At 34.7% G+C, this 57,671-nt stretch carries 50 protein-coding genes, 1 pseudogene, 1 riboswitch and 1 other annotated feature; of the genes and pseudogenes, 14 read left to right on the top strand and 37 right to left on the bottom strand.

The window, feature by feature from the left end:
- Positions 1-8: 8 nt before the first annotated feature.
- Both hflX and ACZ76X_RS14485 read right to left on the bottom strand, forming a co-directional pair.
- The gene (gene hflX, locus ACZ76X_RS14490) at positions 9-1,268 is read right to left on the bottom strand and encodes a GTPase HflX (RefSeq protein WP_048527254.1); all 1,260 of its coding nucleotides are present in this window, start codon (positions 1,266-1,268) and stop codon (positions 9-11) included.
- A gap of 483 nt (positions 1,269-1,751) precedes the next feature.
- A complete protein-coding gene (locus ACZ76X_RS14485) occupies positions 1,752-2,306 on the bottom strand; it encodes a cobalamin biosynthesis protein CbiN (protein WP_479850779.1) in 555 nt (184 codons plus the stop codon).
- A gap of 180 nt (positions 2,307-2,486) precedes the next feature.
- Here ACZ76X_RS14485 and ACZ76X_RS14480 point away from each other — a divergent pair, with 180 nt between their 5' ends.
- Positions 2,487-3,470, top strand: a complete 984-nt coding sequence (locus ACZ76X_RS14480; RefSeq protein WP_479850778.1) for a beta-ketoacyl-ACP synthase 3 — start codon at positions 2,487-2,489, stop codon at positions 3,468-3,470.
- A gap of 44 nt (positions 3,471-3,514) precedes the next feature.
- Here ACZ76X_RS14480 and ACZ76X_RS14475 read toward each other — a convergent pair whose 3' ends face one another.
- Positions 3,515-4,789, bottom strand: coding sequence for an MFS transporter (locus tag ACZ76X_RS14475; RefSeq protein WP_479850777.1), 1,275 nt, complete (start codon positions 4,787-4,789; stop codon positions 3,515-3,517).
- A gap of 257 nt (positions 4,790-5,046) precedes the next feature.
- On the opposite strand from ACZ76X_RS14475, the pseudogene ACZ76X_RS14470 reads away from it, so the two are divergent.
- A pseudogene (locus ACZ76X_RS14470) lies at positions 5,047-5,895 on the top strand (leucine-rich repeat domain-containing protein); the annotation flags it as partial.
- 67 nt (positions 5,896-5,962) lie between these two features.
- Here ACZ76X_RS14470 and ACZ76X_RS14465 read toward each other — a convergent pair.
- From ACZ76X_RS14465 to ACZ76X_RS14415, 11 genes are all read right to left on the bottom strand, one after another.
- Complete coding sequence (locus tag ACZ76X_RS14465) at positions 5,963-6,775, bottom strand: polyphosphate kinase 2 family protein (RefSeq protein ID WP_479850776.1); 813 nt, start codon at positions 6,773-6,775, stop codon at positions 5,963-5,965.
- Positions 6,776-7,046: 271 nt separating this feature from the next.
- The gene (locus ACZ76X_RS14460) at positions 7,047-7,988 is read right to left on the bottom strand and encodes an ROK family protein (RefSeq protein ID WP_479850775.1); all 942 of its coding nucleotides are present in this window, start codon (positions 7,986-7,988) and stop codon (positions 7,047-7,049) included.
- Between the two features lie 19 nt (positions 7,989-8,007).
- Positions 8,008-8,931, bottom strand: a complete 924-nt coding sequence (gene pfkB / locus ACZ76X_RS14455; protein WP_479850774.1) for a 1-phosphofructokinase — start codon at positions 8,929-8,931, stop codon at positions 8,008-8,010.
- A gap of 12 nt (positions 8,932-8,943) precedes the next feature.
- The gene (locus ACZ76X_RS14450) at positions 8,944-9,789 is read right to left on the bottom strand and encodes a tagatose-bisphosphate aldolase subunit GatY (protein WP_074602300.1); all 846 of its coding nucleotides are present in this window, start codon (positions 9,787-9,789) and stop codon (positions 8,944-8,946) included.
- Between the two features lie 4 nt (positions 9,790-9,793).
- Positions 9,794-10,957, bottom strand: a complete 1,164-nt coding sequence (gene nagA, locus ACZ76X_RS14445; protein WP_001110430.1) for an N-acetylglucosamine-6-phosphate deacetylase — start codon at positions 10,955-10,957, stop codon at positions 9,794-9,796.
- Between the two features lie 6 nt (positions 10,958-10,963).
- The gene (locus ACZ76X_RS14440; RefSeq protein WP_074602296.1) at positions 10,964-12,151 is read right to left on the bottom strand and encodes an SIS domain-containing protein; all 1,188 of its coding nucleotides are present in this window, start codon (positions 12,149-12,151) and stop codon (positions 10,964-10,966) included.
- 77 nt (positions 12,152-12,228) lie between these two features.
- On the bottom strand, positions 12,229-12,948 hold the full coding sequence (locus ACZ76X_RS14435) for a GntR family transcriptional regulator (RefSeq protein WP_479850773.1): 720 nt from the start codon (positions 12,946-12,948) through the stop codon (positions 12,229-12,231).
- Positions 12,949-13,112: 164 nt separating this feature from the next.
- On the bottom strand, positions 13,113-14,378 hold the full coding sequence (locus ACZ76X_RS14430; protein ID WP_479850772.1) for a Gfo/Idh/MocA family protein: 1,266 nt from the start codon (positions 14,376-14,378) through the stop codon (positions 13,113-13,115).
- A 26-nt stretch (positions 14,379-14,404) separates the two neighbouring features.
- On the bottom strand, positions 14,405-15,238 hold the full coding sequence (locus ACZ76X_RS14425; RefSeq protein ID WP_011198667.1) for a carbohydrate ABC transporter permease: 834 nt from the start codon (positions 15,236-15,238) through the stop codon (positions 14,405-14,407).
- On the bottom strand, positions 15,231-16,175 hold the full coding sequence (locus ACZ76X_RS14420; protein WP_000389887.1) for a carbohydrate ABC transporter permease: 945 nt from the start codon (positions 16,173-16,175) through the stop codon (positions 15,231-15,233). Before ACZ76X_RS14420 ends, ACZ76X_RS14425 begins: the two co-directional genes overlap by 8 nt.
- 53 nt (positions 16,176-16,228) lie before the next feature.
- On the bottom strand, positions 16,229-17,479 hold the full coding sequence (locus ACZ76X_RS14415; protein ID WP_000758667.1) for an ABC transporter substrate-binding protein: 1,251 nt from the start codon (positions 17,477-17,479) through the stop codon (positions 16,229-16,231).
- A 435-nt stretch (positions 17,480-17,914) separates the two neighbouring features.
- Between ACZ76X_RS14415 and ACZ76X_RS14410 the strand changes: the two genes are divergently transcribed.
- From ACZ76X_RS14410 to ACZ76X_RS14400, 3 genes are all read left to right on the top strand, one after another.
- A complete protein-coding gene (locus ACZ76X_RS14410; RefSeq protein WP_479850771.1) occupies positions 17,915-18,778 on the top strand; it encodes a PucR family transcriptional regulator in 864 nt (287 codons plus the stop codon).
- A gap of 102 nt (positions 18,779-18,880) precedes the next feature.
- A complete protein-coding gene (locus ACZ76X_RS14405; RefSeq protein WP_074542491.1) occupies positions 18,881-19,984 on the top strand; it encodes an ABC transporter ATP-binding protein in 1,104 nt (367 codons plus the stop codon).
- Positions 19,985-20,586: 602 nt separating this feature from the next.
- Entirely contained in the window at positions 20,587-21,051 is a 465-nt protein-coding gene (locus ACZ76X_RS14400) for a hypothetical protein (RefSeq protein WP_074542492.1), read from the top strand.
- Between the two features lie 21 nt (positions 21,052-21,072).
- Here ACZ76X_RS14400 and ACZ76X_RS14395 read toward each other — a convergent pair whose 3' ends face one another.
- From ACZ76X_RS14395 to ACZ76X_RS14380, 4 genes are all read right to left on the bottom strand, one after another.
- On the bottom strand, positions 21,073-21,351 hold the full coding sequence (locus ACZ76X_RS14395) for a hypothetical protein (RefSeq protein WP_479850770.1): 279 nt from the start codon (positions 21,349-21,351) through the stop codon (positions 21,073-21,075).
- 29 nt (positions 21,352-21,380) lie between these two features.
- On the bottom strand, positions 21,381-22,643 hold the full coding sequence (locus ACZ76X_RS14390) for an MFS transporter (RefSeq protein WP_479850769.1): 1,263 nt from the start codon (positions 22,641-22,643) through the stop codon (positions 21,381-21,383).
- Positions 22,644-22,788: 145 nt separating this feature from the next.
- Positions 22,789-24,168 (bottom strand): S-layer homology domain-containing protein, encoded by a 1,380-nt coding sequence (locus tag ACZ76X_RS14385; protein WP_479850768.1) that lies wholly within the window; start codon positions 24,166-24,168, stop codon positions 22,789-22,791.
- Between the two features lie 254 nt (positions 24,169-24,422).
- Positions 24,423-25,664: an N-acetylmuramoyl-L-alanine amidase gene (locus tag ACZ76X_RS14380; protein WP_479850767.1), complete on the bottom strand. Its 1,242-nt coding sequence runs from the start codon at positions 25,662-25,664 to the stop codon at positions 24,423-24,425.
- Positions 25,665-25,833: 169 nt separating this feature from the next.
- On the opposite strand from ACZ76X_RS14380, the gene ACZ76X_RS14375 reads away from it, so the two are divergent.
- Positions 25,834-26,319, top strand: a complete 486-nt coding sequence (locus ACZ76X_RS14375; RefSeq protein WP_479851162.1) for an NUDIX domain-containing protein — start codon at positions 25,834-25,836, stop codon at positions 26,317-26,319.
- A gap of 27 nt (positions 26,320-26,346) precedes the next feature.
- Here ACZ76X_RS14375 and ACZ76X_RS14370 read toward each other — a convergent pair whose 3' ends face one another.
- The 3 genes from ACZ76X_RS14370 to ACZ76X_RS14360 are packed head-to-tail and all read right to left on the bottom strand — an operon-like array spanning position 26,347 to position 29,501.
- Positions 26,347-27,972, bottom strand: coding sequence for a YndJ family protein (locus ACZ76X_RS14370; protein ID WP_479850766.1), 1,626 nt, complete (start codon positions 27,970-27,972; stop codon positions 26,347-26,349).
- Between the two features lie 5 nt (positions 27,973-27,977).
- Positions 27,978-28,589, bottom strand: coding sequence for a DUF4166 domain-containing protein (locus ACZ76X_RS14365; RefSeq protein WP_479850765.1), 612 nt, complete (start codon positions 28,587-28,589; stop codon positions 27,978-27,980).
- 3 nt (positions 28,590-28,592) lie between these two features.
- Positions 28,593-29,501: a DoxX-like family protein gene (locus ACZ76X_RS14360; RefSeq protein ID WP_479850764.1), complete on the bottom strand. Its 909-nt coding sequence runs from the start codon at positions 29,499-29,501 to the stop codon at positions 28,593-28,595.
- Positions 29,502-29,692: 191 nt separating this feature from the next.
- Positions 29,693-29,879: riboswitch (Lysine riboswitch) on the top strand.
- Between the two features lie 199 nt (positions 29,880-30,078).
- Between ACZ76X_RS14360 and ACZ76X_RS14355 the strand changes: the two genes are divergently transcribed.
- The gene (locus ACZ76X_RS14355; RefSeq protein ID WP_479850763.1) at positions 30,079-31,308 is read left to right on the top strand and encodes an aspartate kinase; all 1,230 of its coding nucleotides are present in this window, start codon (positions 30,079-30,081) and stop codon (positions 31,306-31,308) included.
- A 356-nt stretch (positions 31,309-31,664) separates the two neighbouring features.
- Positions 31,665-32,117 carry a VOC family protein gene (locus tag ACZ76X_RS14350; protein ID WP_479850762.1) on the top strand — a complete coding sequence of 151 codons (453 nt, stop codon included), beginning with the start codon at positions 31,665-31,667 and terminating at the stop codon, positions 32,115-32,117.
- 193 nt (positions 32,118-32,310) lie between these two features.
- Here the strand turns inward: ACZ76X_RS14350 and ACZ76X_RS14345 are convergent, their stop codons facing one another.
- From ACZ76X_RS14345 to ACZ76X_RS14335, 3 genes are all read right to left on the bottom strand, one after another.
- Positions 32,311-32,751, bottom strand: a complete 441-nt coding sequence (locus ACZ76X_RS14345) for a helix-turn-helix domain-containing protein (RefSeq protein ID WP_479850761.1) — start codon at positions 32,749-32,751, stop codon at positions 32,311-32,313.
- A 136-nt stretch (positions 32,752-32,887) separates the two neighbouring features.
- Positions 32,888-33,871, bottom strand: coding sequence for an aspartate--ammonia ligase (asnA, locus tag ACZ76X_RS14340; RefSeq protein ID WP_061676615.1), 984 nt, complete (start codon positions 33,869-33,871; stop codon positions 32,888-32,890).
- A gap of 70 nt (positions 33,872-33,941) precedes the next feature.
- Positions 33,942-34,200 (bottom strand) — a binding site (T-box leader).
- 130 nt (positions 34,201-34,330) lie between these two features.
- Positions 34,331-34,504, bottom strand: a complete 174-nt coding sequence (locus ACZ76X_RS14335; protein ID WP_479850760.1) for a hypothetical protein — start codon at positions 34,502-34,504, stop codon at positions 34,331-34,333.
- Between the two features lie 98 nt (positions 34,505-34,602).
- Between ACZ76X_RS14335 and ACZ76X_RS14330 the strand changes: the two genes are divergently transcribed.
- Positions 34,603-34,737: a DUF3934 domain-containing protein gene (locus tag ACZ76X_RS14330; RefSeq protein ID WP_000047591.1), complete on the top strand. Its 135-nt coding sequence runs from the start codon at positions 34,603-34,605 to the stop codon at positions 34,735-34,737.
- A gap of 100 nt (positions 34,738-34,837) precedes the next feature.
- Here the strand turns inward: ACZ76X_RS14330 and ACZ76X_RS14325 are convergent, their stop codons facing one another.
- The 6 genes from ACZ76X_RS14325 to ACZ76X_RS14300 form a co-directional block, all read right to left on the bottom strand.
- The gene (locus tag ACZ76X_RS14325) at positions 34,838-38,032 is read right to left on the bottom strand and encodes an SNF2 helicase associated domain-containing protein (protein ID WP_479850759.1); all 3,195 of its coding nucleotides are present in this window, start codon (positions 38,030-38,032) and stop codon (positions 34,838-34,840) included.
- Between the two features lie 117 nt (positions 38,033-38,149).
- Positions 38,150-39,082 (bottom strand): response regulator, encoded by a 933-nt coding sequence (locus tag ACZ76X_RS14320; RefSeq protein ID WP_098670477.1) that lies wholly within the window; start codon positions 39,080-39,082, stop codon positions 38,150-38,152.
- Positions 39,083-39,084: 2 nt separating this feature from the next.
- A complete protein-coding gene (locus tag ACZ76X_RS14315) occupies positions 39,085-40,383 on the bottom strand; it encodes a sensor histidine kinase (protein WP_479850758.1) in 1,299 nt (432 codons plus the stop codon).
- Between the two features lie 63 nt (positions 40,384-40,446).
- Positions 40,447-42,159: an oxaloacetate-decarboxylating malate dehydrogenase gene (gene malS, locus ACZ76X_RS14310; RefSeq protein ID WP_479850757.1), complete on the bottom strand. Its 1,713-nt coding sequence runs from the start codon at positions 42,157-42,159 to the stop codon at positions 40,447-40,449.
- Between the two features lie 75 nt (positions 42,160-42,234).
- On the bottom strand, positions 42,235-43,674 hold the full coding sequence (aspA, locus tag ACZ76X_RS14305; RefSeq protein ID WP_479850756.1) for an aspartate ammonia-lyase: 1,440 nt from the start codon (positions 43,672-43,674) through the stop codon (positions 42,235-42,237).
- A 24-nt stretch (positions 43,675-43,698) separates the two neighbouring features.
- Complete coding sequence (locus ACZ76X_RS14300; RefSeq protein WP_000713273.1) at positions 43,699-44,970, bottom strand: cation:dicarboxylate symporter family transporter; 1,272 nt, start codon at positions 44,968-44,970, stop codon at positions 43,699-43,701.
- 377 nt (positions 44,971-45,347) lie between these two features.
- On the opposite strand from ACZ76X_RS14300, the gene pyrH reads away from it, so the two are divergent.
- On the top strand, positions 45,348-46,091 hold the full coding sequence (gene pyrH, locus ACZ76X_RS14295; protein WP_001248049.1) for a UMP kinase: 744 nt from the start codon (positions 45,348-45,350) through the stop codon (positions 46,089-46,091).
- A 171-nt stretch (positions 46,092-46,262) separates the two neighbouring features.
- On the opposite strand, the gene cls is transcribed toward pyrH, so the two are convergent.
- The 6 genes from cls to ACZ76X_RS14265 form a co-directional block, all read right to left on the bottom strand.
- Positions 46,263-47,474 carry a cardiolipin synthase gene (gene cls, locus ACZ76X_RS14290; RefSeq protein WP_479850755.1) on the bottom strand — a complete coding sequence of 404 codons (1,212 nt, stop codon included), beginning with the start codon at positions 47,472-47,474 and terminating at the stop codon, positions 46,263-46,265.
- A 110-nt stretch (positions 47,475-47,584) separates the two neighbouring features.
- Complete coding sequence (locus tag ACZ76X_RS14285) at positions 47,585-48,730, bottom strand: ABC transporter permease (protein WP_479850754.1); 1,146 nt, start codon at positions 48,728-48,730, stop codon at positions 47,585-47,587.
- A 1-nt stretch (position 48,731) separates the two neighbouring features.
- Positions 48,732-49,841, bottom strand: coding sequence for an ABC transporter permease (locus ACZ76X_RS14280; protein ID WP_479850753.1), 1,110 nt, complete (start codon positions 49,839-49,841; stop codon positions 48,732-48,734).
- Between the two features lie 37 nt (positions 49,842-49,878).
- Complete coding sequence (locus tag ACZ76X_RS14275) at positions 49,879-50,817, bottom strand: ABC transporter ATP-binding protein (RefSeq protein WP_098671029.1); 939 nt, start codon at positions 50,815-50,817, stop codon at positions 49,879-49,881.
- 136 nt (positions 50,818-50,953) lie between these two features.
- Positions 50,954-52,054, bottom strand: a complete 1,101-nt coding sequence (locus ACZ76X_RS14270) for a sensor histidine kinase (protein ID WP_479850752.1) — start codon at positions 52,052-52,054, stop codon at positions 50,954-50,956.
- A gap of 4 nt (positions 52,055-52,058) precedes the next feature.
- A complete protein-coding gene (locus ACZ76X_RS14265; RefSeq protein ID WP_479851161.1) occupies positions 52,059-52,697 on the bottom strand; it encodes a response regulator in 639 nt (212 codons plus the stop codon).
- 283 nt (positions 52,698-52,980) lie between these two features.
- On the opposite strand from ACZ76X_RS14265, the gene ACZ76X_RS14260 reads away from it, so the two are divergent.
- The 4 genes from ACZ76X_RS14260 to exsE are packed head-to-tail and all read left to right on the top strand — an operon-like array spanning position 52,981 to position 55,919.
- Positions 52,981-53,463, top strand: coding sequence for an RNA polymerase sigma factor (locus ACZ76X_RS14260; RefSeq protein ID WP_235608063.1), 483 nt, complete (start codon positions 52,981-52,983; stop codon positions 53,461-53,463).
- Entirely contained in the window at positions 53,460-53,903 is a 444-nt protein-coding gene (locus ACZ76X_RS14255; protein ID WP_479850751.1) for a hypothetical protein, read from the top strand. Before ACZ76X_RS14260 ends, ACZ76X_RS14255 begins: the two co-directional genes overlap by 4 nt.
- On the top strand, positions 53,896-54,966 hold the full coding sequence (locus ACZ76X_RS14250; RefSeq protein WP_479850750.1) for a hypothetical protein: 1,071 nt from the start codon (positions 53,896-53,898) through the stop codon (positions 54,964-54,966). The genes ACZ76X_RS14255 and ACZ76X_RS14250 overlap by 8 nt, the downstream gene beginning before the upstream one ends.
- A complete protein-coding gene (gene exsE, locus ACZ76X_RS14245) occupies positions 54,963-55,919 on the top strand; it encodes an exosporium protein ExsE (protein WP_479850749.1) in 957 nt (318 codons plus the stop codon). The genes ACZ76X_RS14250 and exsE overlap by 4 nt, the downstream gene beginning before the upstream one ends.
- Before the next feature lie 30 nt (positions 55,920-55,949).
- Here the strand turns inward: exsE and ACZ76X_RS14240 are convergent, their stop codons facing one another.
- On the bottom strand, positions 55,950-57,197 hold the full coding sequence (locus tag ACZ76X_RS14240; RefSeq protein ID WP_479850748.1) for a DUF445 domain-containing protein: 1,248 nt from the start codon (positions 57,195-57,197) through the stop codon (positions 55,950-55,952).
- Positions 57,198-57,671: the final 474 nt, after the last annotated feature.

Raw genomic sequence — 57,671 nt, 5'->3', positions numbered from 1 at the left:
CTTCTTTATTAAATAGCAAAACGCTTATACTTTTCGTAATCACTCGTCTTACATTCTACTTCTAGTTTCGTACCTTCGTTTTCATAACTCGTAGATAAAACGTGCGCATGAGTATTGAAATAAGAAACTACCTGCCCTTGATCATACGGAATTAGCATTTCACACTTCGTATACTCTTTATAAATGTGTGAGCGAATCATTTCGACAAGCTCTTTTATTCCAACATGTTTCTTCGCTGATAAATAAACGCGGTCTTCTTGTACTTTCGGAATTTCAACATCTACCATATCTGATTTGTTATAAGCATAAATAGTTGGGATATTTTCTACTCCAATTTTCTTTAACGTTTCATTTGTAATATCAATTAATTGTTCGTAATTTGGATTTGCGTAATCTACAACGTGAATAAGTAAATCTGCTTCCGCTACCTCTTCCAATGTTGAACGGAAAGCTTTTACAAGATGATGCGGTAATTTGCTTACAAATCCGACTGTATCTGTTAATAAGAATGATTTGTTATCTGGCAAATCAATATTTCGCACAGATGTTTCTAACGTCGCGAATAACATATCTTTTTCAAATACTTGTTTTTCTTCTGTACCATTATAAATTTCAAGCATTGCATTCATCGTCGTTGACTTTCCAGCGTTCGTATAACCTACTAATGCTACAACAGGTACTTCATTTTTCTTACGTTGCTTTCGCTGCGTTTGACGCTGGGCAACAAGTGCTTCTAGGTCTTTATTTAAAACTGAAATCTGTTCTTCAATTTTACGACGATCTAACTCTAATTTTTTCTCACCGACACCTTTATTTTTTGTACCAACTCCGCCGCTCTGTCTTCCTAACGATTCACGAAGACCGATTAAACGTGGCATCATATATTGAAGGTGTGCTACTTCTACTTGCAACTGCGCTTCTTTCGTTTTCGCACGTTGCGCAAAAATGTCTAAAATTAATATGGTACGGTCAATTACTTTACAATCTAAATCTGCTTCTAAATTTCGAATTTGAGAAGGCGATAATTCGTCATTAAAGATTACCATATTCGCACCTACTTCATTTACATAGGCTGCTACTTCTTCAATCTTTCCTTTTCCAATATAATGTGACGGATTTACTCGTTGTAAATTTTGCGTCACTTGCCCAATTACCTCTACATCACAAGCTTCTGCAAGATTCGTTAACTCTTCCATCGAATACGCAAAGTCATCTTCATTACCTAAATTCACTCCAACTAAAACTGCTCTTTGTAATAATTCTTCCATATATTTATTCCTCCATTTCGATTACGTAAAATAAAAAACACAGGTCACTGCCTGTGTTTTCGTAAACGGATAAGGGTTCACCAAAGAAACAGGAGAAAGCGATACTTTCATCCTATCTCATAGTCAATAAGTCCCAAGATCATATACGTATCCACAATAAGTGTTCACCTATACGATCCCATTCTATTTATAAAGGCAAAACAAAAAGAGGGCGTATTCGTCCCTCCCTCTTTTTCACATATAAGCTTAATAAAGGGTTCCTTTAAAATAGGCAGACCAATCCCGTTCACTCTGCACACAGACAGAGCCTTTGAGCGCTATTCAATTATTGGCACAAAGTATTGAGACGTAATCTGATTAAGATCAAAGGAAGCCCCTCCGTTCATTTTAAGTTACATAAAGTGTAGCATAAGTAATTCGCTTTCACAAGATGAAACCACCTATAGAAACAGAAAGAAATTCTCTATACTTTTACTTTAATCGTCATTTTTTGCGTATTCTTCTTACATTAAAAATCACAAGAGCTACAATCAGTAACATGCCTATAGAAATGGTAACAACTTTCCACGAACTGAAACCACTGACCATTTTCCCTTTTAAATCGACTTTCTTCGTCGGAACAGATTCTTTTGCAATTTGACTTACAGCCACTTCGTCCGCCCCTGCCTCATCTAGCTTTTTCGTACCACTGCAACTATGTGTGAATAATTGTTTCTCTTCCCCTCTTTGAGAAGAAAACACTAAGTACTCTCCTCCCTCTACAAAGTGAAACACACAATCACCACCATTTGTATATACAATAATTTGCGAAGATGTTGTCCCTTTCCAAATGCCCTTCACTTCAAATAATACTTCAATTCCAACACTTTCTTCCCTTCCAATCTCAATCACTCTTCCCTTAAATACTACATCGTTTTTTTGAAAGGCATCTTCTGCTGATACATTAATACAATCACAAGCATAAGATTTCTCTGAAAAAATAATAAGAATAAAGCTACAAATAATGACAACAGGAAATATATACAAAATCCTTTTCAAGGAGCTCAACTCTCTTCATTATCAATTTTAAAAACTTCTTGTATATGATTTTTACAACACTCGCCAAATTCCTTCATAATAAGTTAAGCATTATCACTTCAATACAATAAAAGTCTTTATTGACATTTTTATAACCAGATATTAGTATCAGGTTATAAAAATAAGTTAGGAGATGTTCCCATGCATTCTAAATCTCGTATTACTGCAATTGGTACTTATGTTCCAAATCAAATATTATCTAATAATGATTTAGAAAAAATAATCGATACGAATGATGAATGGATTGTACAAAGAACAGGAATGAAGGAAAGAAGAATCGCTAGCGAAGAAGAATACTCCTCAAACTTAGCCATTCAAGCAATTGAAAATTTATGTACAACATATAAGAAAAACTTAGAAGATGTCGACTGTATCATTGTCGCTACTACTACTGCTGATTACGTTTTCCCTAGTGTTGCTTGCCAAATACAACAATACTTCAACATACCTCATACAATGGCATTTGATTTAAATGCCACTTGCGCTGGTTTCACATATGGCTTGCACGTTGGAAATAGCTTAATCACTTCTGGATCACACGAAAAAGTACTTGTTGTAGCGACAGAAACATTATCAAAAGTTACTGATTACACCGATAGAACGACCTGCATTTTATTCGGCGATGGTGCTGGTGCTATTTTATTAGAAAGAGATGAAAACAAACCAAGCTTTATCGCGTATCATATGGGCACAAATGGGCACGGCGGTATTCATCTATACAGAACAAACTTATCTACTACTATGAATAACACTCCACTGCAAACAAATGAAAAAATCGTTCAAAATGGGAGAGAAGTATATAAATGGGCAACACGCACAGTGCCAGTAGGTATAAAAGAACTGTTACATACTGCAAATATGAAAATGGATGATATAGACTGGTTCATTCCTCATAGCGCTAACTTACGAATGATTGAATCTATTTGTGAAAAATCTCAAATTCCAATACAAAAAACATTAACGAGCGTGGAATATATGGGGAATACATCTTCTGTCTCTATTCCACTCGCTCTAAATTCAGCTAGAAAAGAAAGTAAATTAAATAATGGAGACAAACTTTTACTGTACGGATTTGGGGGCGGTCTTACGCATTTAGGGCTTATTGTGGAGTGGGATTTGAGTTAAAAACGGATGAAAAAGAGGTTCTAGTCAATAACTAGAACCTCCCTTTAACTTCTTTCTCCTTTTCGAGACCATATCACAACAGGAATCAGCATGAAAGCTAAAACGCCCCCGGCTAATGACAACGTCGCATAACTTGAATTCGCCACTACCATACCTGACATCGCTCCGCCTGAAGCTCCAGCTAACGCAATAAACACATCTATTTTCCCTTGTGTTTTTGCACGTGTGGAAGGTATAGTTGCATCAACAATTTGAGCCGTACCACTTATTAAACCAAGGTTCCATCCTAATCCAAGTAAAGACAAAGCAACGATTAATAGTATTAAAGAATCACTCGGCGCTAGCGCCGCTATGACACCTGCTGCTAGTAAAATTACTCCGCCAGCTATACTCATCGTAGTTCTTCCAATTTTATCAATTAGCATTCCCGTAACGAGAGATGGAAGGTACATTGCACCGACATGAAAACCAATTACAAGACCTACTGCACTTAAAGCGTGACCGTGGTGTCCCATGTGAACTGGAGTCATCGTCATAATTGCAACCATCACGATTTGAGTAAGTATCATTACGATAGCTCCAACAGTAATACCTTGCTTGTTTTCTATTGCCTCTTCTGTTATTGGTTGCCCTTTATATGTATGCTCTTGTTTATATGCTTCTATCATATTAGCAATAAGTAACGGATCTGGACGAAGCATAACAAATAAAACAAGACCCGCCAGTATAAATGCCGCTGCTGATAAGATGAACGGACCAGCAAGTTCAGGAATCCCAATTGAATGAGCAAACCTTCCCATTACACCTACTAAATTGGGACCTGCGACTGCACCAAAAGTCGTCATTACCATCGTAATACTAATAGCGGTTGCTCTTTGCTTCTTATTCGCTAAATCCGTTCCAGCATAACGCGCTTGTAAATTTGTAGCTGTGCCCGCGCCATATATAAGTAAAGAAACTAGTAAAAGAATAATACTATTTGTTAAAGCTGCCATCACAACTCCAATAGCCCCTAACCCGCCTACTATAAAACCTCCTGCAAGCCCTACGCGGCGACCATACTTTTGCGATAACTTCCCAACAAAGAAAGCTGCTACCGCAGATCCCATCGTAAACATAGCTGCCGGTAATCCTGCATATGCATCTGTCCCAAGCATTTGCTGCGCAAGAAGTGCACCTACTGTAATCCCAGCAGCCAACCCTGCTCCTCCGAACATTTGTGAAATGCTTACGATTAGTAACGTTCGTTTATATAATTTTTGTTGTTCTTCTTCTGTATATATATGATTACTTATTAAAGCTCCCGCCTCATCTAACAAGTTCTCATCCTCCCTTTGAAATAAAATCCCCTTGTTAATGTACTATGTTTTCCATTACATATACAACGACATTTTCTATTCGTTCTTTTCATTCTAAACACTTGCTAACCATAGACTACTTATCTCATGCTATATTAAAAATACTACTATTTACAATATGCAAGGAGAAAACAATGAAAAAAAACCTAAAATTATGTGAGGTTTGCAAACAAAACCCAGTACATAAAATAGAAGGATCCGGTGAAGCAAATCAATCACAAAACTTTTTAGTTATGAATGGCAGCGTACAAATTCATGAAAATAGACTGGATGAATACGTAGACTTCATTAATACAAATAACTTTACCGATGTTTACATTAATGATCTTAGGTATAGTTTAAATCATATTAACTTTCTAGAACGCTGCCCGCAAATTGAAAGCTTACATATTAGTAGTACATGTATTACTGACTACTCATCATTATATAATTTAAAAAACTTAAAATCTTTAGCACTAGAAGAATCACAAGTTCCACTAAACTTAACAGCACTAGAAAGCTATACAAATTTGGAGGAACTTTACATACAGTGGAATAAAAACATTACAGGATTCGAATCTTGTCCTAACTTAAAAGAACTATACATTTGGAAATACAAACCGAAACAAAAAAACCTTGAAGAATTAATGTCTTTACAAAAACTTGAAAAACTAAGCATTACACAAGGGAATATTAACTCATTAAAGGGATGTAGCGCATTCCCAAAATTAAAGCATTTAGAAATCAATTATTTAAGAAATTTAGAACATATTGATGAAATTGAACACAACGCTTCAACTTTAACATACATCGAATTCAATAATTGCAGTAAAATGAAAAACCACGACTATTTACGTTATTTAACAGAGATAGAAACAGTCATTCTATCAAGTTGTGGTAACATACAAAATCTACAATTCGTTAAAGAGCTATCTAAATTAAAGCTTTTAAGCTTCTTGGATTCTACAATTGTAGACGGCAATTTAGAACCTTGCGTCGGAATTGACTTTGTTGGCTTTAATAATAAGAAGCATTATACTCATAAGTTTAATGAATTAAACAAAGATCATAAATCCACTCTAGTATAATAAAAAAACTATCCCATAAATATACTTGTGGGATAGCCCTATTCATACCGCATATACAGGTCTTTTACTATTTAACTCCTGCATCTTGCACAGATTCAATTCCTTCCGTCTTACCCTCTTTCATCTCATAATAATACGAAGGTAATTCTATATTATGTTCTAAAAGGTAATCCTCAATTAATGAAATAATCACTTTCAACGTTTTCAAACGAGCGTATAATTTATCGTTACTCGCGATAATTTGCCATTTCGCATTTGGCCTATTTGTTTTTTCAAACATTTCTTCCATTGCTTCAACATACTCGTCCCATTTTTCACGGTTACGCCAATCTTCATCTGTAATTTTCCATCTTTTTAAAGGATTGTTCTCTCTATCCTTAAACCTCTTTAACTGTTCATCTTTACTAATATGATAGAAAAACTTCCCGATTATATAATGATCATCTGTTAGTAGTTTTTCAAAATCATTAATCTCGTCATAGGCTCTCGTCCACTCTTCCTTTGTAGCAAAACCTTCAACCCGCTCAACTAACACACGGCCATACCATGAGCGATCAAAAATAGTAATTTGCCCGTACTGAGGAAGTTTACGCCAGAAACGTTGCAAGTAATGGTATCGTTTTTCATGAGGTGCTGGTGCTCCAATTGGATTTACTTGAAACCCACGCGGATCAAGGTGTTCCGTCACTCGTTTAATCGCCCCGCCTTTTCCAGCCGCATCCCAGCCTTCCATAACGAGCATAACTGCGATTTTTTCTTCTTTTACTATTTGCTGCAACGCTAATAAGCGCCTTTGATATTTTTCAAGTTTCTTATTGTACTTAGATTTCGATTCAATTCTTTTCGTTACATTTACTTTAGCAAGATATCCATGTTCCATAAAACAAATCCCCCTTGTTGTATGACAATGTTATCTTACCATACTTTTGGTAATTTCTTCATAATTCTATTCCCTTTGACTTATACTTCAAATCGAGAACCGAAATGATAAATCACATCCGTACATACTTTATAGCACATCATCAACAAATATATATTCCTATTAATATTTCAAACAAAAACAACCATCAGCTGATATATAAACAAGATAATGGTTGTTTGAAAATAAAAAGCTCTACGTGTTAACTATTCTCGATAAATATCTTCTAAAATTATATATTCATTGACTTTTCCTCACATTGATTCAACGCTACATAACAAGCTCCATATACACCAGCATCATTATGTAATGATGCTAAAGCGATTTCCACCTTATTTTGATAGATATCCATTATTTTGTCATGGAACCTTTCTTGAATTTGTTTCAAAAATGGTTCACCTTGCTCTGTAATACCTCCCCCAATAATAATTAATTCGGGGTTAAATATATAAGTAATATTTACTAAACCAGCAACAACATACTGTAGAAACTGTTCATATACATCCTTTGCCAATCGTTCTCCTCTGTACATACGTTCTATAATTTCTTCACCTGTGATTGTACCTATCTCTAGCCCTTGAATTTTTGATGCTTCTTTATACTGACGAATCAATGCCGAAGTCGATGCATATCTCTCATAACATCCCTCTCCGCCACAACTACATTTTTCTCCATTATGAACAATTATCATATGACCAAGCTCTCCTGCTAATCCTTTCACTCCCTGAAGCATTTTGCCATTTGTAATGATTCCACTACCAATTCCGGTTCCAAGTGTGATTAAAACAATATGTTCTTTCCCCTGCCCTACTCCTTTCCACATTTCACCGAGACAAGCTGAACGAACATCATTTTCAATACTCGCCACATACCCTGTCTCACTATAAATGTAATCTGCTATTTTTGTACCGCTATATCCCGAAATATTGGCAGAATACAGAACTTCCCCCTTGATATTATCAATAATCCCACACGATGATACACCTACAGAATGAATTTTATAGCTCTTTTCAAACTCATATATTACTTCACAAATGCGATACAAAATTTCTTTCTTTTGATTTTGTACTGGTGTTGTTATTTTCCCTTGTTCATGTACCATTCCTTGTTCATCAATCATTGCATATTTTATAAAAGTTCCTCCAATATCAAAACAAGCAACGTACTTCCCCATATTTCTCCCCTTCCTACTTTTAGACAATTGTAATTTCATTATAGAAATTCTCTACATTTTTAGGCTGTATGTAACCTGTTATTTCCTCAGCTGCGTTAGCCATTCCACACGCCACCGAAAAACGAAGTGCATCCTTTATCCCATACCCCTTTGCGAGTGCTAACGTTATTCCTGCAACCATTGCGTCACCTGAGCCAACGGCATTGATAGTTTTTATTTCTGAAATAATTGCCCTTATGCTTTCATCTTTCGTAATAAGTATCGCTCCTTCTCTTCCAAGTGATAACAAAACATACTGCACGCCCCTCTCGCAGATTTTAGTTGCTTCCGCAATCATTTCTTCCTGTGACACATGTTTTTTTTGAAGCAACTGACAAATTTCTTGCCTGTTTGGTTTAATTAAAAATGGTTTTCCTTGTATGCCATGCAATAATGGTTCTCCACTTGTATCTAATATGAATTTTTTACCGTTTTCAGCCGCCTTTTGTGCCAACTGTTGATAAAATGAATTTGGAATACCCTTAGGTAAACTTCCCGATGCAACAATAAACTCAAAATCTTTTACTATCCTTTCATATTTTTTGATAAAAAGAGCTATTTCATCCTCTGAAATAGCTGGTCCTGCTTCTAATACTTCAGTAGCTGACGCAGATTTTTTTGTGATTAACGCTATACAATTGCGAGTTTCTTCTTTAACGGAAACAAACTCATCAATAATTGATAAATCTTTCAATCTTTTTCTTATGAACTCACCATTACTACCACCAAGTAACCCAGCTCCTGTTACTTCTTCTCCAAGCAAACGAAGTACTCTCGATACATTAATGCCTTTTCCACCCGCAGTTTTTTCATAGTCTTTCGTGCGATGTATTTTGTTTAGTTTTAATTCTCCTAATTCATATCGCATATCAACAGATGGATTCAATGTAATTGTCGCAATCATAAGAATATCTCCTTACACACGATTTAAACTTTTGCACATCTTTATTTTATCTGCAACAACCCGTTTCATCGCCATAATTGCATCTGAAAAATATTTACGCGGATCATTTTCTTCTGGATGAGAATGTAGATAATGGCGTAATGCTGTTCCGAATGCAATTTTTAGCTCTGTTGCAATATTTACTTTACAAATTCCTAAACGAATCGTTTCTTGCACTAAACTGTCTGATAATCCAGATGCCCCATGTAGTACAAGAGGAATATTGACTTGCTTTCTGATATTTATTAATCTTTGTAAATCTAATTTTGGTTCCCCTTTATATAGTCCATGTGCCGTTCCAATTGCAACTGCCAATGAGTCAATATTCGTGCGTTCTACAAATTCTTTCGCTTGGTAAGGATCTGTATAAATTGAGTTTTCTACTTTTATATCTTCTTCTATTCCTGATAATTGCCCTAATTCAGCCTCTACTGTTACTCCATATTGTTTTGCATACAACGAAACTTCCTGAACAATCTGAATATTCTCTTCAAATGGATAATGCGATGCATCAATCATAACAGAGCGAACTCCTGAATCAATACAATTTTTAATATCACTTATATCCTCATGATGATCTAAATGTAGGCTAATTGGTATTTCATATTGCTTTCTCGCTGCTTCAATCATATGCAAAAGATATTCTTTTCCCATATATTTTATTGTGCCTGGTGTAGCAGCTATAATAACAGGTGACCTAAGCTCTACTGCGGATTCAATTACTGCTTTTAAAGTTTCTAAATTATGAATATTAAAAGCCGGAACCGCATAACCCTGTTCTTGTGCATTTCTCAGTATAAATTGAGTTGAAACAAGCATACTCTCAAATCCTCTCTTTATTCTTTTTATATTTCATTTCTCCCCCTACAACTGTTCCTATAAGATCTAAATCCTCTGTTAATATAAGAAAATCAGCTCTTTTCCCTGGTGCTATACTTCCAATTTCATTATCAACTCCAATACTTTTAGCAGGAATTAACGATCCCATATGAACACATTCCCATAACGATGCATTTGTCCATTTCTCTATATTCTTCACACCATCAATAAATCGAAGTGTACTTCCTGCTAAAGAACCCGCCTCTGTTCGGGCAATGCCGTCTTGCACTTGGACAACAAATTCTCCTAAATTATATGTGCCATCCCCTAATAAGCCCGCTCGCATACAGTCACTAACTAAACAAGTTTTGTCGTATCCTTTACATTTATATAAAATATTCACTACGCTTGGATGTACATGATGTCCATCTACAATGATTTCACCATACACATGCTCAGTTGAGAGTACCGCTCCAACAACGCCAGGTTCACGGTGATGTAATCCTTTCATTCCATTAAACGTATGCACAAAAATCGTCGCTCCTGCTTGAATCGCATTCTGGCATATCTCATAGTTTGCATTCGTATGCCCAATTGCTACATGAATATTCTTTTTCACAGCATGATGTATACACGCAATAGCACCTTTCCTCTCTGGTGCCATGGCAATTTTTTTAATTGTCCCTTCTGATGCAACAATCCACTCCTCTAACATTTCAATGGTTGGATCAATAAAATATTTAGAGTTTTGTGCACCTTTATAGACCTCCGTAAAACAAGGTCCCTCAAGAAAAGCTCCAATAATATTGGCCCCTTCCACTCCTCTTTTTTTTGCATGAGCTATATTTTTTAAAGCTTTCATTATATTTTCCGAATAATCAGTTAATGTTGTAGGTAAAAAACTCGTAACACCATTTTCCAATAACATAATAGAAATATTGTTTAACGATTCATATGTGCTATCCATTACATCATGTCCCGCTACACCGTGAATATGTGTATCCACAAATCCTGGAGAAATAATACTTCCTTCAAAATCCATTACTAACGCTCCGTCTACTATTTCTTCAACATGTTTTAGAAAGTAGCCATTTACAATATGTAAATATCCACCCTCACGAACACCATCTTCTAGTAGATACATAGATGCTTTGACATAGTAGTTCATAAATTGCTATTCCTTTCCTTTATAAGGATGTACTGTTACCCCTCGAACGATACGATTTACACTTCCACTTGGACAAGGGTTATCTGGAGTAATCCCTAATGCAATAGATTTATATAACGCTAAAATTTGTCCGTATAATATATAAATAAACGTAATATACATGTCATCTTTCAGATTGCGTCCGTCATTGCATAAAAACGTATTTGAATTTCGCCTTGCTTCCTGATTATCTTGATGTGCTATAACAATAATCTCGCTTCTTTCTTTCTCTTGAAAAAGCTCTTTTAATAAATCAAGATCATATTTTTTCGTATACTCATCATTAGATAAAAATAATACAACAACTGTATCCTTATCTAAAATTGATTTCGGTCCATGCCTAAACCCAAGTGTTGTGTCAAACGTAACTGGGATACGACCAGCAGTTAACTCTAAAAATTTTAAAGCAGCCTCTCGAGAAAGTCCCTCGAATACGCCTGATCCTAAAAATACAATTTTACGAAATTCTTTTTCTGCAATTCGTTGAATTTCCTGTTCTTGTTTTTTGATTACATCTTTTCCTAATCTTACAATATCCATAATGCTAGGTTCTAAAAGATGGGTCTGATTATAGTTACATAACATAAGTGCAGTTAACATCATAGAGGTAAAACTTCCTGTCATTGCAAACCCTTGATCGTTTGCCTCCTGTGGCATATACATAACAAAAGCGTTCTCTTTATGCTGAAATTGCTTCGCTAAATTTCCTTCTTCATTACATGTTAAAATAATATGATAAACTGAATGAATAATTTGTTCTCCTAATTGTACTGCCGCTACACTTTCTGGACTATTGCCTGAGCGAGCAAAAGACACTAAAATTGTTGGGATGTCTGGCTGAAGATAGTAATAAGGACTTGAGACTATATTTGTTGTTGGAATGCTTTCAATATGCATTTTCTTTAAATCCGTAATCCTTTTTACATATGGAACAATTGTGTCTCCAACAAAAGCGGATGTCCCTGCACCAGTGAAAATAACCCTCACTTGTTCATGATCTCTTGAAATACGTGAAAAGAAGTCTATAATTTCATGATGTTTGCTTTGAAAATTCAAATATACTTGCTCCCAAAGATCTGGCTGTTGTGCAATTTCTTTCGCTGTAAAACACGCTCCATATGTTTCTCTTATTTCATCATTTGCATGTAATAACATTTCAGAACCCCCTTAATATTAGTCCACATCTTATCACGTCATCATTACCAGTTGAATTACAATAAGTATAACTATACTTATTGTAATTCAACTGTGTAAGTAAATTTATCTCCTCTTGCAATGGTCTGTGTGTATTCAATTATATTTTCTTTCGCATATGCAATACGTTCTAGAGATAAAGATGGTTCATTCTTTTCCACTTGTAGCCATGTTGCATGCTCTTTTTCTGCTGCAATCGCTTTGAAACTTTCCACCGCACGTGTGATATGAACTTGGTATTTTGTACGGAGAATCTCGTACATTGGTGTTTCTTCTAATTCTTTCTTCGTTAAATATGGAAAGAACTTTACAGGAATATAAGATGTTTCAAATAGCATGGGTTCTTTATCAGCTAACCTTAATCTCGTAATTTGATACACCTCTTCTCCATTGTTAAGATTCATAATTTTCGATATTTTTTTATCGCAATGAATTATGGAAAATGATACGACTGTTGATGATGGAACCTTTCCAAATTTTTTCATTTCTTCTGTGAAACTATAAAAACGGACAAGACTTTGATTAAATACACGAGGTGAGACAAAACTCCCTTTACCATGTTTTTTATAAATATATCCTTCTTTTTCTAATTCTTGCATCGTCTGCCTTACTGTTGTTCTACTTACATCATGAATCTCGCATAGTTCACGTTCTGATGGAAGCTTATCATGTTCTTGTAAATTCCCAGTTTCAATTTGCTCCACAATAATATCCATTAGTTGGTAGTATAATGGTGTTCGATTATCTTTTGCAATCATGTTTTACTCCCTCATCTATAAAGTTGTTATGACCAGTTTATGGCTATTATATCGAATGAAAATAGGAATTACCATTACTTTCTCACAGAGAAAGATAAGCTTATTCTATCTGTTAAAATTTACTTGAATCGTATATTTAATTTATTTCTTTATATGCACTCTTCTTACTTTGCTAGATTCATCGATTGTTGTAACTCTGTCACATATTGCTTAAGATTTACTGTTTCACCCGTTATTCTTGATCTTTCAGCAGCAAATGCAATCAAATGACTATTTGCCGAAATCATTGCAGACGTTAAACTTTCTGTTTTATTGCTTTTTACCTTTTCGATAAAATCAGTCATAATTGCATTATCTGCTCCCATATGTCCACCTTCTATTGTTTTTGGGTAAATCGTTTCAACTTCACCTGAAAAATATTTGACCTTCAATTCATTTAATACATCATGACCATGAATTTCACCATGTGTTCCCATAATTTTAAACGTACGGCAACACTCTTTTGTAAATGCAGACATTGTAAAAGCAACTGTTACATCATTATCAAACAGCAAATTTACTACTTGATGATCCACAACATCATTGTCACAATGGTACACACAACGCCCATAAGGTCCCTTTTTTAATGCCTCCAGTCTATTTTCAATGCTTGTATCAATAGAAACCACATTCGCTGGCCATTCATCTCTCTCATGTAAATACCATTTTAAAGCAGAATATTGGCAGTTTCCCTCAACTTCACAACCATCTGTACAACGTAACGTCGAACCCTTAGGTGCATGTTCGGATTTAAAATGAGTCAAACTTCCAAAAGATGAAATCTTTTCACACTCTGCACCCACAAGCCATTGTAGCACATCCATATCATGACAACATTTTTGCAAAATCATTGAACTTGATTCAGACTTATTACGCCAATTCCCTCTTACAAAACTATGTGCTTGATGCCAATGACCGACATTTTCATTCCATTGAATTGAAACGATATCCCCTATCTTCTTTTGATCAACAATTTCTTTTAAAGTCCTATAGAATGGTGCATACCTTAACACGTGACATACCGTTAATAACACGTCATATCTCGTGGCAGCCTCTGCAATTTCCAATGTCTCTGTAGGACTTGGTGACATTGGTTTTTCTAATAAAATTTTGTATCCCTTCTCAATCGCTTGCATTACAGGTTTATAATGAAACCGGTCGGGCGAACAAATAAGCAATACATCACAAAGCTTTTCTTTCGCTAATAACTCTTCCCATGTTTCAAATTGCATATCTTCCGAAACGTTATGCATTTCAGAGAATTTCTGTCTTTTTGCATTATCCAATTCTGCAACCGCAACAAAAGTTATCTCTGTTGGATGTTCTAACGCGTAAGAAGCATAAGCGTACATTCCACGACTTCCTGCCCCAATTAATGCCGCCGTAATCATACATATCCTCTCCTATTCTATTATTCTTATTTTCCACCTGTAATTGTAATTCCTTCAATAAATTGTTTTTGTAAAAAAATAAACAATAACAACATTGGTAAAATCGCTAAAAATGATCCCGCCATTAGTACAGGATAGTTTGTTGCATATTGCCCTTGTAGTGAAGATAAACCAACTGATAATGTCATCATATCTGGTGAATTATTTACAATCATCGGCCACATCAATTCATTCCAAGACCAGAGTGTTGTAAATATACCAAGTGCAATTAAACCCGGTTTCGCAAGAGGCAGCATAACATACCAATAAATTTGGAAGTGATTGCAACCATCTAATCTCGCTGCTTCTTCTAGTTCCTTTGGAACACCCATAAAAAACTGACGCAATAAAAAGGTACCAAATGCACTAAATAACCCAGGTACAATTACCGCTTGTAATGTATTCAACCAATCCAGTTTTACCATAATTAAATATTGTGGAAGCAAAAACACTTGAGCTGGAACCATTAGGACGGAAAGAGTTAGTAAAAACAGTACATTTCTACCTGGAAATTGTATTCTAGCAAAAGCATAAGCTGCTAATGAGCATAAAAACAACTGCCCAATCGTTCTAGCTATTGTAACAATTACAGTATTCATCATAAATTTTAAAAATGGTAATAAGTTGAATATTTCCGTATAGTTACTCCACATAAATTGAGATGGGATAATAACTGGTGAAACTTGAACAGATTCTGCATAAGTCTTTAGAGACGTTAATATCATCCAAATAAAAGGACCAATGGTTAATAAGGCACCTATGATAAGCATTGTATGAATCATAATTTTATTTTTATTGACTGCACCTACTCTTTTATTCATCATAATGCACCCACTTTTTCTGTAATATCATTTGAATCGCTGTAATGATTAATATAATAATTAATAATACAACTGCTATGGCTGCCGAATATCCTTTTTCATTCAAAATAAAGGCATTTTGATAAAATAAATAAACAATAGATTGTGTATTTTCAATTACATTACTTGTTCTACCAATCATCATAAAGATGAGATCGAATACTTGAAATGCCCCAATTAAAGACATAATCGTTACAAAGAAAATAACTGGCGATAAAAGTGGCAATGTAATCTTAAAGAAAATTGTAATTGGCCGGGCTCCATCCATAATTGCTGCTTCATAGTATGTTTTAGGGATGTTTTGGAGACCAGATAGAAAAATAACCATGTTATATCCTATCCCACCCCAAATCGCAACTATAATAATTGAATATAATGCAATGTTAGGGTTGGTAAGCCAATTAGGACCATCAATTCCAAAGCATGATAACATGTAATTGAGTAACCCATAGTCAGAATTATAGATCCATTTCCATACCATCGCGATTGCAGCAGGCATTGTAATAACAGGTAAAAAATATAATGTTCTATACAGGGATTTCCCTTTAATGTTTTGATTTAATAGCACCGCTAATATGATGGATAAAAATATACTGATTGGAACAGTAAGCACGATATAAATAAATGTATTTTGAAAAGCCTTTCCTAAATCTTGATCAGTAAACATCTTTTTATAGTTTTCTAATCCAATCCATTCATAGCTACCAAACGCATCCCACGCTGTAAAACTAAAATAAATATTTTGCAAAATTGGCCACATATAAAAAATGAATAACCCTAGCATAGTTGGGGCAATCATGACATATGCCCATATATAATCTAATTTCTTTTTCTTTTTATATTTTTTTTGTATATGTGTGTTTTTTTGCTCCACTACCTTTATTGATAGATCCTCCATCTCTTCACTCCTCCCATAATTTTTGATTTAAAGTAAGGAGAGGATCCCTCTCCTTATTTTTTAGAAAGAACTTCATTTGCCTTCTCTGTTAATTCTTTTGTTGCATCTTCAACATTCAATTCTCCTCCCCATACCCTTTTTAATACTTTTGTTTCTTGCTCCCATAAAGCTCCTGTATTTTTCACACTCGGTAATGGGTAAGAATATTCAAGACCAGTGATATACGCTTGTAAATTCAAGTTTGGAACGGATTTAACCCATGCTTCTTGTGTTCCATTAAAAGCAGGAATAACTGTTCCAGTTTCTGCAAACACATCTGCTGCCTCTTTAGAACCTAAATATTTCACAAATTCCCAAGCTGCATCCGGATATTTTGTTTTCGCTGAGATGACATTTGCTAGACCATGAATCATAACAGCTCTTTCTTTCCCTTTTGGCATAACAGCAATATTTAAATCAGGATTTTTCTTATATTCTGGTACCATCCAAGGCCCATCAAAAATCATCGCTACTTTACCTGATAAAAACAAATCAGATGCTGTTGTCTCTGTCATTTGAGCAAATGTTGGTGATAATCCTTCTTTAATAAAACTAATGTTATAATTAAACGCTTCAATTGCTTGTGGTTTATTAAATCCTACTGTTTTTTTATCTTTAGAAAGAACATACCCTTTATTTTGGTAAATGAGATCATAATAGCCACCTTGATTTCCCATTGCTGCTGCAAATCCCCAAACATCTTTTTCCTTTTTCGTCAATTTTTTTGCAGCTTCTTTCATTTTCTCCCAATCCCATGAATCATCTGGATATGCTACTCCAGCTTCATCAAATAATTTTTTATTATACCAAAGTGCCGTTGTATCAAAATCTTTTGGAATACCGTAAGTTTTATTATCTACTGTATATAAATCAACTAAAGATTTCGGATAATTTTCCAATTTATACTTATCCTTTTTCGCTTTATCATCCAAAGGCATCAATACTTTCCCTGAAGCGTATTTCACAACATTTGGTCCATTCATCCAAAATACATCCGGCAATGCATTTCCTGTTGCTGCCGTTTCAAGCTTCTGAAAATACTGCCCGTACGCTGTTAATTCTATTTTCACCTTAATATTCGGATGTTTTTCATTAAACTGTTGAACCACTTTTTCCACTGCTGGTAGTTGTTTCTTATCCCAAAGTGCATACCGTAATTCTATTTTTTCATCTTTAGATGACGTGTTAACTTTTTCGCCACTGTTAGAACATCCTACTATTGCCAATAGCAATGTTGACAAAAAGAAAATAAACCACTTTTTCATCCCTTTTCCTCCTCTAGAAACAATCATCTATATAACATAATCTTTACTTATGTTTCTTGTAATTCACTGACGACAAATTAAACTAATATAATCAACTTTACAAAAGATTTGGAGCACCTTATAAATAAAGCGTTTACAAACGAATTTTATTCATTTATAAAAACAATGCTCTTCTCTCCCTTCCCTATCAATTTTAGTAGACTTATGTCATTACCAGTTGAAGGAATAAACTATCATTGATATATTATTTATACATATACCAATTTGATCACGACATGATGTTGTCATTACCAGTTGTTATGAAGTATAACACTATCACTTTTTCCTCTGCAATATATTTTCTGAATTTTTTAAATTTTTATCACGAACTGCATTAATCCATTATCCCTATATAATTTGTTATTAATAAATAATATAAAGATAAGGAGTGTTGATATGATTCAACAATTAAAAAAATATTACGCTAAAGATATAAAAATTAATGAAGCCATACTTTCTGAAGATTACAGTTGGTTTTTGATTGACGGGAATAGAGTAGGAATTCGTAAATCTCGCTTACATAAACGGGAGTGTCAATTGCTTTCATCCCTCTTAACTCCCATCCATACTGACACATGCTACGAAACAAAAATAGAAAAGTATTGGTACGAAGCGTTATATCAGAGTAAAGATATTCAAATAACATCTGTACGCTTTTTACATTTCTTCACAACGCATCCTATAACGGAACGAGAAGAATTTCATAATGCTTTACATTCAATACTTGGTTTTGATACTCCTACAATATGGGAAACTTCACAAACTGGAGTCCTCATCTTAACAGAAAATATATCTGAATATAGATTACAAACAGCCCTTGATACGCTAGAAACAGATTTTTTTATATCCTTATCCTTTTTTGTCGGCAGACACTACACCCAAACCAATCAAGTTTCTCACTTGTATCAATGGGAACGAAATTTATTTTCTTATCTTTCTCCCTATTTATCAAAGAAAATTACATACATTGAACAACTTCTCCCTTATCAATTAATGACCTTATTACCAAAAGAAAAGAGAGAAAAATATACAAATCTTTTATTAGAAAATGTTTCCAATGATAAAGAACTAATAGAGAGTATTAAAGTATTCTTCCAATGTAATTTAAATGTATCACTTGCGGCTAAACAATTATATTTACACCGAAATACTTTACAGTATCGAATTGACAAATTTATTGAAAAAACAGGATTGAATATAAAAACATTTGAAGGTGCTGTGGCTGTTTATTTGGCTTTTCTTTCTTTGAACATCTCGTAATTTTGCATAAAAAAATTAACTTTTTTTGTGCAACTTACCAATTTACCTTACATTAAATAAAACTTATAATTCAGTTAATTATAAAAATAGGGGTGATGTATAGTGGCCGAACTCGTATTAAATCATATTTTCAAATTATACGATAATAAAACAACTGCTGTTTCTGACTTCAATTTACATATTCAAGATAAAGAGTTTATTGTATTTGTTGGCCCTTCTGGTTGTGGAAAATCAACTACTCTACGGATGATTGCAGGTTTAGAAGACATTTCTAACGGCTCATTTTATATTGATGGTAAACTTATGAATGACGTCGCTCCAAAAGATCGTGACATTGCAATGGTATTTCAAAATTACGCACTATACCCACATATGTCTGTTTACGATAATATGGCGTTTGGTTTAAAATTACGAAAACTACCAAAAGATGAAATTAATCGTCGTGTAACTGAGGCAGCAAAAATATTAGGTCTTGAAGATTATTTAAAGCGAAAACCAAAAGCATTATCGGGTGGACAGCGCCAGCGTGTTGCATTAGGAAGAGCTATCGTTCGTGATGCAAAAGTATTCTTAATGGACGAGCCTCTATCCAATTTAGATGCTAAATTACGTGTAAGTATGCGTTCAGAAATTTCTAAGCTTCATCGCCGCTTAAACACAACTACTATATATGTAACACATGACCAAACGGAAGCAATGACAATGGCATCACGCCTTGTTGTGATGAAAGATGGTATCATACAACAAGTTGGTACACCAAAAGAAGTTTATGATACTCCTGAAAATGTTTTTGTTGGCGGATTCATTGGTTCTCCAGCCATGAATTTTTTTACTGGAACATTAAAAGATAACTATTTTCATATAGAAAATATTCGTTTTAAAGTACCAGAAGGACAATTAAAAAAATTGCAGAAAAAGGGATACAACAAAAAAACACTTATACTCGGTATTCGTCCAGAAGACATTCACGATGAACCAATTGTCCTTCAATCTTCTCCCGATTCAACTGTCGAAATTAATGTTGAAGTTGCTGAACTATTAGGTGCTGAGACTATGATACATGGAAAACTTGAAAATCAAAGTTTTGTCGCACGAATTAATGCTCGATCAGAACTGAAAGCTGGCGATAAGCTTTCAGTAGCCTTTAGTTTAACAAAAGCACATTTTTTTGATAGTGAGACAGAACTACGTATACGTAACAATTAAATACACTTAATTGATTATTCTAAAATTAGATGTACAAAAAAGCTGTGTAGTATGACCTTTACACAGCTTCCTTCTTTAATCCCTTAAACATACCATTACTATTTAACCTTATGATGAGGGAATTCTTCTCTTAAACATTTTGATATTAATCATTTTATTTGTAGGGTTAAGGGGATGACCGTCCGTTTAATTAAAAACAAATGAACGCTGTTAGTATCACATACCATTGCCATATCAAGCTCGTTACATATCCCTTCAACCAACACCTTAAAACATTCTTCTATTATCATTTATTTCTGAAAAATTAAAACAAAAAATCTGAAGACACTATCTAAACTTCGGATACTTAAAGTACCACGATCCTTACGGTTTTTAGTAGTATTCCGGATCCAACTTCCCTTTCATTTCATTCCATGCCTAAAGGCGGATCGGCTTTCTTGTTTAGAAAAAGATGTAATAAAACTAAGTACAAGCATAGCAAATAATATAATAACTCCTAACCCAATATTCATAAAACGAATCCCTTACATTATATGGTATAACTTAACATAAAGAGAAGATAATAATAAATAAATCCGTTACAGAATGGGAGCTCTCTAAAAATGAAACGAAAAATATTTTCTCTCTTTTCACTAATCTGTTTAGTACTACCAATACAAGCTAGTGCATACACATTTCAATCACTACCAATTGCATCAAAGTCTAAACAATGGTATATCGAAATTGATAAATCTCATAACGTAAACAAGCAAGCAATCCAGCCAAAACAAGGTGTATTTGATACATATAGTTTACTCGTAAAAAACATCGGTCATGATGTATCAAACGTATCCGTGGAAATACTTGATAACAATCCTACCTCTAAAGCTACCTTTAAACCTACTACACCTAATGAAAATATTTCTAAAAGTCATACGAGCTTTGACTACATGGTATTCCCATTAGACTTTAATAGCCATAATTTTAAAGTTGTGATTACTTGGGAAGAAAAGAACTTTTCTTACAACGGCCATCCAGTAAATGAAAGTAAAAAAATGAAACAAACATTTGTATTTAATGAAGAGTAAGCCCTAATTTAATTAGGGGGCTTACTCTTCATTTACAAAACCAGTTTGAATGGCTTCTGTCACTTCTTTTGTGATGTCCAGTTTTGTTGCATCGGTGCTAATTTTCTTATGCCAAATATGCACGGAAGGCTTTTCGTTACAAAAATGTTTTATTAATACTAGTTGATTATATGCTAGCTTATTTTCTCTATGGGTAGCAATATAGACTGTGAAATTTTTTGCTTCAAAGATCTTTTCCTGCAAAGTATATTGGCTGTCCCATTCCTCTGCGACTATATCGTTCAAATTTTCTATAAGCATATAAGTCGTTCCCCCCTTCCCTTATATCATCAATCAAATCTTCGAATACTCGGCACACATAATGCTACTCCAATTGTTACAAGTACTAAAATAGCTAGTGTTATAATCGTTATTTCGCCACCTATGACAGTAGCTAACCATCCTACAACTACATAACCTAGTGGCAGTAAAGCAAATGAACCTAACATATCAAGACTTGCCACCCTTCCGAATGCTTCTTCTGGCACAAGCTCTTGTAAACTCGTTTCCCAAATGAGTCCAAATATCATCATACCGAAACCTTCAATTGCCATTAATCCAATTAAAGCAGGTGCCCAAGCAACAAACGGCATTATCAAAAGTGCACAACCACTTATTAAAACACCACCATAGGCAAGTAATCCCCGCTTATGCCATCGTTCCCTCCCGCCAAATATTAGCGCGGCAATGACAGCTCCAACGCCAGAAGATGCCATTCCTAATCCATACACATATGCTTCAAAATGGTGATGAACATTAAATAACCATGGAATTAATACGACGATAATTCCTGCATAACAAATATTGATGAAAGAAAAGGCTAAAATTGTAATCCATAGCCACGGATGACTTTTTAAAACAAAAACACCTTCCATAAACTCTTGTTTGTAATCGATTTTTCTCTTTTCAATAGGTTTTACTTTTTTAAACTTTATTTCTCTTAAAAATAATAAACAAAAAAATGATAACAAATATGTTACTGCATCTAGTCCAAATCCTATTCCGGCAGATGCAACTGAAACGATTAATCCTCCAAGTGCGGGTCCAATTAGTCGTATACCTTGATTACTCATTTGCGTTAATGCATTAGCTGCGTTGCGAATTTCAGGTACAAATACTTTTGCTCTTACAGCCGCATATGCTGGCTGAAATATCCCTTCCATAAGTCCATATAATGCTACAAGTACATATAGAAGTGGAATTGTTAATACGTCCATAAATATAAGTGTTGCAAGTAATAGCATTAATATGCATCGAACGATATCTGTAAATAACATTACTTTCACCCGATCCATTCGATCTACGACTAATCCCGCAAACGGTAACGCAAGAATATTAGGAAGCATGTACATTGCCATAGTCATTCCCATTACAACTGTTGAACCAGTTAATGAATATACAACGACTGGCAAAATAACCATTGTTATCGAACTACCTAAAGTCGAAAGCAACTGTCCAATCCATAAAAACTTAAAATGTAGTGACGCTTTAACTGGCAATAGCAATTTACCGATATAACTTACATTTTTCTCTGTTTGTATTTCTCCTTGCATACCTCTCTCCTCTTTTCAAATTAAGTTAACACTAAATATAAAACGGAAAATTCAATCTTTAACATTTTTAATTATATATGAAACTGTTAAATTATTGGTAAAAATATAAAAAAGGTGTTTTCATAAATGAAAACACCTTTTTTATTTATAATTTTAAGTTCTTCTTCAATGTCCAATATTTTTCTTGAGCATTTTCAAATGAAAATTCTACCCAGCCGTTTGGATCTTCACGATATACATTTACTTTCTTACCATTTTCTAATTTCCCAACTTCATTTTGCGTAATATTTGGTACACTTTTAATCGTATAGCCAAATGGATATGGTACTTGATAGTAAGAACCTACTAATTGAACAGTAGCTGTTGCATCTTTTGCATAATTTTTATATGGAATCGCCTCACCTAATGCCTCTACATTTAATGTGTTAGGATTTTTCGATAATCGTTTTACATTTTGATAATCTTTTTTGTTAAACGGTTTAATACGCTCCATAATATTAGCGATTTTGCCAGCCCATTCTTTATCAGTTGCATACTTTTCATTCATAGCAGGTAATGTGTAGCCATTGAAATGATTAGCACCTTCTTCTAAATAGTTCTTTCTTACATAATCGGCATTGTACGAAATACTTTGCTTGTATGACGGTAAATATTTTGCATATGCAAATGGATCGCGATCATACGCTCTTAGACCAAATAAATTATGCTTACGATATGCAATTTCTGATTTACCATAGGCAGATTCTAAGATTGCATGTGCAGCTAAATACAGTGCGCTCACACCATACTCATTTTGTGCTTGAATAAAATCTTGTCCCGTTCCAATAAGAGGACTGTCAGGATGCCATTTTTCAATAAAATTATCAATCTCTTGTGCTGTTATATTAGATGGTAACGTTATATCTAGATTGATATACGATGCCATAGCATTAAATAAAAATTGTGCATATTCTTCACGTGTTAAAACACTCGTTGGATTAAATGCACCTGCTCCATTACCTGCTGTAATGCCGTTAGATTCTAATGCACTAACTGCATCATTTGCCCAATGCGTGCTTGGTACATCATTAAACGTATGTTGAGCCTTTATTTTAAACTTAAAAGCATTCTGTATAATTACTGCCATCTCAGCACGAGTTAACGAGTCTTTTGGTCTAAACGTCCCTTTACCATCACCTACAAAAATCCCCATCTCTGTTAATGCTAAAATTTCTTTTGGGAACATCGTCGTTCCTGCGCTAATATCAGAGTATGGATTTTTATAATCAGCTTTTGCTTCTGGTTTTAATGCGCGATACATTAATGCCGCTACTTGCTCACGAGTTACAACATCTCCGAACCCGAATTTACCATTATCGTACCCTGCAATAACCCCTTTTGACGTTAAATCATTAATTGCTTCAAATGACCAATGATTTTTCGGAACGTCTGGAAATTCTTTTGTAGATGCAAACGAAGTTGCTGGAGCCATCACTACTTGAAGTGCGACTGTCACCGCTAACACATTAGAAATAACTTTTTTCATAATTTTTTTAACACGTTATGTATATGCTTGTCCCGTGTTAACTTGCCTCCCTTTATCGTATAATTTTTCCTATTAAACTAACAAACTCTTAAATAGTCACCAGTAAAAGTATACGTGATAAAAATAAACTAATCTACCATTATTTTATTTATAATCAGCATAATACGATATATCTTTTTATTCCGATACAAAATTACATAAACTTACAAAAAAGCCCAACTCTATGTAGACGATGGGCTTAGTAATCAACATTGTTATTTAGCTAAACGATATTTTTCAACATCAAAACCTTTCCACTCATAATAATCTAAAATCCCAGCATAAACTGCCTCAGCAGCAATTTGTCTTCCTGATTCAGTAGCTAATTTACCATTATCTATATCATTATCAATAAAGGCAAGCTCTGTTAAAACTGCTGGTACTGTATTATTATTTACTACATAAAGCGAGTGATTGTCTTTTATATTCCTATTTCTTGTATGTAGTGCTTCTACTACTCTATTTTGAATTTTCTTTGCTAACACTTCGCTATCCTTTTCAATCTGTGTCTCTTCTCCATGCTTGGATTTTTTATAATAATATGTTTCCGTTCCATGACCATCATGATTTTCAGAAGAATTTGCATGAATGCTTACAAATATATCTGCATTGTTCTCTTGACCAAATTTCACTCGATTCGCAAGAGATTCATTTTTGTTACTTCCTGGATTTCCGTTCTCTTCACGTGTTAATAAAGCTTTTAAAGGTGTATTTTTTTCTAACAACTTCTGTAATCTTAAAGATGTATCAAATACAATTTTACTTTCCTCTACACCTTGTCCTGGATTCCCTGGATCAAATCCTCCATGACCAGGATCAATAATAACTACCTTTTCTACTAAAGGATTACCTATTTTAAGAGAATCTGCCTTTTTAATAAATTGAGCTGCCTCTGCTTTAGTTAGAATTTTTCCGGGCTCCCATCTGTCACCAGTCCCAACAGAAATCCCTAATTCAACTAGAATGTTAGCTTTTGCTTTACCCCAACTTTTTTCTAGATCACTGAATTTAGTGGCTGGAGTACCGTTCACTTTAGACTCTAATTTGTAAGCTTCTACAAGAAGAGATGCCATTGAAACGCGGTCAATTTTTCCGTCCGGCTCAAATCCATTGCCTGTACCTTTAACCACACCAGCTTTTTCTACAGCTGCAATAATTGGAGTAGCCCAATGTTTTTGAGAATCCGCGTAAGATGGTTTAGCGTTTTTATCGATTGGTAAGTTTAAGATTTTAGCCATCATTGTAGCTGCTTCTGCACGAGTGATTTCTTTTCCAGGCTCGAACATTCCTTTCTCGTTACCTGTAACTGCGCCTTTTGCTGCTAAGTAGTTAATAGAATCTTCTGCCCAGTGCCCTGCTTGGACATCTGGAAACGTTTTTGTTTGCGCGAAACTACTAGATGAATAAGATAATATACTAGCTGCAATTACTCCTGCTGCGATTATTCTATTTTTCATAGAATATATTCCCCTCTCAAGTACAATATATTTATGTAACAGACTCATTATAGTTCTGAAAATTAGTAATAGTCAATTGTAATTTGTATAATTTTGTATTATTATTGTATTTTTTGTCATATATAACTATATTTTAAAACTGTAAGGTTTTATAAGAGGAGAGATTCATATAAGCAACAATTGGAAAGATATAGAACACCGTATTTACACGATGTGTATGATTCAGCGGAATAACGAAGTATTGTTAATACAGCGCCCCGATCATCTAGGCTTCCCTGGTTACATCGCTCCTGGCGGAAAAGTAGATTTCCCAGAAAGTATCGTTTACGCTGCTAAACGAGAAGTAAAGGAAGAAACAGGATTACTTGTTTCAAATTTAACTTTTAAGGGATTAGATGAATACGTAAATCCGAAAGAAAATGTTCGATATATGGTATTTAATTATTGGACAGACTCATTTGATGGTGAACTTCTTATAAATCCTCCTGAGGGCGAATTATTATGGGTACCAATCGATACAGCATTAAATCTTCCTATGCAAGATTGGTTTAAAGAAAGATTTCCATTATTTTTTGAAAAAGGTACGTTTGAAATTCAACGTGTTTGGGACCGAGACTTAGATAAACAAGTTGCTATGACAATTACGCATACGTAAAAAAGCTTGGAATCTCTCCAAGCTTTTTTACTTCTCCTCCATTTTCTTAATCTCATAATCAATTTCTAAAAACTTAACTCCGAATATCCACATTTTATGGTGAGCTGTTAACATTTGACCTGTTCCCTCTTTAATAATAAAAGTCTCAGCTAACGGTAAACGAATTGTAAAGAAACGAGTATGTATATAGATCCCCTCATCTCCCTTACCATTTCTTCTCAGCTTACTAGTAATAATTAAATTATTCTTATCATTACGTAATTTTAAAATCCCCGTGATATTCGAATATGGTAGAGGCAATGCGATATTCATATATGTATCGCTCTTATATGTATGCAGTGAATACAAGGCTAAAAAAATAGACTCCCCTGTTTCATTTTTTCTTAGCCAAGCCCTTACATTCTTTCTTCCATCCTTCTCATCCATTACCCCTATGATAGAGCCGTGCATTATTTCCCACTTGCCACCCATTCCTAAATGTATTTGTCCTACACGCTTACTCATTTTTTCATAACAAAATGCGAACGGGCGGAACCAACGAGTCCATTTAATATGCGATTGTAACTTATACGCTGTTGTATTTTCATAAAAACGAATAATGCTTACAGGAATCTTCGCCGTATCAAATGCCTCACTATGAAAATCATTCATTTTATCAACTAAACCGTTGTATGCCTTACTATCTATTACATTTTTGTTATGTAAAAATGCTTCACCAACTGTCGCCTTTCCTCTTAATCTGCTCATTGGTTTCCCGTAATATTTATAGTTCGGAACACTCTTTTCAATCATCCAGCCGACAAATGCCGGCAACGCTACTCCAATTCCATTGACAACACCGTGAATCCAAACCATTTGAGCAATTGTAATCGTCATTACATGTTTCAAATTCCCATACGAATATATGAGTGAGAACATAATTGTTACTATGAGTGTACTAGACGATATGACTAGGAGGATTTTTGCGCTGATAGCATTAAATTTCGTGCGCCAAACATAAATCCCATAACCATAAATCGCACATAAATATAGGCACACTGCAAGAAATTCAAATACCCTTGAGTATGTAATCCCTATCGCAACTGTCATAGGTGAAATAACGATGATAAACATAATCGCATCATATACTTTACTGCTCTTTTCTCTCTTACGCCCTATTAAACCAGCTGATAATGGCAATAGAAATGCCGAATAATGAAAGTGTGCAGCTGTAAGTAAAACAATGTCAGAACTAAAGTGCATAATGGAAAGCTTTGCTACAGAAGCAAAAAACCAGAATCCACCTAAAAACAAATATATAAACGCACTATCGATAGCCGTTTCTTCTAACGGTTTCCATCCTCTTTCTAGTAATCTATTCATACCAAATAACGTAACGATTCCCGTATATACAAACCAAATTATCGCAAAGATATATTGATTTGTTACGAAAGCTAACATTGCACAAATCGCTGCTATCGGATATAAAAACGATACGGATTTATAAAATAATAAATACGATCCATTTCGTGCTCTTTTATCAATAATACAAAAAGACATCGGTATAAATAACAAAATAGATAATAAAATAATTGCTTCAACTGGGTTTACATTTGACCACTCACATATTAAAAAAATAATATAACAAGCAAGCCCAACTATTATATTTTTCATATCATTTATTTCCTCTCCACAAATGTTCCCCTATATGAAAATAATGAACCAATTAACGGATTGCGTACTTGTACATGAATTCGAAAGCACTGTTTTGTTTCATCATAACTTTCTACAATGTTGGCCTCTCCGTATAAGAATATAGGTAACGGGATTTTTCTTCTAAACATGTAAAACCATTGTTTCTTTGAAGAAATATGCATCGCCCCCATCTCATCAATATGAAAATTCAGTGTAGAAACAAGTATGTGTGGTTCACCAAAATAATCTACAATTTCATTATTCTCTTCATCCAACTGCATAACAGCGTTAAAATATCTTTTCTTATTTTGAAAATAAAAAGTACGATTCCACCGCACAAATTCATGTCCGTGTTCATCCCGCTCAGCGGTATTATGTATTGTAAATGGCACTTCCTTCCCCCGTTCAGAGAAAAACATACGGAACTTTGATGCAATTTTTAATATGAATTTTACGAAAAAAGAACCACCAGAAATCTCATCCATCTTTCCTTCTCCAGTAAAACTATTTTCTTCTGTAATCTCATAGCGTTTCTGTAATTTCGGATGAAGTTTTTTATAAGAATCCCCTAATAGTCTTTCATACATATTAGCCATACATTATCCCTTTCTCTTCCTCTTGCAATTTTTTACACTTGGCAAGTTCGTACTATTTATATAACCGACAATTGATAACCCCATTAGTAAAACGTTCAATGTAATTGGATTAAACGGCTCTGTAAAGCTTGCGATATTCGTAAATCCTGCTGCGATTGTTAAGGCTATTAACACACAAATATGTATTATAAATACATTTCGTTTTGGAAATGGAAGTAACCATGTGACACCAAAAATAACTTCTAACAGCCCAATTATTTTAAGAATAAAAATACTATTTTCAGTTGAACCAATTATGACCGAAAGCATTTTCACTTCTTCTGAATGAGTAAACACTAATTTTGGCACTACCCCTTGATACATCCATACAAAGGCAAATAAAAAACATACGATCCAATATGTCATCGTTCTTCTAATTAGTAATCTAGGGTGAAGTCCCTTCTCTAACCATAATTTTAATGCATCAAAGCTCCAAGCAGTCGCCCAGCCTAATAACGGCCGAAACATATAGAAATCTATTACATTCCCTATACGACCAAACCTCGTATCATAATCATATTGCGTCTCAAAATGAATGTGTTCTTTACGGGGGGTATACTTCCAATAACCACGCCCTGTTTGAATAAGAGATAATCTATTATCCGTCCAAAATTTTAAAGAAGAAATACGTTCTCCCGTTTCTTTTCTTATCTCACCTATCGATTCACCTTCTCCAGCTATTTCAAGTCCAAATCCAATCTTTGTTTTATATAAAAACTTCTGTGGTTCTCCTTCTTTTTTCTCTACATACGAAATTTCAGTAAAGCGAGCATCCCATTCTGTATGTATATGTGGTTCTTGCGTGTATTCCCATAATTTCTCCATTGTTGTGTTCATTTTTGCAGAAACATAAATAGGCTTTTTCCCCTTCATTCTTCCACCTCCAATGCACTATAATTTTAATGTACATGCAATGAATTTAATTTGCTACATTTTTCACAAACTTTTTCGCAAAAAGAAAGAATTTTTAAAATTTATACAAAACACTTGATTCCCCCAAAAATTTAAATTATTATAAAACAAATGTTACCAACAACTTCATAAATCAAACACTCTCGCCTAAAACGTGAGATAGAGGTTGCGATACTTATGAGTATTCTAATGGAGACACAGAGATGTCTATGAAATTAGATGAAAGGAAGTGTTGCCGAAATCGATATATTTCTCTGTATGTATCGATTGGGGCTGTTTTCGAATAGAAACAGAACTGTCATATGTACAGACGTGTACATATGAAGAGCTATCTACAAAAAAGAGATATCATTTTTATGATATTCCTTTTTTGGCGGTTTTTTTATTAGCTCCGTTTTCTGTTTCCCTTTTCCTGTAACAGCACCATCCTCACTTATTTGAGATGGTGTTTTTTGTTTTTCTCTGGTAACTACAGGAATATTGGGATTTATATATGTCCTAATCTATTCTTAAAAATGGATGAAAGAAGGAATTCGTAATGGAAACGATTGTACAAAAATTTGGTGGCACTTCTGTCGGAAGTGTTGAGCGCATTCAACATGTAGCAAATTTAATTATTGAAGAATATGACCGAGGACATAGTATCGTCTCTGTCGTTTCAGCAATGGGAAAAAGTACAGATGAACTTGTCGCACTTGCTAACGCGATTACAGAAAATCCGAGTAAACGCGAAATGGATATGCTTCTATCGACAGGAGAGCAAGTGACTATTTCATTATTAACGATGGCACTACAAGCAAAAGGTTATAATGCGATTTCATTAACAGGATGGCAAGCTGGTATTACGACAGAATCTGTACATAGTAGTGCACGGATTACTGACATTCATACAGATCGAATTCAATCTTATCTTACTGAAGGTACGATTGTTATTGTAGCTGGATTCCAAGGAATGAGTGAAAATCATGAAATTACAACACTTGGACGTGGTGGTTCTGATACAACTGCTGTTGCATTAGCTGCTGCACTGAAAGCAAAAAAATGTGATATTTACACAGATGTGACCGGCGTATATACGACGGACCCACGAGTTGTAAAAGATGCTTATAAATTAGATGAAATCTCTTATGACGAAATGTTAGAGCTTGCAAACCTTGGTGCTGGTGTATTACACCCGCGTGCTGTTGAGTTTGCTAAAAATCACAATGTCATGTTAGAAGTTCGCTCAAGTATGGAACAAGAAAACGGAACAATTGTAAAAGGAGAATGTAACATGGAACAACAATCAATCGTGAAAGGTATTGCATTTGAAGATAATATTACACGCGTCACAATGAAAGGATTAGAACAAGGTGCACTTTCAACAGTTTTCTCTACATTAGCAGCGGCGCATATTAATGTAGATATCATCATCCAAAGTATTACAAATGAAGGAACTGTTCACCTCTCCTTCTCGATCCATTCTAATGATTTAAGAGAAACATTAGAGGTATTAGAACAAAATCAAGAAACACTTCACTATGAGTCTGTAGAATATGAAAATCATTTAGCAAAAGTATCAATTGTAGGATCTGGTATGGTCTCTAATCCAGGTGTTGCTGCGAATATGTTCACTACTTTAAAAGAAGAAAATATTCATATTAAAATGGTAAGTACATCAGAAATTAAAGTGTCTGTCGTTATTGACCGCCTTCATTTAGTAACCGGTGTCGAGGCACTACATCAGTCATTTATGGCGAAAATTGAGCCTTTAGTGCAGATGAGTTAATTTCCACTAGTAAAACTTAAAACAAATGAGATGAATCTATTTCTTTCCTATGTTAATAGAAATAGGGTGGGAATATTTTGCGGGGAAATCGAAGTTATTCTGTCGAATAGCAATTACTGTATCAAATTCTTAAAACTACTTAAACATAATAGCATTCCTGAAATAAAGTTCATGCGTATCTCAGTAGTAGCAGGTTTACGAAGTGTTGTTCCCTATCAAAATGTTTATTCTATACCCGAAAACACCTTGTCACATTTTCCTACACTGTGACAAGGTGTTTTTTGTTTAAAAGGAACTTTAGTATAATTATGAGGAGAATTAAACAACAAATTTATACATATAAGGAGATAAAGACTATGGCAAACAACAAGTTACTAAGAATGGACAATGTCAGCATCGTTGTAGAATCTCTTGATAACGCAATCTCTTTCTTCGAAGAGATTGGATTAAAACTCGAAGGGCGAGCTACTATCGAAGGTGAATGGGCTGGTCGCGTAACCGGTCTCGGTTCTCAGTGCGTGGAGATTGCTATGATGGTGACTCCAGATGGCCATAGCCGAATTGAACTTTCGCGATTTCTCACACCACCTACTATAGCAGATCACCGGACAGCTCCTGTAAACGCCCTCGGTTATTTGCGCGTCATGTTCACCGTTGAAGACATTGACGAAATGGTATCCAGACTTGCTAAGCATGGTGCTCAGCTCGTTGGCGAAATAGTTCAGTACGAGAATTCGTATCGTCTCTGCTACATTCGAGGAACGGAAGGCATTTTAATCGGTTTAGCGGAAGAACTCGGTAACAAATAAGGAATGTTTTACTGAATTAAAAATATTTGAAAGATATTCTTTCTTAATAAAGCTTAGATTTTCAACCCCGTCCTAACTTTAGAACGGGGTTATGCTTGTTTGGTTTTTTTAACATACTATCAATATCCTAAAATTATTATAAAACAATTTTTTACTTGTTATACTCTTTCCTAGGAAATATAACTGACTCTTCTCACTTCTTATCATATATATCTTTTCTTTTGAAAAACGATCTGAACTCATTCAACATAACTTTCTTTACGTCAGAGTAAAAAACCATCATGAATAGTGCTATCCCTAATAATATCTCTTGCATTCCTTCATAATCAACGAAAGCACTCACAATTAGCAAACCAAATCCAATGTAGAAACCAAATTCATTCTCTTTCTCAAAATCTTCATCTTCTTCATCAATATGTATTTTCTCTTTAAAGCTTTGGTGTCCTTTTATTAATTCATCTAGCGTGACATTATACATTTCGCTAAGCAAAATTAAATTATCAATATCCGGACAGCTTTTATCATGTTCCCACTTATACACAGCTTGCCTTGTCACACCAATTTTCTTAGCAACATCTTCCTGTGAAAATCCTTGTGACTCTCGTAATCTTTTAAGTTGTTGTCCTAAGCTCATAACGTCCCCTCCTTTAACAAATTATTACATATTAGGAGATGAAAAAGAAAGAAACTATTAGTAAAACTCACTGTAAACCATTCGTTTACACAATAAAAAAGAGAGGATAACTCTTTGAGTTAACCTCTCTCTTCTATTAAAACAGATGAATGTTTTCTTTCTTGCAAGCTTCACGTAAATCGTCAGGCCATACAGAAGATTGAACTTCACCGATATGCGCTTTACGTAAGAAGTACATGCACATTCTTGATTGTCCAATACCACCGCCAATTGTTAATGGTAGTACGTCTTCTAAAATACCTTTATGGAAATCGTACTCACGTTTAAAGTCTTCACCTGTTTTCGTTAACTGCTCATCAAGTGATTTACTATCAACACGAATTCCCATTGATGATAATTCAAATGAAGATTGTAATACTGGGTGCCAGAATAAAATGTCACCGTTTAATTTCCAATCATCATAATCAGCTGCGCGTCCATCATGCTTTTCACCTGAACGAAGTGCATCACCAATTCCGATAATGAAGACTGCACCGTGCTCCTTGGCAATTGCATGTTCACGATCTTTCGGTGTTAATTCTGGATATTTATCTTCTAGTTCTTGGGAAGTGATGAAAACAATTTCTTCTGGTAAATACTTTCCAAGGAACGGATACTTTTCAAATAAGTGGTCTTCTAAATCTTTGAATATTCCATAAATTGTTTGTACTGTTTTTTGTAAGTAATCTACAGTACGCCATTCTTTTTGAACGATTTTTTCCCAATCCCATTGGTCAACGTAAATAGAATGTGTTGCATCAAGTTCTTCATCACGACGGATCGCGTTCATGTTTGTATATAAACCTTCACCAGCTTCATATCCATATTCATGCAGTGCAAATCGTTTCCACTTCGCTAGTGAGTGAACAATTTCTAATTCTTCTCCTGAGTGTAACATATCAAATTCAATTGGACGTTCTACACCGTTTAGATGATCGTTTAATCCTGATTTTTTCGTTACGAATAATGGTGCAGATACGCGGAATAGTTCAAGGCGTTTTGCTAATTGATCCTCGAAAAATGTTTTAACTTCCTTAATTGCGATTTGAGTCTCTCTTACTGTCATTAATGATTGATACATGGTGGTTTCCTCCTAAAATGTTTGGATGTTGTGAAAAGAAGCCAACAAAAAAAGCCCTTCTTCCCCAAAAAACTGGGACGAAAGGCTTTGGTTCCGCGGTACCACCCAAATTAGCAACAGAGGTTGCTCACTTATACAATACGGAGATGAAATATCTCGATACTGTTCTTCTTGTAACGGCGAAGTTCCCGGCTAAGTCTACTTTCCTGTAAAGGATTTCGGTTAGCAACTCCAGGAGGTTCTTCATAATAGGCTTCGTATCAGGCTCACACCACCCCTGACTCGCTTAGACTACATCCTACTACTACTCGTCCTTTCATAGTCGTTTTGTTGTCACATCTCTGAAACATTTTATTAATGATTATTCTATACAAAAAATAAAGAAAGTCAACAAAAATTTAAAAATATTTTTCAATTCTTTATTTTACGGCTTTATTGATTGTTTTCAATATAGCATCTTCACTTCTTTTGCTTCGTCACTCCAAAAAACGTTTCACTAACCGAAACTAACATGTACACAACAAGTAATGTAATCGTTCGAAATATAGAATCCGCAGTATTTCGTATTATTTTCATTTTCTTTGCAATTCCTTTCAGTTTACTTGCAAATTCATGATATACTATAGCATTCAAGCAGTTTTTTTACTTAAAGTAAACATAGTCATTTATAAAGAGTATTTTCTAAATCATTGACTATTATTAAATAAGATTTTATATAACGGAGTGATCATATGAGTAAAACGAAAGCAAAACCGAAAAAAGGTGTAGGACAAGGTACAGGAAGTAAAGGATGGAACCGTTGGCAATCAAGCGCAAAGAAAAAGAAAGCTGCAAAACCATACAAAAGTAAAGGTACAAAGAAATAATTTAAATAAAATTTGATTTCTTTACTTTGTACAAAACAAAATATAATTGTTACAATAAAAAAGCTATGCTCTCATACATTTGAAGGCATAGCTTTCTTTATTAGATCATTAAAATATCTCGAATTTCTTCCTCCGTGATGGATGATAATTTCTCTTCTCCTGGCTCAATCACTTCAGCGATTAAATGTTTCTTACTTTCTTGCAGTTCATGCATTTTTTCCTCAATTGTTCCGTGAGCCACTAACTTAATGACTTGTACCGTATTTTTTTGTCCCATTCGATATGCCCTATCTGCTGCTTGTTGTTCAACAGCTGGATTCCACCATAAGTCGTACAATATAACCGTATCAGCACCCGTTAAATTAAGACCTGTACCACCAGCTTTTAAAGAAATGAGAAATAGGTCCCCTTCCCCTTCGTTAAACCGGTCACATAGCTCTACACGTTCTTGCGAAGGTGTATTTCCGTCTAAATAAAAGTATGGAATCGCTTGACGATTTAACTCACGACCAATAATGGACAGCATCTTCGTAAATTGAGAAAAAATTAAAATTCTCTTACCAGTACTTCTGCATTCCTCAAGTATGTCTAACAATTGCTCAAATTTAGCTGAACTCCCCTTGTAATCATCAACGAATAAAGCGGGATGATTACAAATTTGTCGCAATCTCGTTAAGCCAGCTAAAATTCTAATTTTATTTTTACGTAACGTATCTTTATCTAAATGTTTTAACGTTTCTTCCCTTAATTTCGCTAAATAAGCAGCATATAGTCTCTTTTGATCTGGTAATAATTCCGATGACTGTAAGTGCTCTATTTTATCTGGAAGCTCCTGTAATACGTCTTCTTTTAATCGTCTTAATACGAAAGGTTTTACGCGCTTCGCTATATCTTCTCGCCTTAAATCACCGAATTCTTTTCTTCCTGGTAATAATTCTGGAAATACGACGTGGAAAATAGACCATAGCTCTTCTAATGAATTTTCGACAGGCGTTCCCGTTAATCCAAAACGATATTCAGCTTGAATTGTTTTCACTGCTCTTGCAGTTTGTGTTGTAGGATTTTTAAACGCCTGTGCTTCATCAAGAAATAGTGTATGAAATGGCCTCGCATACGATCTTATATCTCTTCTCAGTAACGGATATGACGTAATGACGACATCAAATCCCGCTACGTCTTGTAAGATTTTTCGTCGTTCTGTTTGATTTCCATCTGCAATAACCGCTCTAATATGCGGGGCGAATTTTTTCAATTCACTAAACCAATTGTAGACGAGAGAGGACGGTGAAACGACTAATATAGGTAGCTTCTTCTCCCGAATTTCAGGCAAAACAGAATCTATAAAAGCAATGCTTTGCAGCGTTTTCCCAAGTCCCATATCGTCTGCTAAAATACCACCAAAACGGTAATAGGCGAGCGTTTTCATCCACTCGAATCCGTATACTTGATACTCTCTCATTACAGCATGTAAAGTTGGCGGTACTGTAAACTTTAACTTTTTCGGATTTTGAATGCTTTCAACTAAATCTCGAACAGACTCATCTAAACTTAAAACATTACCTTCATGTAGTCCGTTCATCCATTTTACACTCCGAATAAGCGGAACATTCACTTCTTCCCCATGTAAAAATTCTTTTCGAATACCTGATTCTTTTACAAACTGATTAATTTCATTAAACTCTTTGCTCTCTAGTGATAATAAAGAACCATTCGCAAGCCGGTAATATTTTCGTTTTTCTTCAAGAGCCACTAATACACCTTTAATTTCCGCTTCCGGTATTCCTTTTATATCAAAGCGAAATGACAACCAATCAATTCTTTCTTTTCTTCTCACCCTAATAAGAGGTGCTGTATCCCCTTTATGAATGCGTAATTTAATTGCTGTTGTCGCATAAATATCAACTAAGCCTTTTAACGTTGGGACGACATGATATAAAAAGTTATACTCTGCTTCTTCATTATGCATAAAATAACCGCCTTCCGTTTTTGCGAAGGCACTTTCACTCATAATGTCCAAAATCTCTTTTTCCTTTTTCTCATCGCGATTAAAAACAGACGGTTGTCCGTCTTCTTCTAGCGGATTGATCATGACGTTTCCATAATGAAATTCAAGACCTGCTAACAAACGATTTTTCACTCGATCTAAATACAACTTTGCTTTTAAAGACGACGTTTCAACATGATCGGATATTATTTCATCAATGCGTACCGTTCCAAGTTTCATTAATCCAGGTACAACTTTCGCTACGAAATGTTCCATCTTATTTTCAGGAATATAAAACTGATTGCTATTTGAGCGACTCATCATTTTTTGCAATTCAATAAGTCGCATACAATCTTCAATAGGTAAATGGTATAATTTACCATCACAAAGAGCATAGTTATACATTTCCATAACTTGAACACGATTTAGACCATCTATATGAAGTGTAAATCCACCATTATTGCCTTTCGTAAACTCAAAATGTAATGGCAATAATCCTTTTGAAATTTGTAACCCGTGAAACAGTTGCTCATTTTGTTTCAGATGTACATGCTCCACTTTAGAAAGTGAAGAGAGTATATTTCTCCACGAAGCTGGTGGTATAAATATCATACTTTCATCTTGTTTCGCATGTACTTCTAACGCATCTTCATACATTTTTTCATTATGATATATTTTTATGAGTTGTTGTATAATCGCGTCCGTTTCTTGTTTAAAACTATGTACATCTGGTGTGTATGTAAATTCATTGGAACAATGAAATGTCTCTCTTTTCTCCACTTTAGAAAGAAATTCTCTAATATGATTTATAAAATATGTTTTCGCAAGTTTCAGCTGAATTCCAAGAAGGGCCCCACCACTTTTCGTCGCTACTGATGAACATATAAACGCAACATCTAATATTTCACGTGTATCAAAACGATGTTGTTTACTCTTTGGCCGCAGCGGTTTGTCTGCAAACAACTGAAACATCCCGTTTGTTAATTGATCATTTCTGCTACTAACAGAGCCCATCCCACCCGTTTGCTGGTTATAATTTATTTGTATCAGTACGGCTGCAACATGTTGACAGTACGTTTGAAAAGACGCTAACGAAGGACAACTACATCTTGCAACTACATCACCTTTTTTAGCTTTTTCTACTGTAACATGAAAATCTTCATTTCCTTTTACCGTCGCCTCACAAATTTCGTTCGTTTCATCATAATGATTCACGATTACTTTATTTGATTTATAATAAGCTTCGCCTCTTTTATATGAGGTTTCTCCGCATACTTCTTTAATAATCGATTTATTTAATGTAAAACCCATTGCTTTGACACCGCCTTAATGTAAAACCATTTTCTCTTACTTAATATTTTACATGCTCAACGAGAAAATATAAAATGTTGATTCAACAAAAAAGATGCTTATTTATAAGCATCTTCTTCACTCTATCTCCATCAACCGTTTCGCTTCAAAATACAGCACCTGAATAAATTTCTTCGTATTAATTCGTATATGTCCAGAAGTCGCTATTTCATCCTTTGTCATTTCTGTCATCCGTCTTCTAACTACAGTGAAATCAAAAAACTTCGGAGCATAGCTTTCAAATTTCGGATTTGAAAAGTCTGTTAGTCCGAGGGAAGCTAAATGATTCAACGATTGATAAATCGCTCTTCTTACACGTTGTTCGGATGCTTTTCTTTCCTTATCTATATCTGCATCTGAAGCCATATTATCTAATTTTTTTAATGTTATTTGGTGAAATATATCTTTTAATGCAGGAAATCCGAATTCAAATGTTTGCGCCTTTTCTTGCCCATATAAATATTCCAACATACTAAGTAAATCTTTACTCCCGTTCTCTCCCGCAATACCAAGTTCTGCTAGTAAGAAGCGTCCGGAATCTGATATCTTTTTCCCTTCTTGCACTGTTTCACTACGCATTTGCGGTTTTTCCCACTGAAACACACTATTTAATGATTTTTGAATGTCATATATAGAACGTTCCAAACGAATACGCTCTATCACTTTTCGTACAACCGATACTACTTCTATTTTGTTTAGTGGTTTCGTAATATAATATTCCACACCAAGTGTATACGCCTCGCCAATGAGCTGTTTCGATTCAACTTGAGAAATCATAATAATTTTCCCAGTAAATGAAGACGCTATATGGCGAACTGTTTCAATGCCATCTCTCATAGGCATTAGTAAATCAATAAATAAAATATCCACTTTTTTATAATTTAACTGTTCTGCTTCAACAAAAGCTCCGTCTTCCGATTCTCCAATTACTTCCCCAAGATCGCCATCCTCAATAATTTGTGAAAGCATCGAACGGAAAACTTCATCATCATCTACGATATAATAAAACAAACCTATTCCCCTTCCCGCTTTAAACTGCACTCCGGTAAACAAACGATAAACTTACACCCTTTTCCAGTTTCATTATCTTCTAGCCTTACTTCTCCGCCAAGCTCTGTTACCATTTCGCGTATGTAAGAAAGTCCAATGCCTGTTGACGGTGTTCCCGTTTGGTCATACTTTGAAGTAAACCCGGGCTTAAATACTAACTTCTTATATTTTTGTGCAATACCAGGTCCATCGTCAATTACTTCAAAGACTACATGTTGCACTCGTTTATATAATTTCATATGAATGAGACCTCTATCTTCAATTGCTTCTACTGCATTCGCAACTAAGTTATTAAAGATTGATAGCACTGTATACACGTGGTATGCAGCGTGTTCACCTTCTATATGTTTAGAAAAGCGTATATCTTTCTCTAGCATTTCAGCATACTTTTCATTTATTCTTACAATCATTTCTGTAAGCTCATGACCTTCTACATACTCTGCCACATTTTTATCTAATAACAGTTTAGATAATCCTGCAAAAATCCTTTGATTATCCTTTTTTATTTCGTGCACTTCTCCTGCTATTTTCAATGCTGTTTTACTGCTGGAATCATCGTTCGCTTGTAAGTTTCGATATAGTTGATATGCTTCTTGTGTAATCAATTCTGCATTTTGTAACGTTTTTTTCAAATGAACTGATTCTACATATAAATTTGAAAGGTGCATGAACATTTTTTCATTTTCTTTTCGGACTTGTGATTCTTTTAATTTTGTTTCATATAAATTCATCATATTTAAAAAGCCGAGTGCAAAGAAACTACGGAAAATAGCAATAATAATAAGTTTATTTAATTCAGAAACTATTATCGTTGTACCAAGCACGACCATATGATAAATCGCTAGTTCAGACATACTTGCGATAATTTCAATTGTAATCCCAAGGCATCCAATAACGATTGGTCTCTGATGAAACTTATTCACCCTACAGAGTGAAAAAAGACTTCCATAAATAAAATAATAAAAAAACACAGGATAGCGCAAATAAAATGATTCTGTCATATGAAATGAACCTTGCATGACCCAGTCAAGACATACGCGGAATAAAACGACACATATACCGACAAGAATACCTGCAGCCGCTGCTGGTATTCTTCTTAAAAATAGCAATAAAAAGAAAAAAAGCGGTGTCCCAAAGCTAACGCGAAACGTATCATTAAAAGGATGAAAATTAAGCTCTCCAGCAATTGGAACAACAACCATTAATATAATTAAAAGGGAAATATCTTTCTTCCATAATTGATTCCAATTCAAAGCTGCCACTTCCTATACTTTTTTCGGTAATAAAAGTGAAAGCCCGCTTATTTTTATAAACGGGCTTTATTTCTATATTCTAACCTTTTCTACCGCTTTTATTTGGCGATACTCCGGCTCCCAGATTGCTTCTTTCACTGCAATCTTGATATCGTTATCACTTAAGTTCTCTCTAGCTACACCTTCTGCAACAGCAACTTTCGCTACTTCAATTGCAACCATTTCCGAGATATTACGTAACTCTTCAACTTCTGGTAAAATAGGTGCTCCTGGCTGACTTGTATCTACCATGCTTGCAACTGCTTCAGCTGCTGCTGCAAACATTCCATCCGTCATGACGCTTGCACGTACGACAATTGTTCCAAGACCAAGACCCGGGAAAATAAGTGCGTTATTTGATTGTCCAATCACATACGTTACGCCGTTATATGTAACTGGTTCAAATGGACTTCCTGTTGCAACTAATGCTCTTCCTTCTGTCCACTCAATTAAATCAACTGGTTTTGCTTCAGCAAGTGGCGTCGGATTCGACATCGGTAAAATGATTGGTCTTTCTACGTGAGAAGCCATTTCTTTAATAATCTCTTCTTTAAATGCGCCTGCAACAGTTGATGTACCAATTAAAATTGTCGGTTTTACATGTTTCACAACTTCAGCAAGTCCGATTACACCATTTTGCTTCCACTCACTTACTTCCGCTGCTTTTCTTGCATACGGCATTTGGAAATCAAGAAGATCTTCCATATTATCTGTAACTAATCCGTTACGATCAATACACCAGAAACGCTTATACGATTCTTCTTCTGATACACCTACGCGGACCATTGCATCTCTAACTTGATCTGCGATACCAATTCCAGCCGTACCAGCACCAAATACAACAACGCGGTGTTCACTTAGTGGTACACCCGAAGCTTTCACTGCCGATAACACAGCAGCAAGTGAAACTGCACCTGTACCTTGAATATCATCATTAAATGTACAAATGTCATGACGATATTTATCTAGAATTTTTCGTGCATTTCTAGAACTAAAGTCTTCCCAATGTAAGAGTGCTTTCGGGAATTGCTTACTTACCGCTTGTACAAACGTATCAATAAACTCATCGTAAGCTTCACCAGTTATACGAGGGTGACGATTTCCAATGTAAAATGGATTGTTTAATAATTCTTCACGATTTGTACCTACGTCTAGAATTACCGGTAATACACGACTAGGATCGATTCCAACCGCGGCCGTATAAACAGCTAATTTTCCGATGGCGATGTTAATACCACCAACGCCCCAGTCACCAATTCCAAGTATGCCTTCTCCATCTGTTACAACGACTAAATCAATATTTTCTGCTGTTGCACCGATATTCGCAAATGCTTCTTCAATACCTGACGGATCGTTAATTGATAAATACACACCACGTGGTTTACGGTATTCATGACTGTACCTTTGAATCGCTACACCGACTGTTGGTGTATATACGATTGGTAACATTTCGCGCAAGTGATCTGTTAAAATACGATAAAATAATACTTCATTTCGATCATGTAACGCTGTTAAGTATACATTCTTTAATAAATCATCCGGCTGAGAACAAAATTGTTCGTATGCTCGGCGTGCTTGTTCTTCTAATGTTAAAACTGCTGGGGGTAATAACCCTTTTAAACCTAATTCTTCTCTTTCTTCTTGCGTGAAAGCGACCCCTTTATTTAAAAGTGGTGTTGATAATACTTCCACTCCTCTTAATGTCGTTTCTAATGAACCATTAGAAGCTACTGTAAACTTACTCATAACATCCCTACCTCTATTCATATATAGCATTTCTATATTGTAAACAAAAAAGAGGGGCTTGTCCCCCCTCTTCTTTTAATTTTTCTTTAAAAGAGTTGCTCCTGCAATCCCTGGGTGTGTCATTTCGAATGGATCTAGAATTAATTCTAAGTCTTCTTGTGACAGTACACCATTTTTCACACAAAGTTCTCGAACGGATTGCCCTGTCGCGATTGCTTCTTTCGCAACGCGAGCTGCTGCTTCATAACCGATATGAGGGTTCACGGCTGTAATAATTCCTACACTCTTCTCAACATACTCTTTTAAACGATCTTCATTCGCTTCAATTCCTTTTAAGCAATTATCTGTAAAGGCACGGAAACCGTTATTCATAATGCTAATTGATTGAAGTAAGTTGAAAACAAGTACTGGTTCCATAACGTTTAATTCTAATTGTCCTGCTTCTGAAGCAAGGCAAATTGTATGGTCGTTACCAATGACTTGGAACGCAATTTGATTAATTACTTCAGGCATAACAGGATTTACTTTCCCTGGCATAATAGATGAACCTGGTTGACGAGCTGGTAGCATAATTTCCGCTAAACCAACGCGTGGACCTGATGCCATTAAGCGAAGGTCATTCGCGATTTTAGACATATTCATCATACATACTTTAAGTGCTGCTGATACTTCTGTATATGCATCCGTATTTTGCGTTGCATCTACTAGGTCTTCTGCACCAACAAGTGGTAGCTCACTAATTGCAGCTAAATGTTTCACAACTGCTTCAATATATTCTGGATCTGCATTTAATCCTGTACCAACTGCAGTTGCCCCCATATTCACTTCATATAAGTGTTGACGTGATTGCTGAATTCGTTTCATATCACGTTCAAGTACGCGAGAGTACGCTTTAAATTCTTGTCCAAGACGAATTGGCACAGCGTCTTGTAAATGTGTACGTCCCATTTTAATAACATGATCGAACTGTTCTGCTTTTAATTCAAACACATCGTGCATATAACCCATCGTTTGTAATAAACCTTCTAATGCGTTTAATGTTGCGATATGAATCGCCGTTGGGAATGCATCGTTTGTTGATTGCGCCATGTTTACATGACTATTTGGACTAATATAATGATAGTCTCCCTTTTCCATTCCTAATAATTCAAGAGCACGGTTGGCAATGACTTCATTTGCATTCATGTTCATTGAAGTACCTGCTCCGCCTTGAATTGGATCTACGATGAAATGATCATGCCATTTTCCATCAAGAATTTCTTGAGCAGCTTCTGCGATCGCGCCGCCCTTGTTCAATTCCAATCTTCCTACATCTGTATTAGCAAGCGCTGCTGCTTTTTTTACAACTGCGAACGCTCTAATTAAACCTTCATGGATTTTGTATCCTGTAATTGGGAAGTTTTCAACTGCACGCATTGTTTGTACGCCGTAGTATGCATAGTTTGGTACTTCTTTTTCACCTAGAAAATCTTTTTCAATTCGAACACCATTTTTAACTTCAGTTACTGTTGCCATGATTATTCACTCCTTAACGATTTCTTATGCTGCTTTTGTTTCTTTGACTGTTTCTACATATTGTTTTGCTTTCTCATTATCGAATTCGCCTTCCCACTTCGACATAACAATGGCTGCTAATGCATTTCCTAATACATTGACAGATGAGCGAATCATATCTAAAATGCGGTCAATCCCCGCAATTAATGCGATACCTTCTAGTGGTAAGCCCATTGAACCTAATGTTGCTAATACAACAACAAACGATGCACCTGGAACTCCCGCCATACCTTTGGATGTTAACATGAGAACGAATAATAACGTGATTTGCTCTGTCAGTGACATGTGCACACCGTACATTTGTGCAACAAACAATGCGGCTAACGCTTGATAAATAGCCGATCCAGTCAAGTTAAATGTATAACCTGTCGGAATAACGAAAGAAGCAACTGCCTTTGGACAACCGAACTCTTCCATTTTTCTCATTATATTAGGTAGAACAGCTTCTGAACTTGCTGTCGTAAATGAAAGAATAAGTTCTTCTTTTAAAATTTTCATTAATGTAAAAATGTTTACGCCAACCATTCGTGCATTAATACCTAATACAATCACAACGAATAGTATAACAGTTACGTATACAGCTAGCACTAGTTTTCCTAAAGGAAGTAGTGTTGCTACACCAAATTTCGCAACCGTAACCGCAATTAATGCGAATACACCAAACGGTGCAAATTTCATAACTTGATTTGTAACCCAAAACATCGCTTCGAGTACACCTTCAAAGAAATTAAAGACAGGCTTTCCCTTTTCTCCAATTGCTGCAACTCCTAAACCGAATAATACTGAGAAGAAAATAATCGGTAATAAGTCACCTTGTGCAATCGATTCAAATACGTTTTTCGGTACGATATGAACAATCGTCTCAGCGAATCCTTGCTTCTCTGTAGCATCTGCTGTTTGTTTGTAAGAAGAAATATCACTTTGTTGTAAGTTATTCATATCAACGCCAGTACCCGGCTGGAATATATTTGCCGCAAGTAATCCCATTAAAATAGCGATTGTCGTAATAATTTCGAAATAAAGAATTGTCTTACCGCCCAGTTTCCCAAGCTTCTTCATATCTCCTACACCAGCTACCGCAACAATTAATGCTGAAATAACAATCGGTACTACGATCATTTTAATTAAGTGAATAAATATATCTCCAATTGGTGTGATATAAGAAATCGCCGTTTTATTACCATAGAAGATTGCCCCTACTACAATCCCTAAAACAAGTGCGACAAAGATTTGTGTCGCCAATCCGAATTTTTTCATTTATGTTCATCCCCTTTATGCGAACGCTTTCATTTCGTATTTATAAAAGCTTACTCACACATCATATAAGGGAAACTACAAAATCATACAAAAACCTACAAGTTCGTCACAAAAAATTCGAAAATTTTTCTTTTCTTTTTCATTGACACCTTTTTATTAAAAAGAAATAAAATATACTTGATAAGTAATCAGATTCTTTCGTATAATCAAAAAGATATATACTTACAACAAATCGAAATGAAAAGGAGTGGATGATATGAAAAATTATGTACAAAAATTCGTTCTATCTTCTTCTTTTCTTTTTCATTTTCCGAAAAAGGAACAAAGGCATTCGCCTTTGTTCCTTTTTTATTGCGATCTATATAGGGGGAATTGTTATGAGGCCATATAAACGTGTCTTAATTAAATTAAGCGGCGGTGCACTTGCCGATCAAACCGGAAATAGCTTTAACTCCAAACGATTAGAACATATCGCAAACGAAATTTTATCCATCGTTGATTTAGGTATTGAGGTATCTATTGTCATCGGAGGCGGAAACATTTTCAGAGGTCATTTAGCTGAAGAATGGGGCATTGATCGTGTAGAAGCTGATAATATCGGTACACTAGGTACAATTATCAATAGTTTAATGCTTCGCGGCGTTTTAACGAGTAAAACAAATAAAGAAGTGCGCGTTATGACTTCCATCCCGTTTAATGCTGTAGCTGAGCCATACATTCGCCTTCGTGCAGTCCACCATTTAGATAACGGTTATATCGTTATCTTTGGAGGCGGGAACGGGCAACCGTTTGTGACGACGGATTATCCGAGTGTTCAAAGAGCCATTGAAATGAATAGTGACGCAATATTAGTCGCAAAACAAGGAGTAGATGGCGTCTTTACTAGCGACCCAAAACATAATAAAGCAGCAAAAATGTACAAAAAACTAAACTATAACGATATTGTTAGGCAAAACATACAAGTAATGGATCAAGCCGCTTTACTGCTTGCCCGTGATTATAATTTACCAGCACACGTCTTTAACTTCGATGAGCCGGGGGTAATGAAAAGAATTTGTTTAGGTGAACATGTAGGGACTTTGATTAATGATGATGCTTCATTGCTTGTGCATGAAAAATAATTATTTCTCATAAAGTGAAACTTTAATCAGCCCTCACCAATCGGACTTTTATGGGCAGCCCGACCCCTACCTAAATTCTTTGCTTTCGCTGCATTTTGAGGTGGGGGTCTTACTGCCCATTAAAGTGGGATAAAAAAGGGGTGCCTATAAAAGACCCCCTTCCTTTAAACTTTAGAAATAAAAATCAGCCAATCCCCCCAACTTTTCCTTACAACGCTCCCAAAACGATAACTTCTCAAAAAATTCTTTCGTCATCTCTTTTGAATCACGAAAATCTCTTGTTAATGCCTCATTCACTTCTGAAACAATAGTTCCACCGTGAATATACAAATTCATCTCATCATTTATATAGAAGCTACGTGCAGTTATGTTCGTTGTACCAATAACAGTTAGTTCATTATCAATCAGCATTAACTTCCCATGAAACATTCCTTTTTTATAACCATATACTTTAATTCCATTATTAACAGCTTGACGAATATAAGGATACGCTGCCTCTTTAATGAGAGGAATATCTGGTTTATATGACCAAAGTATTTTCACTGTAACACCACGTTTTTGGGCTTCCATTAAAGCATTCATAAATCCCTTATTTTTCGCTATAAAATAAGGTGTTGTAATTACGATTGAATGCTTCGCTTGTTTTATTAATTCGATATATGTTTCAGCGACGTGATGTCCATTATAGCTAGCCATCGTATGTAATGTATTCCCTTTACTCGCTTTATTCGTACTTCTTTTTATATTCTCTTTCGTATCTCGTTTCCAATCTAAAGCGAATTGTTCTTCTAAATCTTTTGCTCCTTCCCCTTTAAGGCGCACATGATAGTCACGCCAATATCCAAAATGCTTATCTTTCCCTAAATACTCATCTCCTATATTAAAACCACCTGTATAGCCAATCTCCCCATCAATCGTCGTAATACGGCGATGATTACGATGGTGAAGTGAATAAAATCCGAATGGCAATTCAAGTTTTCTACTATAAGTAAAATGTACACCACTTTCCCGTAATTCACTTATCAACTTGCTTTCAAATGATAAATCATTGATGCGATCAACCGATAAATAGACGTTTACTCCTTCTTTTGCCTTTTCTTTTAATAAGTTTAAAAAAGTATGGCTACTTTTATCATCTGACAAAATAAAAAAGTACGTGTAAATAGATTGCTTCGCTTCTCTTATATCAGTAAATAACTGTTTATAAAATGACTTTCCTTCTACATATAATTGAAAATCACTATAATGAGGTGCATACTCTGTCGGCATGTTTTTCCCGGCTTCCATTTTCCTCCCTAAAGTAACATCGATATGCATACAAATTACAATAAAAACAACAATAGCAATAATAATAGAAGTAACTCGCAATATTTTTTTAATCATTTTGATTTCCTTCCGCTCATTTTCTTTCCACTCTTCTATTTTGTCATTCCAATTTACATTTCATGCTTCATACAAAAAAGGATGCGACGTAACGTCACACCCTTTCCATATTAAACAAAATTTCTCGCATCATTATTTCTTCCAAACTTATAAATAGCAATTAAGAAGAATGCTACTGCAAAGGCGAATAAGATTAAAATATTTAAATACAACTCAGAGAATGGAATTCCTTGTTGTAGTTTTGATATCGTATCTAGTAACCAGCGTTGCGGAAGAAAATCAGCTACTTTTTGTACCGCTTTTGGCATAATGTCATACGGGAAATAACATCCAGCAAGCAAACATGTTGGTACTATCACGATATTTTGCATTGCATTTGAAGCAGCTGAATTTTTTGAGAACGACACAATGACTAATGATAAACCAACTGCAATTAAAGCAAATATCATAAGCACACCAATCATTACTATGAAAGGCATATTAATATTTGTATGAAAAACATTCGTCATAAATAATACTGCAATGACAATTTGCAATGTTAATATCATCATATTTACTGCCACATTGGATAATATAAATTTCTTTCCGTCAATTGGTGTTGATAATAATCTAAAATACGTTCTATTCTCTTTTTCTTTTAAAATAAATCCTGATAAGTTTACTGCTGAAAATAGCATAAACATAATAAGATAACCCATCGTTTGATTTGTCATATCTTTATTTTTCGAAGTATCTTCCAGTGTCTCAGACTTTACTTTAAATGAACTTTTTTGATAACCAGCGTACATACTATTAAACGTACTTTGATCCGTCCCTGCCACTTTACTAATCGCAGCGATATTATCAATATAGTTATATAAATATGATTTTATAAATGCTGTTACTTGATCACCTTTAATCGATGCAACTCCTATATGATCCGGCTTCCCTTCTCGAACACTTTTTGAAAAACCAGATTCTAATGTAATAACTCCATCAAGTTTTTTAGAAGTGAGTTTATCTTCTACTTCAGACTCCTTGATCTTACTCAAGTTCACATTGTTTAATCCTTCTAAAAACTTTATCGTATCATTTGCTATCGGCTCATTTTCTTTATTTACAATCCCGATATTTAATGTTCCTTGCCCTACATTTCCGTATATCGAAAAGGAAATGAGCGTCCCTATTATAGGCAAGCTAATTATAATAAGTAAACTTTTTTTATTCTTCAAAAGTACAGATAAGGTTTTTTGTATGAGCCATAAAATATCCTTCATACTATAGCCCCTCCCGTCTACGTAATGCAATAATTGCAATTAATAAAAAGAGTGCCGAAATGCCAAGGTTTAAACATATTACCGGCAGTGCTGCTCCTACATCATTCGCGTAAATAATTTTCATGACAGCTGTGTTTGCCCACGTTAATGGTGATAAATTTGTAACGAAATTTTCTTCTATTACGAAATATGCACCGCCAAAAATAGAAGCTAATTGCACGACTACCATAATAATTGCTCTTGATGCTTCAGCTGTTTTCGTAATATATCCGATCCCTAAACCGAAACTAATTGCTAGAAAAACCTGTGTTAATAAAATAATAAATATAATTCCAAGATGGTCGCCCCAATTCGCTTGAAAAACAAATTTACTAAATAACATAACGAGTAATATACAAAGGGCATTTGCTGCTAAGCTACCAAGTACTTTTCCAATGAATATTTCCGCCTTACTTATAGGCGCAGCAATAAGGCGATCTCCTGTTTTACGTATTCGTTCTCCTCGAATTAAAGAACTCGCCCCCATCGCAGCATATAACGCAATCATCGTTGTCATTACAACCGCATAGTAATCCATAGAACCTGGCTTTTTCGCAGCTTGTAAAGATGTTTCTTTTATATAATCATTATGATTTCCGTTTGAAATAACTGTGCTCACCTTACTAGGATCCACTTTTGCAACTTCGCCCACTACATTGTACTTATCCACAAATGTTGTAAGCATGCCTTCCACAATACTTCCCTCAACACTACTTCTGTCACTTCCGTAAAATTTCGCACCATCTGTATTTAATTCTACATAGGCAGCATATTTATTTTGCTCCACTTCTTCTTTTCCATCTATCCCTTCGGAAATTTTCTTAAAGTGAATACCCGATTTATCAACCTCTTTCGTAAATGCTTCAAATGCTTGTGAAAATGTGCTACTTGCTTCATCTTTATATAGCACCTGTATGTCTTTAATTGAATGACTATCACTATTAAACGCATTACTTAATGCTGTACCTAACACGAGCATGAGCACAATCGGAAATGCTAACATAAAAACTAAAGTTCTTATGTCCCTGAAATCTCTTTTCATATGCATAATTGCAATATTGAAGATGTTCAATTGATGAACCTCCCTTTACCTTTTCTTCATTTACATTTTATTTATCTCGCAAGTTTCTTCCAGTCAACGTAAGGAATACTGTTTCTAAATTTGGAGCCTGCTCCTCTAACGAACGAATTTCAATGTCATGATTAATAAAGTGCTGAATAATTTTATTTAAATTGTTTAACCCTGCATCCGAGTTTACTTTAATTACGTTCTCATCAATTTGAACAGCTTTCACTCCATTTATTTCTTTTAACTGTTCTACATCTAAATTTTCTACTGACTTCACTTCAATCCAAATGTCTTTCGTATCAGTAATAATCGCTTTTAACTGTTCTTTCGTACCTTCTGCAATTACTTTACCGTGATCAACAATTGCGATTTTCGTACAAATCTCTTCTACTTCTTCCATGTAGTGACTCGTGTAAATAATCGTGCTTCCCATTTCATTTAATTTTCGAACAGACTGGAGAATATAGTTTCTTGACTGTGGATCAATTCCAACTGTCGGCTCATCCATAATAATTAACTTCGGTCTATGTGCAATCGCACAAGCAATATTCAGTCTTCGTTTCATCCCGCCTGAAAAGTTTTTCGGATAACTTTTATGTTTATCGCTAAGTCCTACAAATTGAAGTGCTTCCTCTACCCTTGCTTTTAGTTCGGCCCCTCTTAACCCGTACAGTCCAGCAAAGAATTTCACATTTTCATAGGCAGTTAACTCTTCATAAATCGCAATATCTTGCGGAACGATACCGATATTCATCTTCGCAAATCGATTATGTTTCTTTATATTTTTTCCTAATATGCTAATTTCACCTTCATTACTTCTTAGCAAACCAGCAATCATATTTATCGTTGTACTTTTACCAGCACCATTTGATCCTAAAAAGCCAAATATCTCTCCTTCTTTAATAGATAAAGACATATTATCTACCGCGATGAAATCACCAAACTTTTTCGTTAAATTTTTAATTTCTAATGTATTCATCATTTCACCCCTATTTCGGTTTCTCTGCTCTTAGTATAAACAAAAAGAATGAACCTGCTCAGTGCAGAAGTTCATTCTTTTCACATGAGATTATTCACTTTTTTCATATGAGATGATTCATTCTCATCACCATTTCCTATATGGGCAGCAGCATTGTTACTGAAAAACCACTTGTTCCATCTACAATAATTTTTCCGTTTACAGACGCCGTTCGTTCCTCCATCCCCATAATACCGAGACCTTTTTTAACAAACACTGCACCTTTGCCGTTATCCTTCACTTGTACTTTCACCATCTTGTTCAGTACATGAATATCGATTGAAATGACTGTCGCATCAGCATATTTCATCGCATTTGTTAATGCCTCCGTGACATTCTCACCAATAATCTTCCACTGAATCGGTGAAATCATATCTAAATTCCCTTTATATACGAAAGGGATATTTATATCATGCTTACCGGCAAATTCCTCTATGAATAATTTCATACGATGAATACCAATTTGCTCAGTTGGTGGCTTCATATTCTTTAATGTAACCCGAATACTTTCAATCCCATCTTTTGAAATATGAATTGCATTTTGTAATAACTCGGCAGATTTTTCTTTATCTATCCCCATTAATCTCTTTGCTGCTTCCATTTGAATTAGCGCACCCGTCATCGAATGGCCAATTTTATCATGAATTTCTTGAGAAAGCCGATTTCTCTCTTCTAACTTAAATGTGTATTCTGATTGCCTTATATACTCTTTATTTTCATGTAAGCTTTTCGTCAATCGCTGCATATCTTTTCGCATCTTATCATTTTGTGATTCAAGTTTTAATACACGCGATATATACCGTTCTGCCATGGTTAATACGAGAAAAGAAAATGCAACAATTAATCCATATGTCATTCGAATACTTTCATCTGTAAATATAATAGGAATCATCATCATGATGAAGAGTTGCCATTTCTTCTCTATATAACGGAATATAAGTTCATATAAGTTCAATGGTAAAAACAAAATAAAGAACGAATGAATCTTCCATGTAAATAACATAACTAGACCAATTGATACGCAAGTTAATATGTTTTTGTACGTATCTGTTTTAAATATAGAGATCAGCACGTTTACAGAAAGATATAAAAGCAAAGTAAGTATAATCCATGGTAAGTTCTCTACATTTAAATAAATGTAACTAAACACAATATATATAAAGACAATTAATTTACTTACAATTAACCAAAATTCCATATCTTTAATCTACTTTCCCTGTTAAGTAATAAATCGCAATTTGTGTGCGATGTTCCAGTCCAGTTTTCCCTAAAACTGATGTAATATAATTTGCAATTGTTCCTTCTGATATGAAAAGTTGCTTCGAGATTTCTTTATTCGAAAAGCCTTTTGCAATTAATGCGATAATACTCAGCTCTCTTTCAGTAAAAAGACTTTTATCTATTTTACATTCTTCCTCTTTACTTTCCATTAAATTAGACTTAATTTTATCGAGAACTACATCTTGCATAACAGTTTGGCCGTTATATACTCCTTTTATTGCATCACGAATACGCTCTGGATCATTATTTTTTAATAAATAACCTTTTGCCCCGTTCTTCACTGCGTCCAAAATATATTCATCATCATCGAACGTCGTTAAAATTAGTGGCTTCGTTTTCGTCTCTTCACAAATGACTTTCGTCGCCTCTACCCCGTTCATATTTGGCATACGAACATCTAAAAGGGCGATATCAATGTCGTTCTTTTTGCAATAGTCCACTGCTTCTCTCCCATCATTTACTGTATCTACCACTTCGAACTCTTCATATGTATTTAAAATAATTTTCATGCCTTCTCTAATAAAAGAATTATCATCTGCTATTAATATTTTTATTTTCATGTTTGTTAGTATGGGCCTTTCCCTACTAACATTCACATCCTTTCTTCCTGTAACATTTCCCACTTGCTCATTATATACTTCTCTTTACCATTTTTTCACACCTTTTTTCATATAGCCTCCTTTCTAAAAATATATTATTCTTTTTTTACAACATGTGTAGGGGGACCAGTCATTTCTTACGTCTATATAATAGAATGCGTCAAAAAGGAGGGAGAGACCCATTGAGGAAAAACAATTAATTGAAAAAGCACAGCAAGGAAGCGAACATGCTTTTCGTATCCTTGTGCAAACATATCGTCACTATATTTTCCAAGTTATCTTTTCTATTTTAAGACATGAAGAAGATGCAAAAGATGTTACACAAGAAGTATTCGTAAAAATTCACGCCTCTCTCCCAAATTATCAATTTCGCGGATTAAAAACGTGGATGGCGCGTATTGCCACCAATCACGCTATTGATTATAAGAGAAAAAAAGCTAGAGAAAACGAAGAACTCTCCTTATGTAAAGAAACTGAGGAAAATATAAAATCCTCTCAAAATATTGAGGCTTTATTATTGACGAAAGAGCAAAAACTACTCATTGCTCAAAAACTGAGAGAACTTCCCGAAAATTACCGTGACGTCGTTCTCTCACATTACTTAGAAGAAAAAAGCTATCAAGAAATTGCTTTGCAGGAAAACATCGAAGTGAAAACAGTCGAAATGAAACTGTATCGGGCAAGAAAATGGATTAAAAAACATTGGAAGGAGGAAGAGTTTCTATGACGCATTATTCAAAAAAAGATTGGCGTAATTATACTTTAGATTGTATAGAAAGCAATGAACGTGAATCTATGGAAGAACACCTTTATGAATGTGATCATTGTTTAGCACTTTATATGGAAAGTATCGATGAACAACATGAAAACCTTCCAATGATAAATGATGATTCATTTACGAATGAAGTTATGACGCAAATTGATTTTGAAACGCTACAACCTGATGAAAATATAAAAACAAACTCATTAAAGCGAACGATTATTCACTACATAATTGCAACCGCGGCTACAATTATTTTTATGGTAAGTGGTTTATTCCAATATATTTTCACAGCGACATCAAATTTCGAGAAATCTTCAAAACATAACGAGTCTTCTATCTCACAACAAATTGTAAACAAATCGGTAGACACATCAAAAAAGGACGGAGGTTCAAAGCATGAATAAAAATCCCTTTTTAGCACTTGTATTAGGGCTAATTCCTGGGCTTGGACATTTATATTTAAAGAAATTTGGACGGTTTATTTTATATAGCGGAGGCGCTGTATTTCTATTTATCTTTGCAGCATTTTGTACAATAGCATTGGGAGCGCGTGATATTGCTTTTCTTTCACTATTTTTATTATTCGTGTTATGGGCAATCAATTTATTAGATTTAGTTATCACCATTATTAATCAATCAAAAAAACAAGCAGCCGGAGAATTGACAGAGTCCTCCAAAGAAAGCGAACGATTTTATATCATTCTTCTATCCATCATCCCTGGACTTGGACATTTTCAATTAGGGCTTATGCAACGTGGACTTACATTTTTAGTAGCTTGCACAGGAATCGGAAGTATGATTATTTTCGTTGCACTTTTAACATCGCAAGAAAGTTTTCTTATCTTCCTTATTACGTTACCTGTTTTATGGATTTACAATTTCTTCGATGTTGTTCAGCAACTTCAGAAAAAAGAACGTGGCGAGCAACTAGATGATCGTACTATTTTCGAAGAGTTTGAAGAGCATCGTGAACAAGGAAAGAAGAATAAAACATTCGCTTCTATTTTAGCGATGTTCCCCGGAGCGGGACATATGTATTTAGGCTTACAACGCCGCGGCCTTCAGCTTATGGCAGCCTTCTTACTTTCTATATACTTACTTGACTTATTAAGACTTTCTGCGTTTTTATTTTTAGTACCAATCATTTGGTTCTATAGCTTCTTTGACGCTTTACAGCAAACTGCAAAGTATGGAAAAGAACGTGTACATGACGAACCTATCATTGATTATTTTATCAATCATCAAAGATGGATCGGTATTGGGTTAATTACACTCGGTGGTTATTATTTATTAGATCAAACACTCCTTCCTATTTTGAATGATTACTTTGCAACTATATTTAACATTCATCTTAGCGAGCTATATTATCGCTATTTCCAAACATCTATCGTTGCACTCCTCTTAATTGGTGGCGGCTTTAAATTGTTACTTGGGAATAAAGAAAACAAAGGTGGTACAAAAGAATGAGAACATGGCGCGTTGGAACATTTTCAATGGGGCTTTCTATTATTTCATTAGGTTGCTTCTTACTATTTTCAGTTATAAAAGGTACTGAGGTATTAGATTCCTTAACAGCATGGTGGCCTGTTTTACTTATTATACTTGGCGTGGAAATTTTACTATACCTTCTATTTTCTAAGAAGGAACAATCCTTTATTAAATATGATATTTTTAGTATTTTCTTTATCGGCGTTTTAGGAAGCGTTGGAATTGCTTTTTATTGTTTATTATCAACTGGATTACTAGATGAAGTTCGCCATTCTATTAACACAACGAGGCAAACGAGTAATATTCCAGATGGACAATTTGATATACCTGAATCTATCAAAAAAATCGTAGTAGATGCGGGGCATCACCCTCTAACGATAGAGGGAAATGATACAAATCAAATTCACCTTCTTGGGACATATGAAATGACAACGAAAACTAATGAAAAACTTAATTTAAAACAAGAAGATTTCCTTTCAGTTCAAACAGTCAGGGAAACAATGTATATCACTTTAAAATCATTACCAGTTCAACATACGTTATGGAATTCAGCACCACAAGTCAAACCGACACTCGTTCTTCCGCAAAATAAAAATGTAGAAGTTCGTGCTTCAAATAACGATTTATCCCTTTACCCAGGTCAGTTACAAAATAATTGGTTTGTACAAGAAAGTTCAAGAGTGTCTGTCCATCTTGCAAAAGAGAGCGATGTATCTTTAACAGCAGTAACGAATCAAAAAGAAACACATGGAAGCACAACTTGGGAACAAGTAGAAGATTTAACGAAAAAAGAAGATAATACTTCAGAAGAAAATCCAGAATTCAACCAGCAAGAACATTGGTATAAAAACTCGATTAAAACAGGCAATGGGACGTATAAGTTAAACATTGAGAAAGCTTACAATTTAAATATGAGTGTTATTGAAAAATAAAAAACCTTCCACAATTGTGGAAGGTTTTTCTCATATAATCGCTTTAATTCCCTCTAACACTAATCCAATCATAAATCCGCAAACAGCCCCGTTTACTCGGATCCACTGTAAATCTTTACCGACATTATTTTCAATCATTTCAATTAACGTTTTATCATCTAACTTATCAAGATTTTCTTGTACAAGTTTTCCGATTTTCGAATGATTCTTTTCCACAAGTGTGACAACTTGTTTTTGTAGCCACTCTTCTATTTTTTGAACAGTTTGTTCATCCTCTTTTATTTTATTCATTTGTGTTTGTAAAAATGGAATAACATATTTATCCGCAAATTCTTCATTTTTCACAAAAGTAATTGCCCTTTGTTGTACTTGCTCCAGCATCTCTTTAATTTTGTCAGTAGCATTCCAATTGGCAATCCATTTTTCTTTCCAATTTTCTAATTCTTGTAGTAACGCTTCATTCTCTTTTACATTTATAATTTCTTGACGAATTTTCGATAAAATAAGTTGTCTCGTACTATTATCTGCATCTTGTAAGCTGTTAATATTGCTAATAATGAATTTCTGCAAAATACCGCCAATTTTATCTTCATCTACAATATTCATAAAAGATTTCAAAGTAAACTGTAAAAATCCATCTACTTTTATGTTTTCCATCGCCTTCATACCTAAGCTTCCGAGCTGGTATCGTGCTTCATCTTGCGCTGTCCAATCTTTCACTTTTACTAAAATATAATCAAGTGTCTTTTCATCATATTCTTGCACAACTAATTGATCAACAAGCACTTGTAATATGTTACTTGTATGAATTGTATGCAAATACGTCTTTAGTTCTTTTTCAATAATAACAGCTAACTTTTCTGTATCTATTGTAACAATCGCTTTCTCCGCGATCGTTACAATCCCCTTTTTCACAGCATCAGACTGCATTTCTCTCTCAGCAATTTGTAGCACCATTTGCGCTAACTGCATTTCTTTTACTTTATTCGTAATACTTTCTTTCGTCAGCCATTCATTTTCTAACGTATGAATGAGTCCTTTCGTTACTCGTTTACGATTTTTAGGTAATAACGCAGTATGCGGAATTGGAATTCCCATCGGATGACGGAATAATGCTGTAACTGCGAACCAATCCGCAAGTCCACCAACTAATCCAGCTTCAAATCCCCCTTGTATAATCTCCCCTGCTACCGTTCCTTGGAAAGGGATAGAAGCAGCAAAACCGACTCCCATAATCCCAAGCGAAATACCCGCTATATATTTAGTCTGTAATGACATCGTATACACATCCTCTTATTATGTAAAATACAGCTTTTTTGTTATATGTATTTTATATTCATTCTTTATATCTATACTATAATGAACTAATGCGAAAATAACAAAGAATTTATAATAATACACGTTTTCCTTTATTACTATTTAATTAATATCGGTTTTGAAGAGGAATTTATATTAGAGGATACTATTCAAGAGGAAAACCATATTCTTTAGCTATATAGAGCTTATAGAAGTCTCAACACATCGCTATAAAGCTAAGGTTTTGCACTATCCATAAAGCAAAAAAGACGTTATCCTTTCTGTAAAATTATAGGGAAAGATGGCGCATTTTTTATTTTAGGTGTGATTTCTTTTTATTAGCTTGATAGCGATATGGCACTACCTTTTACTGAATTAGTTTTCTAGCTGGACTATATCTCATTTCTTTTCGTTTTTAGATATTAATATCTACCAAAATACCCCTAAATATATTCT

The organism is Bacillus sp. BC05(2025), from assembly GCF_056725905.1.
This window is presented reverse-complemented; position numbering and strand designations above follow the sequence as displayed.

What these genes read in the sequence shown, in the direction of transcription:
- ACZ76X_RS14460 (WP_479850775.1), bottom strand. Translation starts at nt 7,988, where the DNA reads ATGGGGAAGTACGTTGCTTGTTTTGATATTGGAGGAACTTTTATAAAA.
- ACZ76X_RS14400 (WP_074542492.1), top strand. Translation starts at nt 20,587, where the DNA reads ATGAAACGAAAAATATTTTCTCTCTTTTCACTAATCTGTTTAGTACTA.
- ACZ76X_RS14415 (WP_000758667.1), bottom strand. Translation starts at nt 17,479, where the DNA reads ATGAAAAAGTGGTTTATTTTCTTTTTGTCAACATTGCTATTGGCAATA.
- ACZ76X_RS14365 (WP_479850765.1), bottom strand. Translation starts at nt 28,589, where the DNA reads ATGGCTAATATGTATGAAAGACTATTAGGGGATTCTTATAAAAAACTT.
- ACZ76X_RS14390 (WP_479850769.1), bottom strand. Translation starts at nt 22,643, where the DNA reads ATGCAAGGAGAAATACAAACAGAGAAAAATGTAAGTTATATCGGTAAA.
- ACZ76X_RS14360 (WP_479850764.1), bottom strand. Translation starts at nt 29,501, where the DNA reads ATGAAGGGGAAAAAGCCTATTTATGTTTCTGCAAAAATGAACACAACA.
- ACZ76X_RS14270 (WP_479850752.1), bottom strand. Translation starts at nt 52,054, where the DNA reads ATGGAATTTTGGTTAATTGTAAGTAAATTAATTGTCTTTATATATATT.
- ACZ76X_RS14465 (WP_479850776.1), bottom strand. Translation starts at nt 6,775, where the DNA reads ATGGAACATGGATATCTTGCTAAAGTAAATGTAACGAAAAGAATTGAA.
- ACZ76X_RS14345 (WP_479850761.1), bottom strand. Translation starts at nt 32,751, where the DNA reads ATGAGCTTAGGACAACAACTTAAAAGATTACGAGAGTCACAAGGATTT.
- ACZ76X_RS14425 (WP_011198667.1), bottom strand. Translation starts at nt 15,238, where the DNA reads ATGAATAAAAGAGTAGGTGCAGTCAATAAAAATAAAATTATGATTCAT.
- hflX (WP_048527254.1), bottom strand. Translation starts at nt 1,268, where the DNA reads ATGGAAGAATTATTACAAAGAGCAGTTTTAGTTGGAGTGAATTTAGGT.
- ACZ76X_RS14355 (WP_479850763.1), top strand. Translation starts at nt 30,079, where the DNA reads ATGGAAACGATTGTACAAAAATTTGGTGGCACTTCTGTCGGAAGTGTT.
- ACZ76X_RS14450 (WP_074602300.1), bottom strand. Translation starts at nt 9,789, where the DNA reads ATGCTTGTTTCAACTCAATTTATACTGAGAAATGCACAAGAACAGGGT.
- pfkB (WP_479850774.1), bottom strand. Translation starts at nt 8,931, where the DNA reads ATGATTGCGACAATTACATTGAATCCATCTGTTGATATGCGATATGAA.
- ACZ76X_RS14250 (WP_479850750.1), top strand. Translation starts at nt 53,896, where the DNA reads ATGAATAAAAATCCCTTTTTAGCACTTGTATTAGGGCTAATTCCTGGG.
- ACZ76X_RS14265 (WP_479851161.1), bottom strand. Translation starts at nt 52,697, where the DNA reads ATGAAAATAAAAATATTAATAGCAGATGATAATTCTTTTATTAGAGAA.
- ACZ76X_RS14435 (WP_479850773.1), bottom strand. Translation starts at nt 12,948, where the DNA reads ATGATTGCAAAAGATAATCGAACACCATTATACTACCAACTAATGGAT.
- pyrH (WP_001248049.1), top strand. Translation starts at nt 45,348, where the DNA reads ATGAGGCCATATAAACGTGTCTTAATTAAATTAAGCGGCGGTGCACTT.
- ACZ76X_RS14275 (WP_098671029.1), bottom strand. Translation starts at nt 50,817, where the DNA reads ATGAATACATTAGAAATTAAAAATTTAACGAAAAAGTTTGGTGATTTC.
- ACZ76X_RS14420 (WP_000389887.1), bottom strand. Translation starts at nt 16,175, where the DNA reads ATGGAGGATCTATCAATAAAGGTAGTGGAGCAAAAAAACACACATATA.
- aspA (WP_479850756.1), bottom strand. Translation starts at nt 43,674, where the DNA reads ATGGCAACAGTAACTGAAGTTAAAAATGGTGTTCGAATTGAAAAAGAT.
- ACZ76X_RS14410 (WP_479850771.1), top strand. Translation starts at nt 17,915, where the DNA reads ATGATTCAACAATTAAAAAAATATTACGCTAAAGATATAAAAATTAAT.
- nagA (WP_001110430.1), bottom strand. Translation starts at nt 10,957, where the DNA reads ATGAACTACTATGTCAAAGCATCTATGTATCTACTAGAAGATGGTGTT.
- exsE (WP_479850749.1), top strand. Translation starts at nt 54,963, where the DNA reads ATGAGAACATGGCGCGTTGGAACATTTTCAATGGGGCTTTCTATTATT.
- ACZ76X_RS14330 (WP_000047591.1), top strand. Translation starts at nt 34,603, where the DNA reads ATGAGTAAAACGAAAGCAAAACCGAAAAAAGGTGTAGGACAAGGTACA.
- ACZ76X_RS14350 (WP_479850762.1), top strand. Translation starts at nt 31,665, where the DNA reads ATGGCAAACAACAAGTTACTAAGAATGGACAATGTCAGCATCGTTGTA.
- ACZ76X_RS14380 (WP_479850767.1), bottom strand. Translation starts at nt 25,664, where the DNA reads ATGAAAAATAGAATAATCGCAGCAGGAGTAATTGCAGCTAGTATATTA.
- ACZ76X_RS14385 (WP_479850768.1), bottom strand. Translation starts at nt 24,168, where the DNA reads ATGAAAAAAGTTATTTCTAATGTGTTAGCGGTGACAGTCGCACTTCAA.
- malS (WP_479850757.1), bottom strand. Translation starts at nt 42,159, where the DNA reads ATGAGTAAGTTTACAGTAGCTTCTAATGGTTCATTAGAAACGACATTA.
- ACZ76X_RS14300 (WP_000713273.1), bottom strand. Translation starts at nt 44,970, where the DNA reads ATGAAAAAATTCGGATTGGCGACACAAATCTTTGTCGCACTTGTTTTA.
- asnA (WP_061676615.1), bottom strand. Translation starts at nt 33,871, where the DNA reads ATGTATCAATCATTAATGACAGTAAGAGAGACTCAAATCGCAATTAAG.
- ACZ76X_RS14440 (WP_074602296.1), bottom strand. Translation starts at nt 12,151, where the DNA reads ATGTTATTACATGCAAATGATGAAATAAGAGAAACATATGGAGCGTGT.
- ACZ76X_RS14480 (WP_479850778.1), top strand. Translation starts at nt 2,487, where the DNA reads ATGCATTCTAAATCTCGTATTACTGCAATTGGTACTTATGTTCCAAAT.
- ACZ76X_RS14255 (WP_479850751.1), top strand. Translation starts at nt 53,460, where the DNA reads ATGACGCATTATTCAAAAAAAGATTGGCGTAATTATACTTTAGATTGT.
- ACZ76X_RS14285 (WP_479850754.1), bottom strand. Translation starts at nt 48,730, where the DNA reads ATGAAGGATATTTTATGGCTCATACAAAAAACCTTATCTGTACTTTTG.
- ACZ76X_RS14395 (WP_479850770.1), bottom strand. Translation starts at nt 21,351, where the DNA reads ATGCTTATAGAAAATTTGAACGATATAGTCGCAGAGGAATGGGACAGC.
- ACZ76X_RS14430 (WP_479850772.1), bottom strand. Translation starts at nt 14,378, where the DNA reads ATGATTACGGCGGCATTAATTGGGGCAGGAAGTCGTGGAATGTACGCT.
- ACZ76X_RS14370 (WP_479850766.1), bottom strand. Translation starts at nt 27,972, where the DNA reads ATGAAAAATATAATAGTTGGGCTTGCTTGTTATATTATTTTTTTAATA.
- ACZ76X_RS14240 (WP_479850748.1), bottom strand. Translation starts at nt 57,197, where the DNA reads ATGTCATTACAGACTAAATATATAGCGGGTATTTCGCTTGGGATTATG.
- cls (WP_479850755.1), bottom strand. Translation starts at nt 47,474, where the DNA reads ATGATTAAAAAAATATTGCGAGTTACTTCTATTATTATTGCTATTGTT.
- ACZ76X_RS14325 (WP_479850759.1), bottom strand. Translation starts at nt 38,032, where the DNA reads ATGGGTTTTACATTAAATAAATCGATTATTAAAGAAGTATGCGGAGAA.